The following is a 56924-nucleotide window of genomic DNA, read 5'->3' as shown; positions in this document are numbered from 1 at the left end:
CCGCGGCGGCCACCACCGCGCTCGCGGGACTGTCGGCCTGGTTCGCCGCCGAGGGCGAGATCAGCATCGGCGAGCTGGTGACGGTGCTCGGCCTCGCGCAGTTCCTCAGCGGATCCCTCGCTCACGCCGGCTCGTTCCCGTCGAACTGGATCCACAAGCTCGCCTCGGCGAAGCGCCTCGCCGAGATGATCAACGCCGACGACCTGCTCGACGCTCCCCCGGCGGCGCCGGTCGACGGCGAGCGCGAGGCCGCGGACCGACCCGCGAACGGGGTCGCACTGGTCTTCCGCCCTGGCACCGACGGTTCCGAGCGCATCGAAGTGCGCACCGGCGAACTGCTCGGCATCCGCCCCTCCGACAGCGACACGGCGCGTGCTCTCTCGCGCCTGCTCGGCCTGCGGATCCCCCCCGAGCGAGGCAGGGTCGCGGTCTCGATCGACGGCGCTCTGCATGATCTGCGGGACCTGGACGCCGCGGACTACCGCCGACGTGTCGTCGCACTGCCGCACCGCCACACCGTCGTGACCGGCACGCTGCGTGAAGCTGTGCGCGGGCACGGAAGCACCGACGATCCGCAGCCCGAGCTCATCGGGGCGGCTGCGCTGCACGACACGATCGCCGAAGCCGGCGGCTGGCACGCGCAGGTCGGCGAGTCGGGCCGACGGCTCTCGGGTGGGCAGCGCCAGCGCATCGGAATCGCACGAGCACTGCACACCGACGCCGACGTCGTGGTGCTCGATGAGCCGACCTCGGCCGTCGATGCGATCACCGAGGCGCACATCGCCCGGGCCCTCTCGGAGCTCGACCGGACCGCCATCGTGATCAGCACCTCGCCTACTCTGCTCGCCGCATGCGACCGGGTCGTCGACCTCTCGGAGAACGGACCGGAAGCCCGCCATGACCACTGACGCTCCGACTCCGCTTCTGCCGATCGCGACAGGCACCAGGGTGCTCGTCGTCATCAGGATGCTGCTGCGCCGCCGACGACGGCGATCGGCGGGCACAGCGGCGCTCTTCCTCCTGGCATCCGCTCTGGGCGTGGTGCTGCCCGCGTGTCTCGGCCGAATCGTCGACGCCGTCTCGACCGACGCGGGCATCGCGGTCATCGTCGGATGGGTGGCCGGCGCCGGAGCCGGGGCGGTCGCCGCCGCGCTGGTGATGCTGTGGGCCGCGCGCGTGCTGACGGGGCTGGTGCAGGACGTGCTGGCCGATCTGCGCGAAGACGTGTTCGCGTCGGCGATGCGTCTGCCGATGAGCACGATCGACGACGGAGAGACCGCCGACCTGCTCTCCCGGGTCACGGGTGACGTCGACGCGGTGGCCGAAGCCGGCGGCGATGTGATGCCCGTGCTGCTGTCGGCGGGCTTCGCGATAGGAGTCTCCCTGGTCGCTCTGACCGCCCTCGATCCGTGGCTCGCGCTCGCGGGGATCGCGAGCGTGCCGTTCTACGTGCTCGGCACCCGTGCGTTCCTGCGGCGCTCGCGCGTGGTGTTCCGCGAGGTTCGGGTGCGCGAGGCCGCGCGCAGCCAGGCCGTGCTCGAGGCTGTGGAGGGCATCGAGACCCTCACCGCCCTCAATGAGCAGGACCGCGCCCTGCAGCGTGTCAGCACGCGCGCGGAGGATTCGATCCGGATGCAGATCGAGGGCGCACGCGTGCGCAACCGTCTGTTCGGCTGGATCAACGGCGGAGAGCTGGTCGGCCTCGGCGCGATCCTCGCCGCCGGGTTCGTGCTGCAGGCGAACGGCGCGATCACCGTCGGCATGGTCACGACGGCGGCTCTGCTGTTCCACCGGCTGTTCGATCCGGTCGGCCAGCTCATCTTCGGCCTCGACGACATCCAGCGCGCGGCGATCGGACTCGCGCGGCTCGTCGGTGTGATCGACCTGGCGCCGGCGAAGTCCGCGACGGTGACCAGCTCTCCGGATCGGACGAGTCGCGCGACGCCCGCGGGAATCGACCTGCACGACGTCGGTTAGCGGTACCCGACGAGCGGGCGTGGCATCAGCGGTGTCACGCTGCGCATCGAACCGGGCACGACGACCGCGCTCGTCGGGTCCTCGGGCTCAGGCAAGAGCACGCTCGCGCGGGTCATCGCCGGGCACCACCCGCCGACCTCCGGCGGCGTGCGCGTCGAGCCCCACACGACGCCCCCGTACTACGTGTCGCAGGAAACTGCATCAGTTCCGCGGCACGATCGCAGACAACCTGCGCCTCGTCGCGCCCGACGCGAGCGCGGACGAGATGGCCGCAGTGCTGGTGGCGGTCGGTGCGGAGTGGGCGGTCGGGTCTCTCGAATCCGCCGATGCGGGTGCGTCTCTCGATGAGGGGCGCGTCCAGCAGCTGGCGATCGCGCGGGCGCTGCTGGCGGATCCCGCCGTGGTGATCCTCGACGAGGCCACGGCCGATGTCGGCCTGCACCATCGCGACGCCGTCGAGGACGCGATCAGAGTGCTGCGGCGGGACCGCACCAGCGTGTTGATCGCGCACCGCCTCGAACCGGTGTCGACCGCCGAGCAGATCGTCGTCTTCGCCGACGGTCGTGCGGTCCAGCGCGGCACCCACGACGAGCTGCTCGCCGAAGAGGGGCTCTATCGCAGCTTCTGGCTGGCACAGGCGGGGTAGTCCTACGTTCTCGTAATGGTGGTGTCTCAGTCGGCGATGCCAGGATGGTGGCATGGCATTCGGGATGGCCCGCGACGTGCTGCGCCCCACGGACACTCCGCGCGCGGATCGAGTGACGTATGTCGAGCTGTTCTTCGACCTCCTGTTCGTCCTCGCGTTGACGCAGCTGTCCGCCTACCTCTACGAGAATCAGACGCCGCTGGGCGCCTTCGAGGGGGTCATCATGGTGTGCGCGCTGTGGTGGGCATGGGTGTCGACCACCTGGGTGACCAATTGGCTCGACCCCGAGAAGCTCCCCGTGCGCGCAGCGGTGATCGCGCTGGCCTTCGTGGCGCTCGTGATGAGCGTCTCGATCGCCGAGGCGTTCGGCGATCGAGCGTGGGCGTTCGCGATCGCCTACGTCGTCCTCCAGGTCGGACGCACGGTCTTCATCGTGTGGGCGACAGCCCGTCACGACCGGCGGGTGGCGCGCGATTTCTCGCTCATCCTGTGCTGGACGGTCGCCGGAGGCGCGTTGTGGATCGCCGGCGCCCTGATGCCCCTCGGGTGGCAGCTGCCGTTGTGGGCCGCCGCGCTGGCACTCGAACTGCTGGGCACAGTGCTCGGTTTTCCGGTCCCCGGACAGGGGAAGGTCCTGCTGCGCTCCTGGGATCTCTCCGGTCCGCACATCGCCGAGCGCACGTCCCTCTTCGTGCTCATCGCGCTCGGTGAAGGCCTGCTGGTGACCGGCTTCGCGTTCGTCGACAAGGAGTCGTCGGTCGCATCGATCGCTGCGATGATGACGGCGTTCGTCGCCGCGGCGGCGACCTGGTGGATCTATTTCGATCACGGTGAACGCATCGGCGCCGAGGCGATCGAGGCGTCGGACCAACCGGCCCGCCTCGCCCGCACCGTCTACACCTGGGTGCATCTTCCGATCATCGCCGGCATCGTGCTCCTGAGCGTGGGCGACAAGGAGATGCTCGCGCTTCCGCACCAGCACGGCCTCGCCGCGACAGTCGTGGTCGTCGGCGCACCGACCCTCTTCCTCGCCGGCACGGCGCTGTTCCGCCGCGTGCTCGAAGGGCGCTGGGCGCGAGCTCAGATGATCGGTCTGGTGGCTCTCATCGTGCTCGCCGGTGTCGGGTTCGCCGGGGTCATCGTCGACGTCCTCACCCTGTCGATCACGACCGCGGTCGTTCTCGTCGGTGTCGCGGCGGGCGAGACCGTCGAACGTCTGCGGCGCGGTCGCCGCTCAGGGGGCTGACCGCAAGCGAGTCCCGGGTGAGCATCCCCGGTCTGCTCGCGATGCCAGACGGAGGATCAGGAGTTCCGAGCCCGAACAAGTGGACGCGACGGCGGGAGTCGAACCCGCAACGCCGTCAGGTATGAGCTGAGGCCCGGGACCGCCCGGATCGCCGCGATGGGAATGACGCTACCCGGCGGTGAACAGGAAGGCCAGGATCGTTGCGGGGATTGACAGAGTGAGTCCGCGCATGACAAGGGCCGTCACGCCGCGTCGCACGCCGGCGTCCGACGAGCGGTGTAGCGTCGCGAACATGGCAGCCGCAGACAGCCCCGCGACGACCCCGCAGAAGAGCCACCGCTACCTGCGCCTATCGCTGGTGCTGATCGTCTTCACGCTGCTCGTCGCCGTCGCGCTGCAGAGCGTCGTCGTCCTGTGGGAGCCGTTGACGTTCGGCTGGAACCCGCCCCACTCGATCAGCCATGCGGTGTACACGCCGGCGCGCGACGTCTTCGTCGGAGCACTGATCGCGGCATCCGTCGTCCTTCTGGCCCTCTCGGGTCGCAGCCGCGCGACGACGCTGCTCGACGTGTGCGCCGTCTTCGCGCCGCTCATCGCGATCGTTCCGACCGGGCTCGCCGACACTCGGGCGGTCGGTCACATCCCGTGTCCGGTCACCACGGACTGCATCCCGGCGGGGTATGTCGGCAGCGCGAAGGCCGGTGTCGCCGTATATGCCGTGGCGGTGGTGGCCGTGGTGATCACGATGGCCGTGATCCGTCACCGGACGCGCACCCCGAACCGGTCAGCCGAGCTGGTGTCGGCGATCGCGCTCGTCACGGCCACGGTGGTCACGGCCCTGGCCTTCGCACCGGCCCTCGACGAGGATTTCCCGTTCAACTTCTGGCCCGTGGCCAGCATCCACTTCGCGGTGACGCTGGTGTTCTTCGGAGTGTTCGCGGCGGTCCCGGTGCTCTACGCGGGCGGCCCTCTCGACCCCGGCGAGACCCCGCCCACGCCCCGCCAGCGATCGATCTACCGCTGGATCGCGGGACTGCTGATCGCCGACCTCGTGCTGCTCGTGGTGGCGGTGCTCTTCCGCCAGACGTTCGGCGAGACGCCCGTCGTGCTCATCGGCGAGGCGATCGCCCTGATCCTGTTCGGGGCTTTCTGGTGGGTGCAGACCTTCCAGCGGTGGAACGACCCGAACCCGCCCTCGATCATCGCCCGCGGACCGCTACGCGCGTGAGTCGGGAGCGGGCGCATCGAGCGCCCGCAGCAGCCGACTTCGGCGGACATGATCAGCGCCGGATCGAGTCGTGGAACGGGTTCGGCTCGAGCGTGAAGTCGGTGCTCGCGTCAGCCCAGGTCGCCCCATCGCCGGACGAGCGCCCGCGCCGCAGCGCCGCGAGCAGGGTCGTCGCCGGCACGCCCAGGGCGAGAGCAGCGCTGCCGCCGAGCGTGCGATCCTTCGAGCCGAGCACACTCGCGCGGTGCCATGCCTCGTGCATCGCTCCACCTCGCGCTGGGGGCACGAGCTTCGCCGGCAGAGCGCCGGCTCTGCGCAGGGCGACGAGATGCTCGACATGGTTCCACCACGTCGACTCGGCCGCCGGGTGGAAGTAGTTGTCCTGCAGCCAGGCAGGATGCGGATGCCGGAATCGACCGGCCACGACCTCGTTGCGTCCGCCGAGCAGGCCGCTGCCGACGAACACCGTGTTGAGCAGGCTCTTGCTCACGCCGAAGGAATCCAGCGCGATCACGGGCACGCCGAGCGCTACGGCCTCGACGGCCGCGGTCGAACTGACGGTGACGAGTCCGGCCGCCGTCGACAGCGCGGCGGCCATCGAGGAGTACGAGACCACGAGGTTGTCGGGGCGCCGGGCAGGCAGCAGCTCGAGATACGGATCGCGCTCGAGGTGGGTCTCGGACTCCCCCGGACGCGAGCGCAGCTTGACGACGACTCGACGACTCGGATCGGCCTCGGCCGCCCTGACGAGGGTCGCGGCGATCTCGGCGCGTTCGTCCCGACCGACCGGCACCAGCGCCTGCGCCGCGAACACGATGTCGGTCGCCGGCATCCGCACCGCGCTCGGAGCGGCCGGGCGTTCGGCGATGAGGGTGCCTGCCGGATGACCCGCGTCGGCCCCGAGCACGCGCGCCCGGTCAGCGGCGAGCATCCGCGATCGGGATCGGGCGAACGGCAGCGTGGCCAGTGCCGTCGGCACCTGCACGCCGATGCGGCGGCCCAGTTCGGCGAACGCGCGCTCCTCGCGATGGGAATGCACGACGAGCAGGTCGGCGTGCCTGCGGTACTCCAGGGCGCCGCGCTGAGCGGGGATCGCCATTCCCGGCAGCCCCGCGACGACCACCGGGCGGTGCGAGAGTGCGTCGATCAGGCGTCCCATCAGGCGCACGAACGGCCCTCGTCCGGCGAGCAGGACCACGTCGGGCCGTTGCCCCTCGAGCCACGCGGCCGCCTGAGCGAAGCCGATGCGGGTGACGTCGCCCGACAGCATCCCGGTGCCGGCCAGCGCCGTGCGTTGCTGATCGATGCTCGCGGTCAGCGGGGTCTGCACCAGCAGCAGATGCGGACGGATGCCGGGCACACCGCCGAGCAGCGACGCCGACCACTTCACGAAGGAGTCGGCGTCGGCGATCGCGACGACTCGCAGAGCGCCCGATCCGGTCATGCCCGATCCGGTCATGCCGAGATGCGACGCAGCTTCGCCATGGGCGCACGCTCGCTGTCGAACACGCGCTTGACGCCGTCGCCCAGAGCCGTCTCGATCACGCGGATGTCGCGCACCAGGTGCTCGAGGCCGGTGGGTTCGAGGGATGCCGCGTGGTCGGATCCCCACATCGTGCGGTCGAGCGTGATGTGGCGTTCGACCGCGACCGCGCCGATCGCGACGGCGGCGAGAGAGATCTGCAGACCGCGCTCGTGGCCCGAGTAGCCGACCGGCACTCCGGGGTAGCGGTCGCGCAGCGTGGCGATCGCGCGGAGGTTGGCCTCTTCGGGCTCGAGCGGGTAGGTCGACGTGGCGTGCATGAGCACGACGCGGTCGGTGCCGAGCGTGGCGAGCGCGCGGTCGATCTGCTCGATCGTCGACATGCCGGTCGAGAGGATGATCGGCTTGCCGGTCTCGCGGAGGGCGACGAGCAGCTCGGTGTCGGTGAGGCTGGCCGAGGCCACCTTGTGGGCCACGACGTTGAGGTCTTCGAGGAAGTCGACGCTCGGCACATCCCAGGGGGAGGCGAACCAGTCGAGGCCGAGCATCGTGGCGTGGTCGCCGATGGCGATGTAGTCGTCGCGGCCGAACTCGACGCGGCGGCGGTAGTCGAGGTAGCTCATGGTGCCCCACGGCGTCTCGCGCGGAACATCGCGCATGTGCTCGGGGGTCGAGATCTCGGGGGTGCGCTTCTGGAACTTCACGGCGTCGGCACCCGCCTTCGCCGCGACGTCGATCAGACGCTTGGCGATGTCGACGTCCCCGTTGTGGTTGAGGCCGACCTCCGCGATGACATAGGCCGGGTGGCCGCCGCCGATCACGCGTGAGCCGATGCTGACAGTCATGGTTCCTCCGGTCGTCGAAATGGCCTTCTCCTCTGAGTACGCGCCGAGAGTGAACGCCGCACGACAGGAGGGTTACCGGCACCGGTCAGGCCGGCAACACCCGTTCGATCAGTTCCCGGACGGCGCCGTGGCCGCCGCGGCGGCTGAGCACGACACGGGCCGCCTCGAGCACGAGCGGATGCGCATCGGCCACCGCCACGGGCCAGCCGACGATGCGCAGGGCCGGGAGGTCGTTGACGTCGTTGCCGAGGTACGCGATGTCGGCGAGAGGGATGCCGACCTCTTCCGCCCACCCTCGCAGCGCCGACTCCTTGTCGTCGATGCCGTGCAGGACGGGAACGCGGAGCTTCTCTGCCCGAGCCCGCACGACCGCGTTGACCTCGGTCGAGAGGATGAGCATCGGGATGCCGGCACGCCGCAGCAGCGACACCCCCATGCCGTCCTCACGGCTCACCCGCACCCGTTCGACACCGTCGGCGTCGACGGTCGCGGTGTCGTCGGTGTGCACCCCGTCGAAGTCGGTGACGATCGCTCGCACCGGCACCCGCTCAGGGCTCTCGTGGAGGGCTGCGAGTGCGCGGGCGATGCGGAGCTGCTGCTCGTCGTCGATCTCGATCGCCGTCCACTCCGGCACCTCGGCGATGCGGACCCGACCGAAGAACCGATGCCTCGCCGCACGGAAGCCGTCCGCCCGGAACACATAGAACGCCCCCGTCTCGAGGAAGTGCGGCTCGCGGTCCTGCCGCCGAGGACGATGCGCGGCATCGTGGTTGAGTGCGACGGCCGCGTCGGCATCCGTCCGCCCTGCCCCGCTCGGCTGCCCGGCGTCGCCGCGCGACCACAGGAACCCGTAGGTCTCGTGAGCCGCGAACATGCTGTCGGCTCTGCGCTCGCGCACCTCGCGCACCGCACCCGACAGCGCGTCCCTCGTGATGAACGGCGACGTCGCCTGCAGGAAGGCCACCACATCGGCCGACTCCCCCTCGGCATCGAGCACGTCGAGCGCATGCAGGACCGCGGACTCCGACGAGGCCGTGTCGCCGGAGATCTCGGCCGGTCGTCGCACGACTCGCGCCCCTGCGGCCTCGCTCACCGCGGCGATCTCGTCGTCGTCGGTCGAGACGACCACGAGGTCGATGCCGTCGGTCTCGGATGCGGTGCGCACGGCGCGTTCGACGAGCGGCACTCCGCCGACGCGTCGAAGATTCTTGCGCGGCACGCCCTTCGATCCGCCTCGCGCCGGGATGATCGCGACGACCCTGCCTGCTTCCGTCCTCCGGTGTTCTGCGGTCATGTCCCTCGCCCCATCGTCGTCATGGTCGTCGTCATCGCCCTCTGAGCACCCGCCACGCACGTGCGAGTCTGCGCCGCGCTGCGAGCACCGTGAGCCTCGCCTGCTCCACCCGGCCGATGCCACCCACAGGGCGCAGCACACGACGCACCGCCGTCTCGCGCGGGGCTCCGGGAAGTCGCAGCTCGGCCAGCCGCTCGGGGGCGAAGTACCGATCTCGGTCAGCGGGACGGATGCCGGCGAGCAGCTGCTCGGCGCGACCGCGGAGGTGCCCGGCGACGACGGGCTGCATGGCATAGCCGACCGCGTCGATCAGCAGCTGCATGCGCTCGGGGTCGCGATGGGGAGAGTCAGCCCGGGTCAGCGCATCGACGATCGTCGCCGGCACCCGATTGCTGTTCTCATACGGAGTCAGCCTCGCCAGCACGGTGCCGGCCCCGACCGCATCGATCTCACGGCCGAACAGCGCCCGCACGGTCGGCAGAGCGGTGGAGAAACCGGCGATGACGGCTGTCGCATCGAGTCGTTCGGCCAGCACCTCTGCGGCGAGCGCGCCGCGGTACTCGCGGAAGTCGATGCCGTGCACCCGCGCCCGGTCTCGCAGAGCGTCGCTCAGCCGGGGCGGAGCGGAGGGGTGCGGCTTGAAGACGATGTGCTGCGGTCGCCGGCTCGCCGCGCGGTCGATCATCTCCTTCTGCAGCGCGATCTCCTCGCTCTCGCTGACGAGGCCCAGAGCCGACAGGTACTGGCCGAGCACGAGCACGGTCGGCTCACCGCCGAGAGCACTCTCGAGCTCGGCCGTGTCGTCCACCGCCGCAGCGGTCTCGGCGAGCACCGAGCGGAACAGGTCGGGCGAGACCGGCACGGGCCTCGCCGTGGGCGCACCCACCAACGGCGTCACCCCGGGCACCACGTCGACGTGCACGACGCGACCGATCCGAGCGGTCACCGTGTGCGGCATCCGCACCCGCATGGGCGCGTACGTCATCAGCCCGTCGCCGATGATCGTGAGCCGCGCGTGAGGGAACAGCTGCATCAGGGTGCGTGCCGGGGCGACCTGCGGGCTCTGCACGAGCAGTTCGAGGTCGCCGACGTCGATGCTCCAGGCCCTGATCAGCAGTCGGCGCAGCAGCGGCAGGTCAGCGGCATGAGGCTTCCACGCGGTCGGATGCAGGGGGCCGAGCAGCGCGTCGAGATCTTCGACGCGCTCGAACCTGTCGCGCAGGCTCGCCAGCGCGGGGTCGGAGGCGATGCTCATCGATGTCTCGGGCACTCGCGATGACACGAAGGGAACGAGGATGCGCTCGCCGTGGTCGCCGAGCATGCCGCCGTCGAGCGCGGCGGCCGCGGTGGCGAGCCCATAGGCGCTGTGCACCGCGAAGAGCTGGGTCATGCCGCACGTCCGACCGTGCGCAGCAGCGGAGCGAGTACCCGGCGCCGCGGCCCGTCGAGGCGTGACAGCACCGCGCTCGTCTCGCTCTCGGGCAGACGCGCCAGCAGTCCTCGGATGCCGGCCCGCATCTCGCCGCGCAGCGACGGGGTCATCCTTCGCGACCGCACGAGATGACGGGAGGAGAGCGCCATCACGCTCCACACCGCCTTCGGCAGGAACAGGTCGGATTCGGCATCCGCATCGACGATGTCGAGCACCTCACCCATCGCGTGCACGAAGTCGAGCTGTCGCCGATCGCGTACCTGCGTGAGCGACGTCGACACCCCGCGGCGGTAGAGCAGAGCCGGGGCGTCGACCACGGCGAACGATCGGGCCTGCAGATGCAGTCGCCAGATCCACGGTCGGTCCTCGGCGGTGAAGAGGCCGGGGGTGAAACCCGCGAGTCCCTGGTCGATCAGGCGACGGTGCAGGATCCCGGCCCACGCGAACGGGTAATCGACCATGGTCGGCTCGTTGTCGGGAAGGATCGCCTCACGGGGTGATCCGACTCCCTCACGCCACGGGTACGGCGCCGGCACGAGGGTGCGCACGCCCGCCTTCACCGTGACGTGGTCGGTGCGGAGGAAGTCGCAGCCGAGCTCGTTCAGCCGCCGGGCCAGCACTGACAGCCGCTGGGGCTGCATCCAGTCGTCGCCGTCGAGGAAGCAGAACGCGTCGCCGTCGACATGCGCGAGCCCCTGGTTGCGGGCGCTCGCCAGCCCCTTCGGCCGGGGATTGACGATGACCTCGGCGTGCGAGAACCGCTCGGCGTATCGTCGCATCAGCGTGCCGGTGTCGTCGCGCGAGCCGTCGTCGATCGCCACGAGCTTGAGCGAGGCGGGGTCGTCGAACTGCCGCGTCAGCGTCTCGAGCGTCGTGCCGATGTAGGCGCCTGCGTCCTTCGCGGGCAGGATGACGGTGACGAGCGGTGTGCGCACAGAACTCCCCCGGGTCGACGGTCTCGGAATGCTCTCAGGCGCTCCTTGCCGATCGGGGGACGGCGGGTGAACACGCGGTGACGCGACCTCCGTCGACGCCCTGCCCACTGCGGGATTCGCACCTCACCCGGCGTTCGGCCACGATGGGAGCATGCTCTGGCCGTTCGGAACCACCTGGCGCCCCGTGCGCCAGAAGCGCCGTACCACGGTCGACCTGCGGTGGCTGAGCGCCCGCACCTGGACGCGTCGCTGGTATCCGCAGGGCATCGACCTCGGTCTGTGGCACGGGCGCCGGACACTCGCTGTGAGCTGGTTCCGCCAGCGGCTCGACGGCCACCACCTGGCGTCTCGCGTCGCGTTCGTCGACCTCGAGCGCTCTCGTCATCTCGACGTGCTGCTCGCCGTCGACGAGGGCGGTGAGCTGCAGCCCGCCCCGATCCACGCCGGCGGCCTCGCCTGGTTCGACGATCGGCTGTTCGTCGCGGCGACCGGGCGCGGCATCTGGGAGTTCGACCTCGCCGACATCCGCCGGGTGCGGGGCGCCGACGCACGACGCATCGCTGGTGCGCGCGGCCGAGGGCTCCGTGCCACCGCGCTCGTCGCCGTGCGCACGCGCGTGCACCCGATCGAGCTGCGCTGCTCGTACCTCGGTCGCGTGTTCGACGACGACGGCACGCCCCTGCGACGAGTGCTCATCGGCGAATATGCGAAGGACGACAAGGGACGGATTGCGGAGTTCACCGTGCCAGACTCCGATGACGACGGCTTCCGCGAAGAGGGGCGCTTCTGCCCCGGCATCACGCAGATGCAGGGTGCGGCGCGCTGGGGCGACCGGCACTTCATCTCGCAGTCCGACGGCATGCGCCCCGGCGCGCTGTGGACCGGCACCCGCGACGCCCTGGTGCGCGATCGGATGCCGCTTCCGGTCGGCTGCGAGGACCTCGCCCTCGACCTCGACGCGAAACTGCTGTGGTCGCTCGGCGAGCACCCCTGGAAACGCGTCGTGCGGGGCATCCCGCTGCAGGCTCTCGGCCTCGACAGCTGACAGCAGACCCCTCAGCTCGCGAACGTAGACTGTCCGGGTGAAGAACCGTGCACCTTTCCTCGTCTACACCGTGCTGCGCCTGCTGGCCTTCCTCGTGCCGCTCGCGATCATGTGGTTCTTCTTCCCGATCTTCCGCGAGTACTGGTGGCTCGCCGCGATCTTCGCCGCCCTCATCGGCATGAGCATCTCGATGCTGTTCCTGCGCCGACCCCTCACCGACGCCTCAGCGCGGATCGTCGAGCGCCGCTCAGGCCGCAGTTCTGCCGAGCAGGCCGATGCGGATGCCGAAGACGAGGCCGTCGCCGGCGAGGCCGGCAGCACCACGCGCCGCGAGGACTGACCGGATCCGGCTCGCCGCCGGTTCAGCCGGAGAGCGCCCAGAAGAACGCCCCGGCATAGAGCAGTGCAGTCAGCGACGTCAGAGCCAGGGCCGTGACCAGCTCCTTCGCCTGCCGGTAGGTCCAGACGATGAGAATGGCCGGGAGTCCGGCGAGCAGCGCGAGCAGGCCGATCCACGCGATCGGGTACAGCAGCGCGATGAGCACCAGGATGCCGAAGGGCACGAGCACGAACAGGGTGAACAGCACCTGGGTCGCCCGCTTGCCGATCAGCACCGTCAGGGTGCGTTTGCCGACCACGCGATCCTGATCGATGTCGCGGAGGTTGTTGGCGAGCAGGACCGCGCACGCGAAGAGACCTGCGGCGATCGCCCCGAGCCAGGCCTGCTGAGGCAGCTCGAAGATCTGCACCCACGTGGTGCCGAGGGTCGCGACGAGCCCGAAGAAGATGAAGACGAACACCTCGCCGAGCGCGTTGTAGCCGTACGGGCGCTTGCCGCCGGTGTAGAACCAGGCGGCGACGATGCAGGCTGCACCGACCGCCAGCATCCACCACTGCTCGGTGCGGATCACGATGGCGACGCCGACCGCCGCGGCGAGCGCGAAGAAGACGAGCGCCGCGACGAGCACGGTTCGGGGCTTCACCCGGCCGGATGCCGTGAGGCGGGCGGGCCCCACGCGCACGGCGTCCGTGCCGCGGATGCCGTCGCTGTAGTCGTTCGCGAAGTTGACGCCGATCTGCAGCAGCACGGCGACCGCGAGGCATGCCAGCGCGATGACCCAGTGGAACTCCGGCCCCGTGCTGCGTGCGGCCCCGGTGCCGATGACGACCGGGGCGACGGCGAGCGGAAGGGTGCGCAGACGGGCGGCCCCGATCCAGTCGCCGACGGTCACGGGCCCCGCGTCGATGACGGCCTGGCTCGCCGGGTTGCCGCTCGCCCGCTTCGCGGGATTGCCGCTCACCCGGGGCTGGTTCTTCTTGCGCTTCGAGGATGCTGCCACGCAGGGAATCCTACTGGGGGCACCGATGGACTCCCGCGAAGCGGGTCAGCGGTCGGGGTTGCTGTCCTTGCCGTCGAGCCAGAGGGTGTCCGACACATCGCCGTGCGCTCCGCCCTTGCCGACGTGCTTGTCACTGATCTTCGGCCCCTTGAGGATCACGTGCACCATCGCCTGCGCGTGACCGTGGCCGAGACTGTAGTCCTGCTTGAGCCAGTTGAGCACGACGGTCGATTTCGTGGTCTCGTCGAACCCCTGTTCCTTGGCGAGTTCGATGAACTGGCGAGGGGTGAGGCCGGTCTGGGTCTCGACCTTGTCGAGGTATGCCTGGAAGGACACGGATGCTCCTGTGTGCGTGGTGGTTCAGTCGTCGGAGAGGAAGGTCTGGATGATCGTCGCCGACGCATGGATGCCGATGATGCGCAGCGTCGCTTCGCCGACGTTCGTGAAGCAGTGTGCCACGAAGGCCGGGCCTGTCGCGGTGTCGCCTGCCGAGGCGACGATCGTCTCATCGCCGACCGTGATCCGTGCCGTGCCTTCGAGCACCACCCAGGTCTCGGGGTAAGGATGCCAGTGCAGACCCGGACCCTCGCCCGGCTGATTCTCGACGTAGAAGTACGAGATGCCCCGCACCGTGATCCGCCCCGACGAACCTGCGGCTGCGTCCGGTGCCGATGCGGATGTCCACTGCGGTGACGGCTTCGAGAGCAGATGACGTGCTGTTCATGAGCCCAGTCTCGACAGGCGCCCGCGCTCGTCCTAGAGTTTCGATGTGGCTCGAAACTCAAGCGGAGATCGACCTGAGACGCCGGTCGAAGGCATCGAGCACCCCGACCACCGCGTCGAGTTCCACCTCAGCCCCGGCGACATCCAGTCGGTGCGCTTCGGCATCTCCCCCGGCCACGAGCTCGCACACGCCGTGCGGGTGCTGCTGCGCCCGGAGCAGCACCCGCTGCAGTGGGGGTGGCTGCGCGCGGTGCGCGATCGACTTCCGCGGGAGAGCTTCCCGCTGCTCGCCGCGGTGATCGGCGACGACGGGTATATGCCCGACTTCCTCACGGCGGCGCCGGGGTGGGACATGACGCCGGAGGCAGAGCTCGCGGCGCTGCGCATCACGCCGCTGGACCCGATGCGGGTCGACTTCGGCAAGATGGTGATCCGCTCGTCGGGATCCCGCCAGCGGGCGCTGCGCGAGATGCAGGAGCAGCCGGCCCGTGCCCGCGAGATCATCGCCGACGCATGGTCGGAGGTGTGGGATGCCGCGCTCGCTCCTGTCTGGCCGCAACTCGAACGCCTGCTGCGATCGGACATCGCCGTGCGGTCGAGGGTGATCGCCACCTCGGGGATCAGAGCGATGGCGGGTGGGCTGCATCCGACGGTCAGCTGGGGAGACGGAGCCGTGCGCGTCTCGCTTCGCCGCCACAGCGAGCTCGTCGACTGCCACGGCAGCGGACTGGTGCTCGTGCCGTCGGTGATGTCGTCGTGGGGATGCATGGTGCTCACCGAACCGCCGGCCCAGCCGACGCTCTTCTATCCCGCGCGGGGCGTGACCGCCGGCTGGTCCCGCGACGCGAGCGAGATCGCCGCGTCACTCGGCGCCCTCATCGGCCCGGCGCGCGCGACGATCCTGCTCGAGGCCGGCGTCGCCCGCACCACCTCACAGGTGGCTCAGGATGCCGGGATCGCCGTGTCGACGGCATCCCATCACCTCACCGTGCTGCGCGACGCCGGCCTGGTCTCGAGCGAACGCGACGGCGCGAGGATGCTGCATCTGCGCACGCCCCTCGGCGAGGCGATGGTGGGCGCGGTGTTGTGATCGGCGCGGTGTTGTGATCGGCGCGGTGTTGCGATCCGCGCGGTGCGCTAGTCGCCGTCGGGGGCGACCGAGATGATCGGCCGGTGCTCGTAGTAGGTCTGGAGCACGACCGTGGTGCGAGTGCTGACGTTCGCGGCGAGCCTGATGTCGCGCACCAGCTCTTCCAGCGCACGCGGCGAGGCGACGCGCACGAACAGCATGTAGCTGGCGTCGCCCGCGATCGAGTGGCACGCCTCGATCGCGTCGAGGTGCTCGAGCAGCTCGGGGGCGTTGTCGGGCTGAGCCGGGTCGAGCGGAGTGATCTCGATGAACGCCGAGAGCGGGGTGCCGACCAGCTCGGGGTCGAGGATCGCCCGGTACCCGGTGATGATTCCGCGGGTCTCGAGTCGACGGAGTCGCGACTGCACCGCCGACACGGACAGGCCGACGGCATCCGACAACTGCGACAGTGTCGCCCGGCCGTCTCGAGAGATCGCGGCCAGGATCGAGCGGTCGACAGAGTCATCCATGGATGTAATATTATCGTCAGGATTCCGTATATGCCGGAATCTTTCCGTGAAATTCTCCGATCGGAGGTCCCGATGTCCATCATTTCCGCCAACAGCTCCGCTGCACAGGCCATCGTCGGCGAACCCGAGGTCGTCGAGGACGCAGCGAACGCCGAATCCTCCGCCGCATGGGCGCAGCTCAAGGACGCCGCGATCGCCATCCGCGAGATGCAGGTCAAGGACGGCTCGATCCCGGATGCTGCGCACCACGCCGCAGCCCGCGATCTCGTCGAGGCGATCACCGACGGCATCCGCGCTCTCGCCCCCGCCTTCCCTCACGACGCCGAGTACCTCGCCGCGTCGATCGTCGACTTCGACCGCTGGGTCTCGGAAGGATTCGGCGTGCCGGACTTCTTGGACTCGCTCATGGCCTTCCAGCCTCAGCAGCACCGGGTCGACGGCATCCGTCATCTGGTCGTCTTCCCCATGTACACGCAGAACGGCTCGAGCGACCGCCTCGTCGAGGCGCTCATCGTCGAGACGATCTGGCCCGAGTTCATCGCCGCCCTGGAGGCCGGCGAGTACGGCAACAAGCTGTTCGTCTCGCTGAGACTCGTCGACTTCACGCCCGGGTACGACACGAACTCGGCCGTACTCTTCCCCGAGACCGTCGCGATGCGCGAGATCCCCTCGTTCACGTGGGGCGCGATCTTCCAGGACCGTGAAGCGGCCCGCTACCGCCGGGTCACCCGCGCCGCCGCCGAGATCACCAAGCTCGAGCTTCCGGAACGGGCCGCGGCCATGCTCGATGACCAGGCGCTGACCGAGCGCGCGTTCGTGATGTGGGACATCATCCACGACCGCACCCACATGCGCGGTGACCTGCCGTTCGACCCGTTCATGATCAAGCAGCGGATGCCGTTCTTCCTCTACTCGCTCGAAGAGCTGCGGTGCGACCTCACCGCGTTCCGCGAGTCGGTGAAGATCGAGCGGTCCCTGCGGGCGCGCACCGAGGCCGGTGACAGCCTCTCGGACTCCGAGCAGGAGATGCTCGACCATGCGGATCTCGTGCAGTACGCCGTGATCTTCGACCGCATCTTCCGGTTCGCCATCACGGGGTCTCGTGTGCGCAACTACGACGGCCTGGGCGGCCAGCTGCTGTTCGCGTGGCTGCACCAGCGCGGTGTGCTGCATTGGACCGACACCGCGCTCGCCTTCGACTGGGCAGCCGTTCCCGACGCGGTCGTCGCCCTCGGCGACGCGATCGACGAACTCTACTGGCGCTCGATCGACCGGCCGAAGACCGCGCACTGGCTGGCCGCCTACGACCTCGTCCGCTCCGTCCTCACCCCGAACCCTGCCTCGCGGTGGGCTCGCGGCCTGCCTGACGAGATCCTCGCCGGCGCCCCCAAGGGCTTCACCGACGCCGTTCTGGACGACGAGTTCCCCCTGTCCATGTTCTTCGAAGCCCTCGACAAGAAGATGAAGCCGGTCATCGAGTCGACCGTCGGCATCCGGGGCACCGACGACTGACTCGCGCATTTCTGGGGTCCGGTCGCGGGGGCGATCGGACGCAGCGTCTGCGGCCATTCCTGCCCGGGGTGGCCGCAGAACTGTCTCTACACGAGAGTTGAGCACATGAGCGTCACTGAGAGAACCGTCCTTCTCGCCGGAGCCACGAGCCCCTCGGGACTCGCGCTCGCGCACGCACTCGTCGATGCCGGGGCACGCGTGATCGCCACCGGGCGCTCCGCCGAGCGACTCGAGTCGCTGCAGGCGATCGGAGTGCGGGTCGAGGTGGCTGACGCGACCTCACTGGAGTCGATGACAGAGCTGGCGTCGCGGATCGACGCGGTGGATGCCGTGATCCCGCTGGTCGGCGGCTGGCGCGGGGGCGGCGGGCTCGCCGGGCAGTCCGACGACGACTTCCGCGCGCTCCTCCCCGCGCTCGATGCGGTGCGCGCGACCAGCCGTGCGTTCGACAGCGCACTCCGCGCCTCGGACGCCGGACGATTCGCGATCGTCTCGTCGACCGCGGTGGGACGCCCTCTGGCCGGCGGCGCGAACTACGCAGCCGTCAAGGCGGCGAGTGAGGCATGGACGCGCGCGGTGGCGCAGGGCTTCGCCAAGGCGGCTCGGGATGCGGGAGAACCGCTGCGCGCCGCATCCGTGGTGTTCCGTGCGAAGACGCTCGCGCCCGAATCTCTCGTGCCCCGAGTGCTGGCCCTGTGGGATGCGGACGCCGCCGGCCTCAACGACCAGATCATCCCGCTCGACTGACCCGGTCGACGCGCGTCGCGGCTTGTCGCCGCTTATCGCCGCTTGTCGCCGCTTGCCGCCGCTTGTCGCCGCTTGCCGCCGCTTGCCGCCGCTTCAGCGCCGCGTATCAGGGGCGTCCGGAACCTCCGGCGGCAGGCCGCGCACGGGTGCCGGAGCATCTGCCGCGGAACGGCGCTCTGCGGCGTCCTCGCCGTTCGGGTCCTGCGCGGGCGCATTCGCATAGAGCTCGGTGAGCTTGCGGTACGACTTGGTGAAGAACGCCAGAGTCGCAGCGATCACCATGATGATGCCCGCGAACAGGCAGATCAGCGCGATGCCCCGAGCGTCGCCCTCGCCGAGCAGCCACTCCCACTGCTGCTGCCCCTCGGCGGTCTTCATGTACGGGATGATCAGGAACTCGGCGATCGGCGCGATCATGAACGCCGTGATCGGAGCGGCTGCGGCTTCCATCGCGGCAGCGACACCGAACACGCGCCCCTGCCTGTCGTAGCGGACCACCTTCTGGATGATCGTCTGCTCGGCCGCCTCGACGGGAGGCACGAGCGCCATGTAGACCCACATGCCGATCACGTAGAGGGGCCACCATTCGCGCAGCATGAAGACCGAGCCGAGGATGCCCATCGCGATCACGACGAGCAGAAGTGTGCGCATCGGCTTGGCGCCGAGGCCGAACTTCGCAACCAGGCCGCCGCCGATCAGGAATCCGGTCGATGCAAACGCCAGCGCGAAGCCCCACATCTGCGCGTCGAAGAGAGTGAGACCGTAGGGGTCCATCAGCGCCATGTACACGCCGCCGATGAGGTTGTTGAAGGTCGAGAAGATGATCAGCGCGAACAGTCCGGGTGCCAGTCGGATGGCCGCCACGCTGCCACGGAAGTCGAGCGCGCTCTTGGCATCGGGATCGGGCTGCGGTGTGCCCTCGGGGATGCGGATGAAGAGCAGGTGCACGAAGGTGAGCACCATCGCGCCGATCGCGATCGCGAGGGTCCACCCCATGCCGAGGAACCCGATCGACAGCCCCGAGAAGACACTCGTCACGAGGAAGGCCAGCCCCTGCACGGTGCCGACGAGGCCGTTGGCGTTGGCACGGCGCTCTTCGGGCACGAGCAGCGTGACCGTCGTCGAGAGCGCGATGTTGCGCAGCTGCTCGATGACCCCGCCGAAGAGGATGATCGCCGAGAACAGCCAGAACCACGGGGCGCCGAGGTCGAGCAGGGCCGATTCGGGCTGCCACACGTAGAGCACGCCCGCGATCAGGAAGGCGACCGCCGAGATCACGCTCGAGAGCAGCATCACGGTGTGCTTGCGGTTGCGATCGACGATCGTGCCGAAGATCATCGCGAAGAAGGCGACGAACAGCATGTAGGCGCCGCCGATGATGCCCGTGGCGAGCACCGACTGCGTCTCGATGTAGACCCAGAAGGTCAGGGCGAACCACAGAAAGCTCGTCGTCACGTTCGCGATGAGCGTGTTGACGAGCACGTTCGCGAAGGCGGTCTTCGCCGCGGTGCGCTCCATGACTTAGAGGGTAGGCGTGGGCTCGGACATTCGGTAGAGCTGTCCCGATCTGCGGACGCGGACGCGCTCGACGGGCGAATCCGGGGAGAGACTCCGCGGATCGGGGCGGACTCCGCGGATCGGGGCGGCCTCCGCGGATCGGGGCGCGACGCGGCATCCGACACCGGCATCGGCCCGTAGGCTTGTGCGGTGAGCATTCAGCATGACCCCGCTGTCCGGGGCTTCGCCAGCGACAACTATTCCGGCGTCCACCCCGAGGTCCTCGCGGCCATCGCGGCGGCGAACGGCGGCCACCAGGTCGCCTACGGCGAAGACGCCTACACGGCGCGTCTGCAGGAGGTCTTCCGCTCCCACTTCGGCGAGGGCGTGCAGGCGTACCCGGTGTTCAACGGCACCGGGGCGAACGTCACCGGGCTGCAGTCGATGCTGCCCCGCTGGGGCGCCGTGATCTCGGCATCCACCGCTCACATCAACGTCGACGAGGGCGGCGCCCCCGAGAGGATCGGCGGGTTCAAGATCCTCGCCGTGCCGACGGACGACGGAAAGCTCACCCCCGAGCTCGTCGACCGCGAGGCCTGGGGCTGGGGCGACGAGCACCGCGCACAGCCGCTCGTGGTCTCGATCACGCAGTCGACCGAGCTCGGCACTCTCTACTCGGTCGACGAGATCCGCGCACTCGCGGACCACGCACACGAACGAGGCATGAAGCTGCACCTCGACGGGGCACGCATCTCGAATGCGGCAGCAGCCCTCGACGTTCCGCTGCGCGCCTTCACCCGCGACGCAGGCGTCGATGTGCTCAGCTTCGGCGGCACCAAGAACGGGGCCATGCTCGGCGAGGCCATCGTGGTGCTGAACCCCGAGGCGTCGACGGGTCTGCAGTACTCCCGCAAATTCAACATGCAGCTCTCGTCGAAGATGCGGTTCGTCTCGGCACAGCTGATCGCTCTGCTCGAGGGCGACCTGTGGCTGCGCAACGCCCAGCACGCGAACGCCATGGCCCAGCGTCTGCGCGGTGAGATCGAGGCCGGCATCTCCGCCGGGGCGATCACCGGCGTCTCGTTCACGCAGCCGACCCAGGCGAACGGCGTCTTCGCGACTCTCCCCGAAGGCATCGCCGACCAACTGCGCGAATCGTTCCGCTTCTACGACTGGGACGCCGCGCGCAACGAGGTCCGCTGGATGTGCGGCTTCGACACCGAGGAGTCCGACGTCGACGAATTCGTCGCAGAGCTCGCGCGCCTCACCACGCGCTGAGGGCGGTCGTCAGCGGAGCAGACCGAGGTTCGCGAGGGCCAGGCGGATGAGCGTGCCGCGCCCACCCTCCATCTCGGCGGCGACCGTGTCTGACGCCGCGGCCTCCGGCGAGAACCAGGTGACCTCGAGCGCGTCCTGTCGCGGCTCGCACGTGCCGGTGACCGGCACCACGAACGCGAGCGAGACGGCGTGCTGACGGTCGTCGTGGTAGGCGCTGACGCCCGGGATCGGGAAGTACTCGGCGACCGTGAAGGGCAGCGGCTGAGGCGGGAGGAGCGGGAACGCCATCGGACCCAGGTCGTTCTCGACGTGGCGGAACAGCGCGTCGCGGATCGTCTCACCGAACCGGACTCGACCCGAGACGATGGTGCGCGTCATCTCTCCCATCGGCGTCGAGCGCAGCAGGATGCCGATCTCGGTCACCTGCCCTGAACCGTCGGTGCGCACCGGGATCGCCTCGACGTAGAGCATCGGCAGATGGCGTCGTGCCTCGGCGAGCTCGTATTCGCTCAACCACCCGGGGTTGGAGTCGCGCGAGGGCTGTGCGGAGCCGAAGCCCTCGATGCCGTCGTCGGGCTCGGGGTCGGGATCAGGTGTGCGGACGGCCATGTCTCCTTTCTACCAGCCACGTCCGCGCCCGAACACCGACTTGCGGCCATGACCGGCATACGATCCGACGATCACCGCCTGCGCGTGTCGGAGGGCGCTGGCAGGATGGACGGGTGAGCGAAGAACTGATGATCGACGGACTCCTCACGCGCTGGTCGACAGAAGACCGCGCGGGGATGCCGCTGCTGGTGCTGCTGCACGGCTACGGTGCCGACGAGCACGACCTGTTCGGGTTGGTCCCGTATCTGCCCGAGGGCATCGCCGTGGCATCCGTCGCCGCCCCGCTCGCACCCCCGTGGCCGATGCCAGGGCGCTCCTGGTACGCCATTGAGGGCCTCGACGGTCGTAGCGCCGCATCGGTGACGCTCGCGGCTGAGGCGTTCCTGCGCTGGCTCGACGATGCTCGGGGGCATGCTCCCGCGGTGGCTCTCCTCGGCTTCTCGCAGGGCGCCGCCGTCGCGCTGCAGGCCATGCGCCTCGCCCCGCAGAGCGTAGACACCGTGGTGGCGCTCAGCGGCTACGCCGCCGCCGGCGAGCTGCCGGGCGATGAAGCCCTGACCGAGTCACGACCGCACGTCTTCTGGGGCCGCGGCACGAACGACCAGGTGATCCCCGAGGCGCTCATCGCGCACACCGCAGAGTGGCTGCCGACGCACTCGGAGCTGTCCGGGCGGGTCTACACCGGACTCACGCACAGCATCTCTGAGGAAGAACTCCGCGACGTGCATGTCTTCCTCACGAAGTGGCTGGAGCGGGCCGCCCAGGCCTGACCGAACCCATCCGCCACCGCGACACGCCCGGGGTTGCGAAAGTCCGACACGCCCGGGTATCGTCGGGGAGTCCTGTCCGCCGTGTCTGGAAGTCCTTTGATCTGATCCGTCGCCTCCGCGCTCATCTTTCCGCGCGCTGACCCGACGATCGCCGACTCCACGGCAGACCACGCCCGCTGTCCTTCGACGGCGCCCCGCTCAGACGGGGCGATCGGGCGACCGGTGTCAGTGCACCCTCGCACTCGACAGGAGACACCATGTCAACGCCCACCCTTCACGCGTCGGTCACCCTCGACCGACTCACCTTCACCTGGCCGGACGGCACGACCGCGCTCGATTCGGTCTCCGGCTCCTTCGGCTCCGGTCGCACCGGACTGGTCGGCCGCAACGGCGCCGGCAAGTCGACGCTGCTCCGCCTCATGGCGGGCGAGCTGAGCCCCACGACCGGCACTCTCACCGCGACGGGCGAGGTCGCGTACCTCCCCCAGCAGCTCACGCTCGACGTCGACCGACGGGTCTCCGAGCTGCTCGGAATCGCCGAAGCCCTCGATGCCGTCCGCGCGATCAGCGCGGGCGATGTCGATCAGGCGCGCTTCGACGCGGTCGGCGACGACTGGGACATCGAGGCACGAGCCGAGATGTCCCTGGCCGAAGCGGGGCTCGCCCCGGAGTTCCTCGACCGACGTGTCGGCGAGCTGTCCGGCGGTGAGGCCGTGCTCGTCGCGATCGCCGGCATCCGTCTGCGCCGGGCTCCGATCACCCTGCTCGACGAGCCGACCAACAACCTCGATCGTGACGCCCGCGCGAAGCTGGCCGCCATGATCAGGTCGTGGAAGGGCACGCTCATCGTGGTCAGCCACGACCTCTCGCTGCTCGAGCTGATGGACGACACCGCCGAGCTCTACGCGCAGATGCTGAACGTGTTCGGCGGACCGTACTCCGAATGGCGCGCCTGGCTGGACGCCGAGCAGGAGGCCGCCAGGCAGGCCGAGGTCACCGCGAAGCAGGAGTTCCGCAGAGAGAAACGTCAGCGCATCGAGGCCGAGGTGAAGCTCGCGCACCGCGCCCGCACGGCGAAGAAGGCGGAGGTCGAGAAGCGCGTGCCGAAGATCATCGCGCATGGTCGCAAGATGGCTGCCGAGGTATCGGCGGGAAAGCTGCGCACCGAGGTCGGCGCGAAGGAGGATGCCGCTCGCACCGCGCTCGATGAGGCGGGGCGGCGTCTGCGCTCGGAGGCGTCGATGAAGATCGAGCTTCCGGATCCGCAGGTGTCGCGCTCTCGGCGCATCGCGATGATCGGCGACGGCGAGCGGTCGTGGATCATCCAGGGCCCCGACCGCGTCGCGCTGATCGGGCGCAACGGGGCGGGGAAGACGACGCTGCTCGAACGCCTGGTGTCCGCAGCCGGCGTTCACGATTCAGCACAGATGCCGAAGATCGGTCGGGATGACGGCTCGACGGCCGACGGGGCGGAATCCCTGCTGAATACTGAACGGCCGGCGCCGGTCGCGACCGCGCTCACCGATCGCATCGGCTACCTGCCGCAGCGCGTCGACGGGCTCGACGAGAACCGGTCGGTGTTCGAGAACATCGCGGATGCCGCACCGCAGGTGCCCGAGAAGGAGCTGCGCAATCGCCTCGCACGATTCCTCATCCGAGGAGCCACGGCAGAGCGGCCCGTCGCCGCACTGTCAGGCGGGGAGCGGTTCCGCGTGGCTCTGGCGAAACTGCTGCTCTCGGACCCCGCGCCCCACCTCGTGGTGCTGGACGAGCCGACGAACAATCTCGACATCGACACCGTCGACCAGCTCGTCGAGGCGCTGCGCGCCTATCGCGGGGCTGTGCTGGTGGTGAGTCACGACGACGCGTTCCTCGCCCGTCTCGACCTGGATCTCACGCTCGAGATCGAGGCCGACGGCGCACTGACTGCACGGTGAGCTCACACCCGTCGGCTCCGCATCGCCCGGGTATGGGCGATCGCGGGGTCGGCGGCGAGCAGCGTGTAATCCTCGGACTCTCGAGGGACGAGCGCGACCCGCCCTTCGGCATCGTGAGCGATCCCCCATCCGTAGCGCTTTCCCAGCGGTGACGAGCGCAGGCACGGCTGCCCCTTCGAGAAGAACGCCTCGCGTGCGGCGGAGTCTTCGGGGTCGATCCCGGCGCGCAGCGCATGGGTGGTGAAGATCACATCGTCGGAGGTGCGCGCATACGGCTCCGACGCGATCAGTCGATAGTGAAGAGAGGCGATCGTGGGCTTCTCACCCGTCGGCGGCTCTTCGGCGTGGTCGACAGGACAGTCTTCCGCGACCTCGATGAAGGTGCTCACGTAGTTCGTGGTGTGCGTCGCCATTTCTCCATGATGCCCTCCCCGTCGGACAACGGTCGCCCCGATGTCCGTGGCACAGGTGATGATGGAGGGATGAGCGACGTGCTCGACCGCTTCACCCCTGCCACCCAAGACTGGTTCCGGGGTGCCTTTGCCGAACCCACGCCCGCACAGGCAGGCGCGTGGAATGCGATCTCGGCGGGCAAGCACGCGCTCGTCGTGGCCCCGACGGGGTCGGGCAAGACGCTCTCGGCCTTCCTCTGGGCGATCGACAGCGTGTTCCGCGAGCGCACCGAGCAGCCTGCCCCGCCCGCGAAGCGCACGAAGGCCGCAGACGGTTCGCGCACACGCATCCTCTACATCTCGCCGCTGAAGGCTCTCGGCGTCGATGTCGAGCGCAACCTGCGCTCTCCGCTCATCGGCATCGGCCAGTCGGCCAGGCGTCTCGGCATCGAAGCGCCCTCTGTGACGGTCGGTGTCCGCTCGGGCGACACGACCTCGAGCGACCGCCGCAAGCTGGTCTCCGACCCGCCGGACATCCTCATCACCACTCCTGAGTCGCTCTACCTCATGCTCACCAGTCGAGCCGGCGAGACTCTGCGCGACGTGCACACGGTCATCATCGACGAGGTGCACGCGGTCGCCGCGACCAAGCGTGGCGCGCACCTCGCGGTGAGCCTCGAGCGTCTCGACGCGCTGCGCCGCACTCACGGCCACGCCGAGCCGGCCCAGCGCATCGGACTCTCGGCGACCGTGCGTCCGATCGACGAGGTCGCGCGGTTCCTCGGCGGCGCGGCTCCGGTCGAGATCGTCGCGCCGCCGGCATCGAAGACCTTCGAGCTCGGCGTCGTCGTCCCGATGGACGACATGACCAACCCGCCACCGCCTCCCGGTGCGCCGAAAGACGGCGGCGACGCGACGGATGCCGAGTACACCGAGGTCACCGGCTCGGTCTGGCCGCACGTCGAGGAGGCGATCGTCGACCGCATCCTGCAGAACAAGTCGACGATCGTGTTCTCGAACTCACGACGGCTGGCCGAGCGCCTCACGGGGCGCCTCAACGAGATCTACTCCGAGCGCATCGGCGTCGCCCTGCCCGAGGCATCGATGCCGGCGGCCATGATGGCGCAGGCGGGCGCGACAGCCGGAGCCGACCCCGTGCTCGCCAAGGCCCACCACGGATCCGTCTCGAAGGAGCAGCGGGCCCAGGTCGAGGAAGAGCTGAAGTCCGGTGTACTGCGCTGCGTGGTCGCGACGAGCAGCCTCGAACTCGGCATCGACATGGGCGCGGTCGACCTGGTGATCCAGGTCGAGGCGCCGCCCTCTGCCGCCTCCGGCCTGCAGCGCGTCGGCCGCGCCGGGCACCAGGTCGGCGAGATCAGCCGCGCTGCGCTGTTCCCCAAGCATCGGGGCGACGTGCTGCACACAGCGATCGTCACCGAGCGGATGCTGGCCGGCAAGATCGAGGCGATCCAGGTGCCGCGCAACCCGCTCGACATCCTCGCCCAGCAGACGGTCGCGGCGAGCGCACTCGGTGAGATCAGCGTCGAGGAGTGGTTCGAGACCGTGCGTCGCTCGGCGCCGTTCCAGTCCCTCCCCCGATCGGCCTACGAGGCGACCCTCGATCTGCTCGCCGGACGCTATCCCTCCGACGAGTTCGCCGAGCTGCGCCCTCGCCTGGTGTGGGACAGAGACGCCGGCACGCTGACCGGCCGCCCCGGCGCCCAGCGCATCGCCGTCACCAGCGGCGGCACGATCCCCGACCGCGGACTCTTCGGCGTGTTCGTCGCCGGGGAGAGCACCGGCGCACGCGTCGGCGAGCTCGACGAGGAGATGGTCTACGAGTCGCGCGTCGGCGACGTGTTCACGCTCGGCACGACGAGCTGGCGCATCGCCGAGATCACGCATGACCGGGTCAACGTGATCCCCGCGTACGGCCAGCCCGGCAAGGTGCCGTTCTGGCACGGCGACGGGATCGGCCGCCCGTTCGAACTCGGCGAGGCGCTCGGCAAGTTCTCGCGCGAGGTGTCGGCGGCGACTCCCGAGAAGGCGGCTCAGCGGCTGATCGACGCCGGACTCGACGAGCAGGCCAGGATGAACCTGATGGCGCACCTCACCGAGCAGCGGGAGGCGACGGGCACCCTGCCGACCGACCGCACGCTCACGGTCGAGCGCGGGCGCGACGAGGTCGGCGACTGGCGGGTCATCCTTCATTCCCCCTACGGCATGAAGGTGCACGCGCCATGGGCACTGGCGATCAACGCCCGCATCCGCGAGCGCCTCGGAGTCGAGGGCTCGGCGGTCGCGAGCGACGACGGCATCATCGTGCGCATTCCTGATGCCGAGGCCGAACCGCCAGGAGCCGAGCTGTTCGTGTTCGACCCCGACGAGCTCGAGCAGCTGGTCACGCAGGAGGTCGGCGGCTCGGCGCTGTTCGCCTCCCGCTTCCGCGAGTGCGCCGCCCGCGCGCTGCTGATGCCGCGGATGAACCCGAACAAGCGCACCCCGCTGTGGCAGCAGCGCCAACGTTCTGCGCAGCTGCTCGAAGTCGCGCGCCGGCATCCGACGTTCCCGGTGATCCTCGAGACCCTGCGCGAAGTCCTGCAGGACGTCTACGACCTGCCGTCGCTGCGCAGGCTCGCGGTCTCGATCGCCGACCGGCGCATCAGGCTCGTCGAGACGCAGCCGTCTCAGCCCTCGCCGTTCGCGCGCGACCTGCTGTTCGGCTACGTGGGCGCGTTCATGTACGAGGGCGACTCGCCGCTGGCCGAGCGTCGCGCGGCCGCGCTCTCGGTCGACCCTGCCCTGCTCGGCGAGCTGCTCGGCACGGTCGAGCTCCGTGAGCTGCTCGATCCCGACGTCATCGCGCAGTTCGAGCGCGAGGCGCAGCGACTCGACCCCGAGCGGCACGCACGGGGCCTCGAGGGCGTCGCCGACCTGCTGCGGATGCTCGGTCCGATGGATGCGGCCGAGATCGACGCGCGACTCGACCCCGAGACAGGCTCGGCCTCCGAACACCTCGCCGCGCTGATCGACGCCCGTCGCGCGATCCCGGTCACCGTGGCCGGCACCACGCGCGTCGCCGCGATCGAAGACGCGGGGCGCCTGCGCGATGCGCTCGGCGCGGCGCTGCCGACCGGCATCCCCGTCGCGTTCCTCGAACCCCTCGCCGATCCGCTCGGCGACCTCGTCGCGCGGTACGCCCGCACGCACGGACCTTTCACGACGGATGCCATCGCGTCGCGCTTCGGCCTCGGCGCGGCCGTCGCCCGGCACACCCTGCAGCGGCTGGAGCACTCGGGCCGGCTCACCAGCGGCTACTTCCTGCCCGAGGCCTCCGGCACCGGCAACGAGACCGAGTGGTGCGACACGGAGGTGCTGCGTCGCCTGCGGATGCGGTCGCTCGCCGCGATCCGAGGCAGCGTCGAGCCGGTGTCGCCCGAGGCATATGCGCGCTTCCTGCCCGACTGGCAGCACCTCGGCCGTCCGCTCGAAGGACTCGACGGCGTGCTCGCCGTGATCGAGCAGTTCGCCGGGGTGCCCATCCCCGCCAGCGCATGGGAGTCCCTGGTGCTCCCGTCCCGCGTGCGCGACTACTCCCCCGCCCTGCTCGACGAACTCACTGCGTCGGGTGAGGTGATCTGGTCAGGTCACGGCACGCTCCCCGGCCGTGATGGCTGGGTCTCGTTGCACCCCGCCGACCTCGCACCCTTCACACTCCCCGAACCCGACGACGAGATCGCCACCGATTCGCTCGAGGCCCGGGTGCTCGCGGCTCTCGAGGCGGGCGGCGCCTACTTCGCGGGCCAGTTGAAGGAGATGGCCGGCGCCGAGAACGAGCAGTCCGTGCTCGAGGCACTGTGGTCGCTGACCTGGGCCGGCCGCGTGACGAACGACACCTTCGCCCCGATCCGTTCGCTGCTGGCGGGCGGGTCGCAGGCCCATCGGGTCACGCGACGCGCGCCGCGCACGCGCACCTACCGGGGCATGTCGCTCGCCCGCACAGCGGCGCGACCGTCGTCGATCGGCGGACGCTGGTCGCTGCTGCCCTCCGTCGACACGGATGCCGCCCGTCGGGCGACCGTCACCGCGGGGCTGCTGCTCGACCGTTACGGCGTCGTCACACGAGGCGCGGTGCAGGCAGAGGGCGTCCCGGGCGGCTTCGCTCAGACCTACCGGGTGCTCGCCGGCTTCGAAGAGGCCGGACACTGCCGTCGCGGCTACGTGATCGAGAGGCTCGGTGCTGCGCAGTTCGCGGCATCCGCCACCGTCGACCGCCTCCGCACGTTCGCGGGCCTCGCCGACCCGCCCCCGCGCAAGACCGTGACGCTCGCCGCGACCGACCCCGCGAATCCCTACGGCGCGGCTCTCGGGTGGCCCAAGCGCGACGAGGTGTCGCATCGCCCCGGGCGCAAGGCCGGTGGCCTGGTCGTGCTCGTCGACGGTTCGCTCGTGCTCTACCTCGAACGGGGCGGCCGTACGGTGCTGTGCTTCACCGACGAATCCGAGGTGCTGCGAGCCGCGGCGTCCGACCTCGCCGCGACGGCCCGCGCCCGCCGTCTCGACACCCTCACGGTCGAGAAGGTCAACGGAGAGGGCGTCTACGGCACCGAGCTCGCCCTCGCCCTGCAGGATGCGGGGTTCGTCGCGACGCCCCGCGGTTACACGCTGCGCAAGGCGATCTGAACCGACCGCTCACGCACCGCGACGCCGTCGATCCGCACCCCGAGGCGCAGACCGGCGGCGTCGCAGGGGCGACTCGGCGCGTCAGCTCAGCAGCGTCGTCTCTTCGGCGTCCGACGATGAGCGACGAGCCGCGAGGCGTCGCACCACGAGGAGGACTCCACCGAGCCCGAGAAGACCGAGTGCGAGGATCCAGGTGACGCCGGGGTCGTAGCCGGTGGTCGCAAGGTCACCGTCGGCCGCACCCCCGTCCGCACCGGAACCAGAGCCCGACCCCGAGCCGGAATCAGAGCCCGACCCCGAGCCGGAGCCCGTGCCGGAGCCCGCACCGGGATCAGTGCCCGGTACTTCGTCCTCGATGCGCACCAGCCCGTCGATCGCCGTGCGGATCGCCGCTGCCATGGCATCGACATCGGCCTGGTCGGCTGTCGTCAGCTCGCGCTCGACGGCGGAGATCGCGCGGTTCAGCGCGGCGACGCTGTCAGCGGTGAAGGGGCTGAGGTCGCCGGGCACCGCTGCGAGGGCCGCATCGACCGCGGAGTAGTCCGCGGGGCGCTCGGAGACCGGAACGATGTCCGCGGCATACGGCGTGAGCGGGTTGTGGATGGTGACCTCGCGGATCTGCTCATCGGCGAAGAAATCGAGCGCCTTGACCACGATGCGGTCGCCATACGACTCCACGATCAGGCCGTTGTTGACGTCACCGATCGTGACCTCGCTGATGCCCTGCGTGTTCTCGCCGCGAGCGTCCCACCCCACGTGCATCGCCACCGTGTTGACAGACCAGAAGCCGTCGGGGTGTCCGTCCGCCGTGCGGCGCTGCACCGCCCAGTCGCCCAGGGTCGCGGGGTAGTGGGTGTGGCCGCTGAAGACGACCGCGTTCGGATAGTTGCCGAGGATGCTCGTCAGACGGTCGTTCATCAGGTGGTGGTCGTGGTACCAGGGGATCCACGATGCGGAGACGGTGTCGCCGAGCGGGAAGTGCGTGTTGACGATCACCTGCGAGCCCTGCGCCGTCCAGTGCGCGAGGCGCTCCTCGAGGAACTCCACCTGCTCGTCGGTCATCGCGACATCGGACGGGCCGCTGATCTCCTGACCGATCGTGATCACCGGCACCTGGCCGCCGGGGCCGCTGAGCACGTACTCGGCATACGCCTTGTCTCGCTCGGCGAACGCGAGGAACCGCTCGAAGTTCGCCGCGAAACCTCCGCTCGCATAGCGCTCGTGGTTGCCGATCGACGCGACGGTGGTGTCGGGTCGGATCGCGGTCGTGTTCTCCATGACCTGGTAGATCTCGTCCCACTCGGTCGGCGTGCCGGAGTTCACGAGGTCTCCGACGATCAGCAGACCTGCGGGGTCGGGAGCGAGCTCGTGCAGATCGTTGAGACCGTGTTCGAAGTCCTGGGGGTGCCCCTGGATGTCAGACACCGTCCACAGCGTCGTCGACGCCTCATCCGTCATGAGCACGCCCTGACGCACGGTCACCGAGTCGATCGCCCAGTAGCGGGCACCGGCATCCGGTGCGTCGAGCTGCCACTGGAATCGCGCCTCGGCAGCGCCGACGGGAACGTCGATCGCGATCTCCTGCATGTAGTTCAGCTGCAGGGGGTCGTAGCCGTCGGCCACGGATGCGGAGTCGAGGCGCAGCACCTCAACCCAGTCCCCTCCGTCGAAGCTGGCGCGGACGACGCCTGTCTGCGCGGGAGCACCGCGATAGTGACTGTCGAACGAGAGCTCCAGCGAGCGCAGGTACTCGACGTCGACAGCGGCGCTGGTGAGCGTCGAGGAGAAGGGATGCGCTCCGAACTGCTGGGCGTCGGCGACTGCGAAGCCGGCGAGCGGGCGGGCGAAGCGTGCGCGCATCTCGTCGACGTTCGCCGTCCACTCGTCACGCGTCGCGGCGGACCAGCCTCGGTAGTCGGCGGTGCCGACACCGTCCATGGCCGAGTCGGACTCCACCGACCAGCTCTCGGGCAGCCCGGCGTCGAAGCCCTCGCGCAGCAGCACGCCATCGGTCGCGACGCCCGTCGTCACAGGATCGATGTCGACGGCGGCCGCGGGATCTCCGGGGCTCAGCTCGCCACCGGCAGCGCTCACGGTCACGGTCTGCTGTTCGGCGAGAGGCTCGTAGCCGTCTGCCGCGAGGAACCAGAGCGTGTAGCTGCCGGGAGCTGCGGGAACCTCGAGATCGATGGATCCCGACGCGCCGGGGGCGTACTTCCAGGCGACGGAGACCTGACCGTCACCGCCGGGTACCTCGCCGTCGCGGTAGAACCCGATCCAGTTCGTGTCGTCGGGACTGTCGGTCGCGTACTCGATGCGCACCGTGCTGCCGGCGACGAGAGCGCCGTTCGGCACCTGGAACGACGAGTCGGCGGCCGCGGCCACCTCGTGAGGCGCCGTGGCCGGCACCTGCGCGCTCGCGGCGATCGGGCTGGCGACCAGCACGGCGGACAGTGCGACGCCGATCAGGGCGACACCCCTGGTTCGGGTCTGAGGTCGGGAGGGATGCATGGGTGTCGTCCTTTCGAGACGAGTGGGCTGATGTCTCGAGCGTCGCCGCGGCCACCCAACCACGGATGCACGGAAGGTGAACGGACGGCCACATCCGTCCTCCCCGACCGGATCCTGCTGGACGCGTGCGCACAGCAGTCCACCGCGGAGACGCCCGCCGGTTCGAGAGTCGTGTCGTCGGCTCGCCTCAGTTGGCCTGTCTGGTCAGAGAGGTGCCATGCAGAGACGCCTGCACCTGGAACGACATGGTGTCGGCCAGATACCGGTCGTCGCCCGCTTCGATGGCGCGACCGTCTGCCGCGTAGCTGACGCGGTTCACTCGGAGCAGCGGGCTCGACCGCCGCACCGCGAGCAGCCGCGCGTCTTCGCTGGACGCGGCGATCGCATCGATCGAGTGCTCCCCGTGCACCATGCGCACGCCGTGGTGTTCTTCGAGCGCACCGACGACCGACGATTCCTCAGGTGACAGCGCCTCGATCATCGGCGCGATCCACGCCGGATAGGTCGTGCGCTCGAGCATCACGACGCGTCGATTGAGCAGACGCAGTCGCACGACCTCGAGCACGTCTCCGGCGCGGGACCCACCGCGCAGCTGCCTCAGCTCGAGTGCTGTGGGGGCCCTGCGGCGCTGCGACACGACTCGTCCCCCCGGTTCCATCCCGCGGCTCCGCGCCCACTGCGCGAACGACCGCATCTCCGAGAGGCGCTGACTCTGCACCGTGGTGCGCACGAGCCAGCCCGATCCGCGGCGGGGCGCGATCGCTCCCTGACGGGCGAGAAGCACGAGCGCGTTGCGCACCGTGCCGCGGGAGACTCCGTAGGTGCGGGTCAGCTGCTCCTCGGGCGGCAGCATCCCACCCTCATCGAACACGCCGTCGATGATCTGGATGCTCAGATCCCGCGCGATCTCCCGATAGCGGTGCATGTGACGTCTCCTCCCGACCTCACCGCCCTGCACAGGGACGGGACGCCGCCTCAGCGTATCCGCGGTCGGCCGGACGGATCGTGCTCCGCAGGCCCCCGAGTGCACACGTGCACGCACCTGTCCATCGGACTTCAGCTGCCGGCCGCCCGGTGTTCACCCCGAGTTCGCGGAACGACGCCGCGCTGCGCGTCTCGTCGGGTCGGATGGGCTGAGCGATCCCTCGAGGTCGCCGACTGGAGGAAGCCCCATGCCCGACCGCACACCGCACTCAGCCGGTGCGACACGAGCCGAATGGGCGGTGCTCAGCGACATGGACGGAACGCTCCTCGACACCGAGAGCACGTGGCTGCTCGTCGTCGAGGAGTTCGTGCGCCGGCACAGCGGCGCGGACGACCCCGCTCTCGTGTCGACGCTGCGGGGCCTCGACCTCGACCACGCGGCTGCCACCCTGCGCAGCCGCCTGTCGCTCGAGATGACGACGGCAGCGGTCGCCGAGGAGCTCGATCGGCGGTCGATCGAGGCCTATGACGGCGGCGTGTCCTGGACTCCCGGCGCTCGATCGCTGCTGACCGCCCTCGCCGCAGCACAGGTGCCGCTGGCCCTCGTGACCTCCTCCCCGCGGCACTGGGTGGAGCGATTCGCGCAGGCGGTCGACCTGTCGGCGTTCGACGTGATCGTGACGGCAGACGACACCCCTCGAACCAAGCCCGCGCCGGATCCCTACCTTCGCGCAGCCGAGCGCCTCGACGTCGCCGCCCATCGATGTGTCGCCCTCGAGGACTCCCTCGTCGGCGCGACATCCGCCGTGGCCGCCGGCTGCACGACCCTCGTCGTCGGAAGCGGGAAGCCTGTTCCGGACACGCTTCAGGTCGGCTCGCTGATCGCCGTGGACGTCCGGATGCTGCGCGCGGTCGCCAGAGGATCGATGCCCTCCTAGGCTGGACGAATGATCGGGGAGTTCGTCTACGGCATCCGCACTCTGCTGCGCGGCTTCGGCACGTGGCGACGCCGCCCGGGGCTGATGGCCCTGGGACTCGTGCCCGGGCTCATCGCAGCTCTGGTGCTGCTCGCCGGTCTCGTGCCGCTGGCTCTGTCGCTCGCGCCGATCTCCGACGCCGTCACGCCCTTCGCAGACGGCTGGATCCCCGCCTGGCGATCCGTCTTCAGAGCCGCTGTCGGCATCGTGATCTTCGCCACAGCGCTCGCCCTCGCGAGCGCTGTGTTCAGCGCCCTCGCGCTGACCATCGGCGACCCGTTCTACCAGCGGATCTGGCGCGCGGTCGAGACCGATCTCGGCGATGCCCCGCCCTCCGACGGCGGTGGATTCTGGATGGCTGTCGGCGAGGGGCTGCGCCTCGTCGTCCTCGGCATCCTGATCGCGCTCCTGGTGCTGCTGCTCGGACTCGTCCCGCTCGTCGGAGGTGCGCTCGGGGCTGTCGGAGGCGTCGTGCTGTCGGGGCGGATGCTCGCACGCGAGCTCACAGGTCGCGCCTTCGACGCCCGCGAACTCACCCCCGCCGACCGTGCGGTGCTGTTCCGCGGCAGTCGCGCGCGCGTGCTCGGCTTCGGCGTCGCGACGCAGCTGTGCTTTCTGATCCCCGGCGGCGCGGTCGCCGTCATGCCAGCCGCCGTCGCGGGCGCCACGACTCTCGCGCGCACCATGCTGGAGCGCACTCCCCTGCCGCAGACTCCCCTGCCGCAGACTCCCCCGCCGTCCGCGCAGCCCGGACCGCCCGCACCGCCCGCACGACCCGCACCACCCGCACCGCCCGCACCGGGCAGCGTCTCCGCACCCCTGCCGCCGCCCGCCGGGTCAGGACACGCCTGATGCCCGAGGGCGACACCGTCTTCCGTGCGGCCAGACGTCTCGACGAGGCGCTGGTCGGCGCGGAGGTGGCCCGCTTCGACCTCCGCGTCCCGCGCTTCGCGACCCTCGACCTGACCGGTCAGCCGATCGTCTCGTCGATCGCCCGCGGCAAGCACCTGCTGCTGCGCATCGGCGACAGCACACTGCATTCCCATCTGCGCATGGACGGGGCCTGGCTGGTCTACCGTGCGGGTGAGAAGTGGCGGCATCCGGCGTTCAAGGTGCGTGCGATCGTCGGAACCGCACAGCGTGAAGCTGTGGGGATCGACCTGGCCGAGATCGAGGTGGTGCCGACCCGCGACGAAGACGAGCTCGTCGGCTACCTCGGGCCCGATCCCCTCGGCCCCGACTGGGACGCCGCCGAGGCCGCGAGGCGGGTGAATGCCGACTCCCGCAGCATCCACGTCGCTCTGCTGGACCAGCGCAACGTCGCAGGGTTCGGCAACGAGTACGCGGCAGAACTCCTGTTCCTTCGGGGGATCCTGCCGACCACGCCCGCCCCGGAGGTCGACGTGCCCGCACTGCTCGACCTCGGGGTGCGCACGATCCGGGCGAACCGCGATCGCCGTCACCGCACCTTCACCGGAGTCGATCGTCCCGGTCAGGGAACCTGGGTCTACGGCCGTGCCGGCAAGCCCTGCCGTCGCTGTGGAGCCCTGATCAAGCGGGGCGAACTGGGCGCGGATCCGACCCGCGAGCGCATCACCTTCTGGTGCCCCGTGTGTCAGCGATGACTCCAATCCATGCTCGGGAATGAATCCGGCACACCCGTGGTTATTGATATATCCGGAGAACTCCGGAACACGGGGAGGAATCGTGGGCAAGAACTACGTCGACATCGAGAACGACCAGGGAGCGACGCTGCGGTATCGCAAGCACGCCAACGGCCGCGGTCTCGTCGCGCATGGCGCGAAGGTCCATCCGAAGGCGCATGTTGAAGCGGGCGCCTACATCGAACCCGGCGCGCGTATCGGCGCAGGGGCGACCATCGCCCGCGGCGCATGGATCGAACCGGATGCCGTGATCGGCGAGGGTGCGCACGTCGACGCGCACGCGCACATCGGCCAGGGCGCTGCCGTCGGAGACGGCGCGCACATCGGAGTCCGCACCGATGTCGGGGCCGGTGCACGGATCGTGCGCGGTGCTCGCATCGGCGACGACGAGACGGTCGCCGCCGGCCTGACGGTGGCCACCGACCCGAAGGGGCTGTGGCTCGCGGCCTGATCACGGGCCGATCTCAGACCGCCTCACGGCATCCGCCGGGTACCCTGGAGCACATGGCGACTCAGGGACGACGACCGGCAGGGCGCGCCGGCAAGGGCTCGCCCGTGCGACGCAACAGGGCGGCACCGGCTCAGCGATTCCCGCCGCCCCAGCCACCCAAGAAGACCGCAAAGGTGGTGTTCGATGCGCCGGAACCCGAGTCCGACGAGCCCCGCACGTTCCGGCTCGGGGTCGTGCCCGGCGCCACGCCCGGCAAGTGGATCGACGCCTGGAAGCAGCGGATGCCGCACGTGCCCGTGGAGATCGTGTCGGTGGAGGTCGCCGATCAGCGCAAGGCGCTCGACGACCTCGACGCCGCGCTGGTGCGGATGCCGCTGACCGATGAGACCCTGCACGTCATCACGCTGTATGACGAGGTGCCCGTGGTGGTCGCCTCGATCGATTCGCACCTGCTCGCCGTCGACGAGCTGACCATCGCCGACCTCGCGGGCGAGATCGTGATGACCCCGATCGACGACCCGCTGGGCCCGATCGACATCCCCGGCGCCGTCTCCCCGTCGTTCGCGCCGCTGACCGTCGCAGAAGCCATCCCGACCGCTGCTGCCGGAACCGGGATCGTGGTCCTTCCCATGTCTCTCGCGCGCATGCACCACCGCAAGGATGTCGGCCATCGCCCCCTGGTCGACGGACCGACCTCGACTGTCGCCCTGGCCTGGCGCCGAGAGCACACGACGCCCGACGTCGAGACGTTCATCGGAATCGTGCGCGGTCGCACGTCGAACTCATCACGATGACTCGACCGTGACGTCTCGTCGACCGCGGTGACGGCGCCCCCCTCCGGTCGTCGTTAGACTCTCGTGGTGGTCTCGCTTCTCTACGTCTGTGTGCGCCCCGAACTCGGGGCGGCGGACGCCGAGCACGCCTCGTTCCGGCGGGCGCTCGGCGTCGACGTCGTCGACCGCATCGATCTGCTCGCCGAGCCCCTCGACCCCGCCCGCCTCGCGCGGTACAGCGGCGTCGTGGTCGGCGGCTCGCCCTTCAACGTGAGCGACGTCGAGAAGTCGGCGGTGCAGCTCCGCGTCGAAGCAGATCTCGAGCACATGGCACGGCTGGCCATGGACGGCCGGATCGCGGTCTTCTTCACCTGCTTCAGCATCGGCGTGGTGACGCGGATGCTCGGTGGCGACGTCACGACCGACACCCCCGAGCCGGCCAGCGCCACCGTGATCGAGACGACCGAGGCCGGCGCGGCGGATCCGGTGTTCGGCCCGAGTTCCCCCGCCCTCACCGTGTTCACCGCCCACAAGGAGAGTGCCGCCGCGCTGCCGCAGGGTGCGGTGCTGCTCGCCACGAACGACGCGTGCCCCGTGCAGGCGTATCGGGTGGGCACTCATCTCTACACGGCGCAGTTCCACCCTGAGCCGACCCCGAGGGACTTCGCCGACCGGATGACCTTCTACCGCACCACCGGGTATTTCGACCCCGATGAGTTCGACGCGGTACAGGGCCAGGTGCTCGCGGCATCGGTCACCGAGGGCGCGGCACTGCTGCGCCGCTTCGCGCAGACGTTCGCATCCGCCTGACGACGAGCAGGTCAGCAGCAGCTCACACGCGGGCTCAGCCGCGCAGCAGCTCCACCCGTTCGCGAAGGTATGCCTCGAGCGGCATCCATCCGCCCGCGCTGCTCCATCGCACCGACGGCACGGCGTCGATCGTCGCGAGCGGCCCCGATGCTCCACCCGCATCCACGGCCTCGAGGTCGATCACCGTCCACCCGATGTGCACAACCTCGCCCACGTCGAATCCGCCCCGCAGTGCCAGCGCACGTCGCTCGGCGCGCTCGCGCGCGGACTCGGCCGTGTAGCCACGGCGCCCGGGATCCGCAGCGCGCAGCACCTCGGCGGTCGCCAGAGCATGAGTCTCGGTGAGCAGCAGCACTCCGATGTGCCAGGCTGCCCCCACCCGCACGATGCGACGTCCGCGCCACCGTGAGTCCCGCTCTTCGCCCAGTCCTTCCTGAGGCAGGCCCGAGAGCGCACCCACGGCGTCGGCGATCAGCGCGGATGCCGTCGTCACAGCTCCCCCTGGGGACTCGCGCGAACCACCTCGGGGTCGACCAGCCGCGCGGCGTCGCCGCGGATCAGCATGCCGATCAGCGGGAACAGCAGCACCGACAGCATCCCCGCGCCCACGAGTGCAGCGGCCGTGCCGGTGTCGATCATCTCCTGGTCCACTCCGATCGCCGTCACGGCGACGATGATGGGCAGTCCTGTGGAGGCCAGCAGGCCGAGCGCCGTGCGGTCTCTCACGCTCGAGCCCGGCGGGGCGGAGAGCTGTGCGGTGGTGCCGCGGAGCACGAGCAGCGCGACGAGGAACAGGGGCAGCATCAGGATCGCCGACGACGAGCCGGTGAGCGCCTGAAGGTCGAAGTTCACACCGGTGTAGAGGAAGAAGATCGGCACGAAGAGGCCGAACGCGATGGCCTCGAGTTTGGTCTCCATCGCCGCTGCGTCCTTCTCTGGCGCCCGGGCCATGATGATGCGCCACACGGCCCCAGCGACGAATGCGCCGAGCAGCATGTCGAGATCGAGCATGACGCTGAGACCGACCAGCGCCGCGATCAGCAGCAGCACGAAGCGCACACCGAACTGATCGGAGGTGTGCAACGTGGCGCGCACGAACGCGTGCAGGCGCCCGTGCTGCATCCGGTGGGCCACCAGCACGGCGAGACCGGCCAGAACCACGAAGGCGAGCAGCACCGCGGCGGCGAGCGGAGTGGTGCGGGTGCTCAGGAAGAGCGAGATCGCGATCAACGGCAGGAACTCGCCGACGGCGCCGATCACGGTGACGGCGCGTCCGAACGGGGTGTCCGTCTCCTTCGCGTCCCGCAGGATCGGCATCAGCGTGCCGAGTGCGGTGGAGCTGAGCGCGATGGCGATCACGACCATCCCCTCCCCCGGTGCGAGGAAGAAGCCGATCGCGATCCCGAGGACGACGCTGATGCTCCAGCCGATCGAGGCCCGCACGAGCGGGCGCCCGGAGACGGCGCGGAAGTCGATCTCGGATCCGGCCATGAAGAAGAGCATCGCGAGGCCGAAGTCGCTGAGCTTCTCGAGGATGGGCGTCGGCTCGACCCAGCCGAGCACAGCCGGACCCGCGAGGATCCCGAGCACGAGCTCGAACACGATGATCGGCACCCGGATGACCGGTCTGATGCCGCGCGCGAGCAGCGGCGCTGCCACGGCGAGCAGCGGGATCAGCACCAGTCCGAGATCGCCCGCGTCCACGCTCTCAGAGTAGCGACCCGGCGGCGACGATTCGCCCGGTGGTCGCATCCACGGCAGAATCGATGCACACCCCCGAGGAGCCCCCATGTCTCAGCCCGACACCGCCCGCCTGCTGATCGCCTGCGACGATCAGCCCGGCATCGTCGCCGCCGTCGCCGGAGTGCTCTCCGCCCACGGCGCGAACATCATCTCCCTCGACCAGCACTCCACCGACTCCGAGGGCGGTCGGTTCTTCCAGCGCACCGTCATCCACCTCCCCGGTCTCTCCGCCGCCCGCACGGCGCTCGAGGCCGACCTGGCGCCGATCGCCGAGCGCTTCGGCATGGAATGGTCGCTGCACGACACCGCCCGCCGCAAGCGCGTCGCGATCTTCGTGTCGAAGTACGACCACTGCCTGATGGAGCTGCTGTGGCGCACGCAGCGCGGCCAGCTCGACATCGACGTCACGATGGTCGTCTCGAATCACCCCGACCTCGCCGAGTCGGTGCGGTCGTTCGGAGTGCCCTTCGTGCACATCCCCTCGGGCGACAAGCAGGCGATGGAGCAGCGCCAGCTCGAGATGCTCCGAGGCAACGTCGATCTCGTCGTCCTGGCCCGATACATGCAGATCCTGAGCGACGACTTCATCACGGGTCTCGGCGCCCCCGTCATCAACATCCACCACTCGTTCCTGCCCGCGTTCATCGGCGCCAACCCGTATGCCAGGGCGAAGGACCGCGGCGTGAAGCTGATCGGGGCGACCGCCCACTACGCCACCGCCGACCTCGACGAGGGGCCGATCATCGAGCAGGACGTCACGCGCGTCACACACTCCGAGTCGGCGGCCGAGCTGCAACGCCGCGGCGCCGATGTCGAGCGCCTCGTGCTCGCGCGCGCCGTGCAGTGGCATGCCGAAGACCGTGTGATCGTGCACGGCCGCTCGACCGTCATCCTCTGAGGCAGGCTTCTCGGCTCTCGTCGAGCTCAGGCGCTCGCGGGAACTCCCGCGACCAGTTCGGCGAAGGCCTCCGCCGCAGTCGCATAGCGGGCGAGCGGCGCTCCCTGACCCATCCAGAGCGACTGCAGCTCCCCCAGATTCTGCTCACCCGCCGCGGCGCGGAACCTTCCGGTGAGCCAGTTCTGCATCGGGAACGGGGCGATGGTTCCACCCGCCTCGATCGCTCGCACCGCCCGGTTGCGCACTCCGCGGGCGAGGCGACCGCTCATCGCCCGCGTGAGCACGGTGCCGTCGGCGGCTGTCGAGCGGATGGCGTCGCGATGCGCCTGATTCGCCGCCGACTCGGTCGTCGCCAAGAAGGCCGTGCCGACCTGCACAGCCGAGGCGCCGAGAGCGAAAGCGGCTGCGACGCCGCGCCGATCGGCGATGCCGCCCGCCGCGATGACCGGCACATCGACGGCATCGACCACCTGCGGCACGAGCGAGAAGGTGCCGATGAGCGACTCTTCGGCCGGTCGCAGGAACGACACCCGATGGCCTCCGGCCTCGAAGCCGGTCGCGACGATGGCGTCGACCTCCGCCTCGGCGAGAGCGACGGCTTCCGCGACGGTCGTCGCCGTCGCCACCACGCGGATCCCGCGGCGATGCGCCTCCTCGATGAGATCACCGGAGGGGATGCCGAAGACGGTGCTGAGCACAGGCGGAGCCGACTCCCAGATCGCATCGAGCTGCTCGTCGAGCGGGGGCGCGTACCGTTCGGGTCGCGCCGGCATCTCGAGACCGACCGCGTCGAAGAACGGCTGCAACGCCTGCGCGAACACCGTGTGCTGCGGGTTCGGTTCGACCTCGTCGCCGGTCGGCAGCCAGATGTTCACGGCGAACGGACGCGCGGTCGCCGTCCGGAGCGAGGCGACGGTCGAGCGGATGCGGTCTCCGTCATAGCCGTACAGCCCGTACCCGCCGAGTCCCCCCGCTTCGCTGACGGACACGGCGAGCTCGACGGACGACAGCCCTCCGAACGGTCCGAGGAAGACGGGGTGTTCGATGCCGAGCAGCGCACGCAGGTCAGTCATGTATCGAGGCTATCTCCGCTCTCCCGCCCCGAGACGAGCGCGGACGCCCGATCCCCTGCTCGGATGCCGGTGATAACCTCGGCGTGTGGGATCAGGAAAGCGCGCATGAGCGAGTGGTTCGGGCAGATGCTCAGCTTCGTCGCGGCCGCGCTCGGGATCATCGCGGTGCCGGATGCCGCGGCACTCGGTGTCGCCATAGCGCTCATCGCCCTGACGACGCTCACCATCGCCGTCGCTCTGAGCCTGGCACCGCCCTCGCCGGGCACCGCTCCGCATCCGCTGCGGGCCATCGACGTCTCGACGCTGCTCGCGCAGAGCGATCCTGACGCTGCCGGTCATCCGCGCCCTCGTGCGCCGGGAGTCGCCGTTCCCGCGTAGTCCGTCCTCGTACGGGACTGCGCGGCTTTCGCCGACCCTTCCCGACACACGAACGGACTTCCATGGACATCTTCGCCTTCCCACCCCTGACCTTTCTGCTCGATGCGGCGTACGGCGCCCTCGCCGGGCTCTCCTCGCTGCTCGAACCCCTCGCCGGAGCATCCGCCGCAGCCCTCGCTGTGGTGCTCGTGACGCTTCTCGTGCGCACCCTGCTGATTCCCGTGGGCATCTCGCAGGCGAAGGCCGAGCAGACCAGGGCGCGCCTCGCGCCCCGGCTGCGCGAGCTGCAGCGCCGACACAAGAAGAACCCCGAACGCCTGCAGAAGGAGATGCTCGAGCTCTATCGCTCCGAGAACACGTCTCCGTTCGCCGGCATGCTGCCTGTGCTCGCCCAGGCGCCGGTCGTCGGCATCCTGTACACGCTGTTCATCCGCCCGGACATCGCGGGGCACGCCAACGACCTGCTCACGCATGACCTGTTCGGTGCACCGCTGGGAACGAGCCTCGTCTCGGCCGTCTTCGGCGGCACGGCGTCACCCGAGACGCTGCTGGTGTTCGGTGCCCTGATCGCCGTGATGATCGCAGCGGCGGAGATCACGCGGCGGGTCTTCCGACCGACCGCGGTAGACGACGACTCGCCGCTGAACTCGCCGACCATGCTGAGAGTGACGAGCGCTCTGCACTATCTGACGGCGGTGTTCGCCGTGTTCGTGCCCCTCGCGGCCTCGCTCTACCTGACCGTCACGGTCGTCTGGACGCTGGTGCAGCGCATTCTGCTGCGGCGACGGTATCCCCTGCCCGTACCGGCCGCGGTCAAGGGCTGACGGTCGGGGTGGTCAATCGGGCAGCGGAATCGGGGCGGTGAACGGCCCGGGCTCGTCATCGCGATCAGCGTCGTCGGGTCCGGCGTCACCGTCCCGTCCTGCTGCGGCCCCGTCTCGACGCCGCTGACGCCGCACGCCCATTGTCGTGACCACGCTCGCCGCGACGACCAGTGCGATCGCGAGCATCCTCAGCGGGGTCGCGGACTGACCGAGGATCAACCATCCGGCGAGCGTCGCGAACGCGGGCTCGAGGCTCAGCAGCACACCGAACACACGCTGCGGCAGGCGACGGAGCGCTGCGAGCTCGAAGCTGTAGGGGATCACCGACGACAGCACAGCGGTGACCGCGGCGAGCAGCAGCAGCTGCATGTCGCCCGCGACGGTGACGGCCGCCGGCACCCCGACCGGGATCAGCAGCACCGCAGCCACGACGAGTCCGACCGCGAGCCCGCTGGTGCCCGGGATGATCGCACCGACTCGCGCGCTCATACGGATGTACATGGCCCAGAAGGCCGCTGCGATCAGGATGAAGACGACGCCGAGAGGGTCGAGCGGCTCGGCGCCGATCAGTCCGTCGACGCCGAGCAGGACGATACCCAACAAGGCGACGCCCACCCAGGCCGCATCGGCCAGGCGCCTGGTCAGGACGGCCGCCAGCACCAGCGGGCCGAGGAACTCGATCGCGACGGCCGGGCCGAGCGGGATGCGGTCGATGGCCGCGTAGAAGAAGCCGTTCATCGCGGCGAGCGCGACTCCGAACAGCACTGCAGCGAGCCACTGCGCCCTCGTCCAGCGCATCGGCCTCGGGCGCACGATGACCACCAGCAGCAGCGCGGCTATCGCGACGCGCAACGACGTCACGCCCCACGGGCCGAGCACCGGGAAGAGCTGGGCTGCGACGGCCGCCCCGAACGGCAAGGAGAGGCAGGAGCAGATGACGAGTGCGACGCCCACGAGCGGGCGGGACGACGCGGACTGCTGCACCCCGCAAGCCTACGACCCGGCGAGATGCCGGTGAACTCCGGCGGTCAGAGGTGCTTGCCTCCGGTGACCGCGAGCACTGCTCCCGATGTGAACGACGACTCGGCAGAGGCGAGGTACACGTAGGCGCCGGCGAGCTCCGCCGGTTGCCCGGCGCGCCCCAGAGGCGTGTCGGAGCCGAAGGTCTTCACTCGCTCGTCGCTCCACCCGGTGGCCGGAATCAGCGGAGTCCAGATGGGCCCCGGGGCGACGGCGTTCACGCGGATGCCACGCTCGCCCGCCTCCTCGGCGAGCGCCTTCACGAAGGCGACCTGCGCGGCCTTGGTCATCGCGTAGTCGATGAGATTGGGCGAGGGCTCGAACGCCTGCACGGACGCCGTCACGATGATGCTCGCCCCTGACTCCAGGTGCGGGTACGCCGCCCTGGCCGAGTACAGCAGCCCGAACAGGTTCGTCTCGAACACGCGGCGCATCCTGTCGGTCTCGAGGTTCTCGAAGCCGTCGATGTCGTGCTGGTATGCGGCGTTCAGCACCAGGATGTCCAATCCGCCGAGACTGCTCCGGGTCTCCGAGACGACCTCGGTCGCGAAGGCTTCATCACGCAGATCTCCGGCCAGGCTGACCCCCTGCCTGCCTTCGGCACGGACCAGTTCGATCGTCTCATCGGCATCGGGCTGCTCCTCCGGCATGTGCACGATCGCCACGTCGGCTCCCTCGCGGGCGAAGGCGATCGCGACGGCCCGGCCGATTCCCGAGTCACCGCCCGTGATGAGAGCTCGACGACCCTCGAGCCGAGCGTGCCCCACGTACGACTCCTCGCCGTGGTCGGGCACAGCGCGCATCTGATCGGTCAGGCCCGGCTGGTCCTGCTGCTGAGCGGGGAACTCCTCCTGGCGGTGCTGGCTGCGGGGGTCGGGCGTGCTGTCTGCCATGGTGTCTCCTCTTCCTCGCGACGGGCGACCACCGTTCGTGGCGCGAGTCGGGCGTCCATCGACACTCGCGGCCTCTCGACGCCGTCGGCAGGGGGTTGACAATCGGGTGCGGAAGCGGCCGAAGTCAACCCCCTGCGAGCGAATCCCCGGTCGCATATCCTGACAGGGAATGCGAGGAGACCCACCATGAACGCACGACACATCGACGACCGTTCCGACGAGGGCTACACCCCCACGACCACCCACGCCGAGTTCGGCGAGGGCAACCCCCGGCTGCGGATCACCCGCGACGGAGAGCGCGCGGAGTTCGCCCTCGAGGTCGACGTGGTGCGCATCGGCTCGGCCGCCGACAACGAACTCCGACTCGACGGCGCCGACCCCGTGCACGCGACGATCACGCACGACGACCGCGACGAGTACGTGCTCGAACTGCACGGCGAGGGCGAGATGAACAGCAACCCCGAGGCCACCGCCACGCACCCGGGTGACCGCTCGCAGACGCTGCGCACGGGTGCGCGCTTCACGGTCGGAGAGTGGGAGCTCGTCTACGCGCGCGACGAGTTCGCCGACCACGGGCGCCCCTTCGGCGGCCGCCTCGGTGGCGAGTACTCCGACCAGCCGCTGCAGCCGCCGCGGCCCGACTACTCCGACGAGGCGAACATCGAATCGGACGCGCCGACGCACGCCGACTCCGCTGAGGATAAGTGACTGCAGAGCAGTCGTCGCTGGATCGGCTGAGCGAGGTCGCCGTTGAACGCGGGTTGCGCGTCTGCGTCGTCGAATCGCTGACCTCGGGACGCCTGGCGAGCATGATCGGCGCGGGCGACGATGCAGGCGACTGGTTCGCCGGCGGCATCGTCGCCTACCTCACCGACGTCAAGGAGAAGCTGCTCGGTCTGGCACCCGGAACCGATCCGTATTCGGCCGAGTGCGCCGAGCATCTCGCCGAGAGCGCGCGACAGCTCTTCGACGCCGACGTCTGCATCTCGACCACCGGCGTCGGAGGCCCCGAGGGCGAAGGCGGGCACGACCCCGGCACCGTCTTCCTCGGCTGGGCGACGGGCGACGGAGTCGGTCATCGGATGCTGGCGCTCACCGGCGACCCGCAGGAGATCCTCGACGAGACGGTCGACACCGCGATGCGGCTGCTCGCCTTCCACGCCGAGGGGATCAGGCCCGCAGGCCCGCGACGCTCCGGACAGGCGTCGACCGCTCCGCGCGAGCCGGCCGACTGAGAGTCCTGCGCCCTCCGTCCGATACCCGTCGGGTACCCGTCGGGTTCAGTGCCGAGTTCAGTGACCCGGCACGAGCCCGATGCGCAGCGGCGCACCGGGAGCGGATGCCGCGGCGATCGCCTCGTCGATGGCTGCGAGCTGTCGCACCTCTCCGACCGCATCCGCGAACGGGTAGGCGCGGCCTCGCCCGGCCAGGAATCCGACGGCCTCGGCCAGTTCGGTTCCGGTGTAGTTGTGCACGCCGGTGACGGTCACCAGCCGACGCACGATGCTCTCGGCATCGAGCGGCACCGGCTCTGCGGGGAAGACGCTCCCGACGAGCACGACCGTGCCCCCGGTGCCCACACCGGCGAGGGCCTCGGACACGGCATGCCCCGAGGCCTCGATGACGATGTCCGGATCGCGATCGATGCGGCCGGCGCCGAATCGTGCAGCCAGAGCGAGCCGTGCGGGCGCGGGGTCGAGCACCTCGACCGTCGCCCCTTGCTCCACGGCGATCGCGGCGGCCGAGAGCCCGACGAGGCCGGCCCCGTGGATGCGCACGACTGCGCCCTCGAGGTCGTGATCACGTGCCGCCCTGGAGACGGCGGCCCAGGCGGTCGCGGTCGCGCACGACGCCGGTGCGAGCACCGAAGCCGGCAGGGACTCGGGCACCCGTACGATGGCGGTGCCTGCGCGCACCTGGACGTGCGTGCCGAAGGCTCCGGTCAGGTCGCCGTGCACGCCTATGCGGTCGTGGCCGTACTTGCCCAGTGTGCGGCATTTCTGCGGCACGCCGTGGACGCACCGATCGCAGGTGCCGCAGGAGATCGTGACCGACCAGACCACCCGGTCGCCGATACGCACCGGGGTGCCGTCGACGGCTGTCGCCCCGTCATCGCCCATGGCGATCACGCGTCCGACGCTCTCATGGCCGAGCACCAGGGGCACGGGAGCCGATCGCCGCCCCTGCACGGTGTGCACGTCGGACCCGCAGATGGTCGACATCTCGACCGCGACCAGCACGTCGTTCTCGCCGAGAGCGACACCGGGCACAGCGATGGTCTCGTGCGGGTGGCCCTCGCCGATCCACACCATCGCCGTGGCCGCGGGGCGCAGGGCGACGTCGCGGCGATGGCCGGGTGGTCGGATCAGCACGGTTCCCATGTCGGCCACTCAGGCGCTGGGCGCGAGCGCGAGCAGCGCGCGCTCGGCGAGCGCGCTGCGGAGGTGCGTCACGTCCGGGAGCACGACGTCGGCGCCGGCGAGCTCGAGGGCACTCGAGTCGTGGGCACCCGTGAGAACGCCGGCCACGAAGCCGGCACCGGCACGGCGCCCCGATTCGACATCGCTGACGGTGTCTCCCGCGACGGCGACTGACGCGACCGCCGAGGTCTGCGTGCGAATCAGCGCAGTGAGCACGAGGTCGGGAGCAGGGCGACCCCGCCCCGCATCGACCGGCGAGAGCGCCAGGTCGACGAGGTCGCTCCATCCGAGACCGTCGATCAGCGCATCGCGGGTGACCGGAGCGAACCCGGTCGTCAGCACGACGGTCAGACCGGCATCCTTCAGGCCCTGGATCGCGTCCGCGGCACCGGGGATCTCAGTGACCCCCTGCTCGGCCACGATCTCGGCATAGGCGCCCTCGAATGCCGCCGTCGCCTGTTCGGCTGCCGCCCGGTCGCCACCCGCGAGATGCGTGAAGACGTCGATCTTGGACTGCCCCATGGTCGCGCGCACGTGGGCGAGTGCGTCGTCCCACGGCATCCCATCTGCGACGCCGGTGCGCTCGGCTGCGCGCTGGAACGCCGTCTCGACGACCCCGCCGTCGAGCACGGTCGTGCCGGCCATGTCGAGCACGACGAGTTCGAGTGCCGGAGGTGCGGAGAGATGAGTGGTCATGAGGTTCCTTCCATTGCGGGTGCCCACCCGAAGGCGGCGGTGAGATTCTCTTCGGCGAGCCCCAGACCCGTGGTCATTCCGATGCCGGTGGTCGCGGCGAGCACCAGCACGCCCTCCTCGACCGTGTCGATGAGGAAGTCGCGCTGTGCCTTGGCATAGACGCCCTGCCATCGCTCGAGCACCCGCGGTGTCGGCATGTCGAACAGCGCCTCCGCCTCGGCGAGGAACGCGGTGAACGCCGCCTCCGGCTGGAACGGCTCTGGTGCGCTCGAGGTGGCGTGGGAGTCGCCGATGATGAGCGTGCCGTCCGGCAGCTGGGTGTACATCTGATTCAGATCGAGCGCCGCGAGATCGGGGCGCTCCGAGTGCAGGCGATCCCGGAGGGCACCGGCGGCCGCGCTGTCTGCGAAGCGTCCGTACCGCACGAGCGACCAGCCGGTCAGCAGCGGGGCCGTGAGCGGATGCCGGAACGTCACCGCTGCGCGCATCATGTCGAGAGCGCATCGCTCCACACCGGCGCGGTCGGCCAATTCCGGCAGCAATTGGTCGACGTCGTGATTGACCGCGACGACCACAGCACCCGCCGTGATGGTGCCTCTCGTCGTGCCGACACGTCGTCCGGCGACCGAGGTCACCGCCGTGCGGAAGCGGAACTCGACTCCCTGCGCGGCGAGGTGTCGGACGATCGCAGCCGCGGCAGTGCGCGGATCGGTCTGCAGGTCGGTCTCGATGTGCGCGCCGCCGACGAGCACCTCGGCGCGCAGCGGGGCGAGACGCCGCAGCTCGTCGGCCTCCAGCATCCGGATGCCGCCGTCGGCCGCCGCATGCTCGAGCACGGCGATCTCGTCTGCATGACGGGCGGCGACCAGCGTGCCGGATTCACGCAGCCAGAAGCCCGCGTCGTGCGCGAGGCGCAGCCACAGATCACGGGAGAGGTCGGCATAGCGGCGCGCATCGCCGGTCTGCGCGCCGATGCAGAGATGCCCGAAGTTGCGGATCGTCGCCCCCACCGGCGCATCCGCCCTGTCGACCACGATGACGCTCTGACCGCGTCGAGCCGCCGCATACGCCGCGCCGAGCCCGATGATGCCCGCGCCCACCACGACGAGGTCCGCGCTGTGGTTCGCTCTGCCGTCGCCGATCATCGGAACACCTTCCGCATCCACATCGCGAGTCCCTCGACGACGAGCACCGTGACGAGGATCATCAGCACGATCGCGGTCACCGTCTCGTAGCGCGAGCCCTGGCTCGCGTTGAGCAGGTAGTAGCCGACTCCCCCGCCGCCGACGATGCCGAGGATCGTCGCCGCGCGGATGTTCGTGTCGAGCATGTAGAAGCTGTGCCCGATCAGCGCCTGCATGCCCTGCGGCACGGTCGCCGAGGTGTAGGTCTGCAGACGGGTGGCGCCGACCGCGCGCAGCGCGCGCTCTGGCCCGCGATCGACCTCCTCTAGAGAGTCGGCGATCAGCTTGCCGAGCAGTCCGATGCCGCCGATGGCGAGCGCGATGACTCCCGCCTGCGCGCCGAGCCCCGTGATCACCACGAGCACGATCGCGAGGATCAGCTCGGGGATGCCGCGGATGCCGACGAGCAGGAACCGGGCGATGCCGCGTGCGCTCGAGCTGGGTGCGACGTTGCTCGCCGCCAGCGAACCGAGGATCAGCGACGGCAGCAGGGTGAGCACGGTCGCGGCGAGGGCGATCGCGATCGTGTCCCGCATGGCGGCGATCATCGCCGATGCCTCGTAGCTGCCGAACGACGGCGGCCAGAACTTCGCCGCGACCTCGGGCAGCTTGCCCCAGAAGGTGAAGAAGTCGAGCCAGTTGATCTGGCTGACGACGACGCCGCCGATCACGACGAGCACTGCGACGACGATGCCGCTCGTGTTGCGCACGCGCTCCGCCGTCCACGGTCGCCGCACCGCGGTCTGAGGGCTGGCCGCCCATGCGGGTGGTGCCGAGGCCTCCGATGCTGTCGCGTCGCGCAGTCGCGGGTGGATGATGCGGTCGATCCACGAACGGGTCTGCCGCTGCTGACCGAGCATCGCCCCGCGCACCAGGCTCGAGATGATCTCCATCGCGACGCACAGGATGAAGATGACCAGCGCGATGCCGAGTCCCTTGCCGTAGTTGAGCGACTTGAAGGCGTACGACATCTCGAGCCCGAGGCCAGCCACCCCGACATAGCCGAGCACGACGCTGCCACGCAGGTTGATGTCGTTGCGATGCAGCACCGTAGCGACCCAGCTCGGCAGCACCTGGGGAAGGATGCCCGAGGCGAACTCCTGCATCTTCGATCCGCCGGCTGCGCGGATCGCGAGGCGGGGTCCCTCGTCGATCTGCTCGATCGCGTCGGCGAACATCTTCGAGATCATCCCGATCGAGTGGATGCCGATGGCGAGGATGCCGGGGAGGGTGCCGAGCGAGAACATGAGCACGAACGCCATGGCGAGCACGACATCCGGCAGCGCGCGGGTGAGGACTCCCACGAATCGGGCCGCGGCCCGCCAGCCGTTGCCGGGGGTCGTGTTGGAGGCGGCGAGGTAGGCGATCGGCACCGAGAGCACGGCGGCGAGCAGCGTGCCGACCAGCACGAGCCCCACAGTGAGGGCGATGAGCCACGCGAGGTCGGCCGGCTCGGGGAACGAGAGTCCGCCGACACGAGCCATGAAGTTCTCGGCGTTGCCCCAGCTCTGCACCATCGCCGGGATCGAGATGCCGACCTCTTCGACCGCGAGGATGCCGAGCACCAGGAGAGCCACCAGGGTGAGTCCGGCGGCGATGCGCTCTGCCGAGATCGGGCGCTGGGGCGCGCGGTCGGAGACGGTGGAGCGTCCTGGGGCCGCGGGCGTCGCGGGTGCGTCCGAGAGCACGGTCATCAGACTCTGGCCCTGTCGATGTCGGCGATGTCGACCGTGATCTCGGTGAGCTCGTCCTGCACGGCGCGGATCTCTGCGGTGGTCGTGGCGACGCGACCGTAGATCTCCATGACCTCGGCCTTGGTGAGGTCTCCGGTCGGGGTGTCGAGCACGATCTCGCCGTGCCGCAGGCCGACGATGCGGTCGGCCCACGAGATTGCGAGGTCGACCTGGTGCAGGCTGCAGACGACGGTGAGTCCCTCGTCGGCGGCGATCTCGCGGATCAGCGCCATCACCTGGTCGCTCGACTCGGGGTCGAGCGAGGCGACGGGTTCGTCGGCGAGCAGGATGTCGGGCTTCTGCATCAGAGCGCGGGCGATGGCGACGCGCTGCTGCTGCCCGCCCGAGAGGGTGTCGCTGCGCTGGTAGGCGCGGTCGAGGAGTCCGACGCGGTCGAGGTGCTCGAGCGCGCGCAGCTTCGCCGCCTTCGAATAGCCCCAGAGCCCGAGTCGCGGTCCGCGGACCTCCGACAGCGATCCGGTGAGCACGTTCTCGAGCACGGTGAGCGAGGGCACGAGCTCGAACTGCTGGAAGATGAATCCCACGCGACTGCGGAGGCGGCGCAGCGCCTTGCCCTTCAGCGTCGGCACCTGGGATCCGAGCACTTCGATGTCGCCGGAGGTCGGCACCTCGAGCCCGTCGAGGTGGCGCAGCAGTGTGGACTTGCCCGAGCCGGAGAGTCCGAGCAGCACGACGATCTCGCCGCGCGACACCTGCAGCGACGCGTTCTTGAGCGCCGTGGTCGTGCCGAAGGTCTTCGTCACGCCGTCCAGGCGGATGAGGGCATCGGATGCCGCGTTCATGTCAGTTCTCCTCGTGATTCTCTGCTCGTCTGGTTGAGCCGGCGAAGCGAGACGAAACGCAGTGACCTCGGCGCGTCTCGTCTCGCTCGCCTCGCTCCGTCGCTCACCGCTCGGCGAGCAGGGCGACGGGGCGGGTGTCAGCGTGTCAGCCCTGGCACTGCTCCGCGTCGGTCTCCTTGCAGATGTCGCGGATCAGGTCGTAGTACGCGTCATCGACCGGCTTCGTGGCGAAGAAGACGCTGCGGAACGAGTCGCTGTCGGCGCTGTCGACGCCGGCGGCGATGATGTCGTCGATCGTGACCTCCGACAGGCCGTCGACGAGTTCCTTGGCGACGTCGTCGGGCAGCGCCGACGCGTAGACGAGCGGAGCACCGGGCACCATGGTCTCGTCGATGACCTTCACGGCATCCGACTTCTCGACCTCGGAGTCCTCCGCGAAGCCGACCTCGCACTCGACGCCCTCGCCGACCTTCTGCACGCTGACGTCGTGCTTGCCCGCGAAGACCGGGGTGATGTCGGTCTTCGGGTCGATGCCCGCCTCGAGCAGGTTGTACGACGGGAAGAGGTAGCCGGAGGTCGACGACGGATCGACGAAGCAGACCTTCTTGCCCTTGAAGTCCTCGATGCTCGAGATGTCGCTTTCGGCGGGCACGATCGCCTGCGAGTAGTAACCGGGCTCCTGACCCTCTTCGGTCACGATCGACGAGATCGGGGTGAGCTTCGCACCGTTGTTCGTGGCGGTGACGTAGGTGAAGCCCGAGAACGAGGCCACGTCGACCTTTCCGGCGACGGAGGCTTCGATGAGTGCCGCGTAGTCGGTGGACTCGTGGTACTCGACCGACTTGCCGGTGATCTCGGCGATGTAGTCCATGAGCGGCTGGTAGTTCGTCTCGGTGTCGACCGAGTCGGGTACGACGCCGAAGACGAGCGTGTTCTCGTCGACTGCGAAGCCGCTCGTGGTCGACGATGCGTCGGCGCTGGACGCGTCGGTTGCATCAGCCGAGCCGGAACAGGCCGCCAGACCGAGCGCGAGGATCGCGGCACCGGCGAGTACGGGGAGAGCGCGGAGCTTCATGAGGACCTTTCAGAGTGGGAGGGGGTGATCCACGAGCAACTCTGACAGGACAACGGTCAAGATATATACCTAACTTGCAAGAGTTCAAGGTCCGTTCACCCGGTTTTTCCACGAATGAACGTCAGCAGAACGCCGGCCGATCCCTGGCGTCACCAAGTAGTATGCCTATGTGGCCGAAGCTGTATACACCCAGATCGCAGACGACCTGCGCGCCCAGATCGCGGCGGGCACTCTGCGCCCCGGCGACGACGTGCCCACAGAGTCGGAGCTCGCCGAACGCTGGCACACGTCTCGCGGTCCCATCCGCAACGCGCTGGCGGCTCTGCGCAGCGAGGGCCTGATCGAGACCGGACGCGGCCGCCCCGCTCGCGTCGTCTCCCGCAAGGCGAGTCAGGCCGTCGACATGTCGGTGCCGTTCACGCGCTGGGCCCGCGATCTCGGCGTGACTCCCGGTGCGCAGACGCAGGAGCTGAGCCTTCGTCGGGCAGGCGACCGCGCGGAGCTTCTCGGCGTCTCCCCCGATGACACGATCGTCAGCGTCGTGCGGCTTCGCCTGCTCGACGGTCGGCCGACGATGCTCGAGCGCCTGTTCTACACCGAAGCCGTGGGGCGCCGACTGCTCGACGTCGACACCGACGCGATCTCGATCACCGAGTACCTGGGGTCGGTCGGGCACCCGATCGTCGGACTCGAGCACCAGATCGACGCGGTCGCGGCCGATGAGCAGGATGCCGCTCTGCTGCGCGTGGCACAGGGCACGCCGATCCTTCGACTCAGCCGGATCTCCCGCGACGCGAGCGGACGCATCTTCGAGGCGTCCGAGGACCGTTATCTCAGTGAGGTGGTGCGATTCACCGTCGCAGCGTCCGGGATCTCGACGGACGGGCACTACATGCGTGCGGTGGGCGGCTAGGAGCCAGCCGGTCGACGTCGATTCCTCGACGGGGAGAACCCTCGGAGGGAAGAAGCCGATCGCGAGCGCGCTGGGGATCAGATTCCAGAGATCGCGCTCGCGATCACAGCGCTGGGGATGCGCTATTTCTGGGGTATGCCCAATGTATGCGCCCGGCTACACCATGGAACACGGTCTATAGTCGAGACCTACCCTGGACTTTCGTCTAGTCATCTCGCCGAAACCCGCGGAATTCCGCGGTTCTGCTTCCAGAGTACCGGTATACCAGTTGGGGAATCCGGCCGAATTCCGTCGCCGAGATGCCGGAATACCGGTTCGGTCAGACGATCGGCAGCAGGGCTGACACGACCCAACGTCCGTCTGCTTCTCCGGCACTGAACTCACCGCTGGCGCCGAGGACGCGCTCGGCCATGCGCCCGACGCCGGTGCGGCTCGACGAGAGCTCGCGACGCGGCGTGACAGAGAGAGGGCTGCTCACCGTCAGCTTTGCGGAGTCGTCATCGATGTCGAATCGGATCAGGACTTCGCCCTCGCCTGCGTACTTGAGGACGTTGGTGGCCGACTCGCGCAGGATGCGCGCGAGGATGATCTCGGCCGCGCGCGGGATGCGCTCGTCAGAGGGGTCGCCGTCGACGATCACGGCGTGACCCGCGGATTCGAACTCCTGCTGGGCTTCGTCGACGGAGGCCGCCAGATCACCCGAGGGCATGCCCTCGGACCGGGGCCCGTCGTCTGCGAGGTCGATCACGAAGCGGAGATCGGTCATCGCCTTGCGTGCGGCGATGCGGATCGCCTCCTGCGATTCGCTGCTGGTGCGATCGTCGTCGAGCATCTGCACGTGCAGCGCCACCACCGTGAGGTGGTGCGCGATGCTGTCGTGCAACTCGCCGGCGATCCAACGTCGCTCAGCGAGTACTGCCTGCCGTTCCTGCTCGGCCTTCTCGGCCAGCTGCACCTCGAGCGTCCGCCCTCGGGCGAACGCGATGCGAAGTGCGAAGCCGACGGCACCGGATACTGCGGCGCCGACCAGGAAGATCGCGATATTGAAGGCATCCCTCGAGTCGCCAGTGACGACCAGTGCGGATGCGAGGAGAAAAACTCCGGCATAGGACAGGACCAAGGAGGTCCATCCCAGACGCACGATCAAGCCTGCCGCGAAAGCGGCGGTCGTGAGCACCTGGGCTTCGATGCCGGGGATGAAAGAGAGTGCGAACACCACGCCGAGGGCGTATGTCGCGATCAGTGGCGACCAGAGATACAGGGCCAAGACCGCGGTGGATGCGATCCCGAGTGCCGCCGTCAGAGGATCCAATCCCGGAGGGAGGAACAGTCCGACGGTGTCGAAGGTGACGATCGTTCCGACGACCGCCAGTACGGCGATCCGTTCGATCGTGCTGAGCTTCTCGCCCTTTCCGAGTCGAGTGACGTCTGCGCGTTCACCCGCCGGAAGACTTGAAGCCATACTTCAGTATCTCCTTTCCGCCATATAGATTAACGGTAGAAGCCGAAAAAGAGTCCAACCTGGTTCCAGAAAGACATAGAGATTCACCTCCTTTATTGCACTTTTGACTAGCGATGTACTCATCTTCTCGGTGATCTTCTCGCACCACATCTGCCGCACGTCTAGACCTTGATAGCCAAAGGTCTAGGAGATCGCGACGCAGGTCCACCCCGGTTAGGCTTCGTCCATGTCCCAAATCCGCGTCGTGATCGTCGATGATGATCCCCTGGTGCGCTCAGCGCTCTCTCACTTCGTTTCACGAGACCCCGAGATCACCGTGGTCGCTGAGGCGGAGTCCGGGCTCGAGGGCATCGAGGTGGTGGGGCGCGAGCACCCTGATGTCGTGATGATGGACGTGCAGATGCCCGAGATGAATGGCATCGAGGCGACTGCCGTCATCAGTGAGCGATGGCCCGAGGTGAAGATCCTGGCCGTCACCACGCTCGACGGCAGCGACACGGTGCTGCCTATGCTCAGCGCGGGTGCATCGGGGTATCTGCTGAAGGATTCCAGCGCTGCGAGCATTCTCGAGGGCGTGCGGGAGGTCTACAGCGGAGCGAGCTCACTGTCCCCGCGCATCGCCTCGCTGCTGATCAAGCACGTGCGTGACACGGAGCCGGTCGGTGGAGACGACTCGCTCGAGGCGCTCACCGATCGCGAGCAGGAGGTGCTGCAGCGCCTGGCCCAGGGAATGTCGAACGCGGAGATCGCGCGCACGCTGATCGTGTCAGAGGGAACGGTGAAAGCTCACCTGGGTCGCATCATGTCGAAGTGGCACGTTCGCGACCGCGTGCAGATCCTGGTCACGGCAGCGCACGCAGGGCTCGTCGACTTCCGCTGAGTCCGAGTTCGCTGAGACCGCGTCTCCCTGAATGCGGGTTGCGCTGAATGCGGTTGCGCTGAATGCGGGCTGCGATGAATGCGGCTTTCGCTGAGATCGCGTCCCGCCGAGGTCGCGTTCCTTGCAGTCTGACCGGTCCCCGGGGGCGCGACACAGCCGAAGACCAGGCAGCACATCAACCTGTTCGGGCGAGGTGTGTCGGTGCCGAGCGGACGGGCAGGCTAAGTCGTGGTGTGCGCCAGTGGCGTGCGGGATCCCACCATGCCGGTCCGCGCACCTGCGGGACTCCGCCATTCATCCGGATCTCCCACTGCGAAGTGTCCAGCGATCGATGGTGCCACCAGCACAACGGCACACCGTTATCCGTATGCGTGGGCCCACCCCTGGCGTGTTCGGTCACGTGGTGGATCTCACACCACGACGTCGGCACATGACACCCCGGGATCAAACACTCCTTGTCACGGGCGATGATCGCCCGCCGCTGATGCACGGTGAACACCCGATCCGTCGTCGTGATCCCGATGATCCGACCCTCATCCATGAGCACCCGCTGGATCGCTCCCGAGCACGCGACCTGCGCCGCGACCGAGACGGGCACGTGAGCACCGGATCCAGGGATCGTCGCCCATCCGCCGTTGCGGACAGCGATGCTCGCGTCACCAGCACCAGCACCGGCCCTGGTACCTACACCGAAGGCTGACCCGTGGGCGAGGTCTTTCGCATCGACGGTGACGACGAGCACCGGGGAGGCGCCACCCAACCTCGGCATGTCCTTGCGCCGGGCCGCGAGAGCCAGCGCCGCTGCGAGAGCGTCATGTCGCTTCTGCGCCGCGGTGCGGTCATCGATCACGCTCCGCTCATCGGAATTGAAGGGGTCCTCCCCCGCATCGGCATCGGCATCGGCATCGGCATCGGCATCGGCATCGGCATCGGCATCGGCATCGGCATCGGCATCGGCATGAGTGTCCGGCTCCCTGTCCGAGTCGGCGATCGGGGCACTATCCGACTCGGCATCCGCGCCGAAGCTCGCGGCGAAGCCGTGCGAGCCGTCGTCAGCGCCTGCGTCTGCCCCCGCACCGGAGCCGGATTCCGTTCCGCTACTGGGGCCGAAGAACACTCCGGGCAGGGGCGACCCGTCGCCCTTGGGGTTCAACATCGCATCCATGATGAGCTGCAGCTGGGCAGCCGCATCCGGGGTCAGGTACCCGCGGATCGCGTGCATCCCGTCCTTCAACCGGCCGATCGTGATCCCCCGGCGACGACGCGCATCCTCATCCTTCGGCTCCTCACCATCCGGATCGAACATCGACGCGAGATCCTCCGCCAAACCCTTCAAATCCTGCACGGTCGGCGACGGACCCGCCGCATCCTCGTCGCCACTCGGATCATCGCTTGGGTCCCCGTCGTCCCCCACGTCGAGTCCATGCCCGCGCGCGCACCCCGCCAACGCGACATCCGCCGCCAACCGCTGATCAACGGTGAGCCGATCCCACACCCGCTCGATCGGGCCCGTCGCGGCAAGAAACCCGTCAACCCCGACGACCCCGTCCAGCAGCGCCGTCCGCAACTCCGGCCACCGGGCCGGAAGCCGCTCCCCCGAC

General features: G+C 69.5%; 54 protein-coding genes and 2 pseudogenes (1 of these 56 running past the window's edge). 28 read left to right on the top strand and 28 right to left on the bottom strand.

Features of this window, described 5'->3' with window-relative positions:
* The 5 genes and pseudogenes from QMA07_RS00280 to QMA07_RS00260 all read left to right on the top strand — a co-directional run.
* On the top strand, positions 1-908 hold the 3' portion of the coding sequence (locus QMA07_RS00280) for an ABC transporter ATP-binding protein (RefSeq protein ID WP_290159078.1). It extends 829 nt beyond the left edge of the window; the window shows 908 of its 1737 coding nt (coding positions 830-1737); its start codon lies off the left edge, out of view; its stop codon occupies positions 906-908.
* Positions 898-1977 carry an ABC transporter ATP-binding protein gene (locus QMA07_RS00275; RefSeq protein ID WP_290159077.1) on the top strand — a complete coding sequence of 360 codons (1080 nt, stop codon included), beginning with the start codon at positions 898-900 and terminating at the stop codon, positions 1975-1977. Before QMA07_RS00280 ends, QMA07_RS00275 begins: the two co-directional genes overlap by 11 nt.
* A gap of 24 nt (positions 1978-2001) precedes the next feature.
* Positions 2002-2094, top strand: a pseudogene (locus tag QMA07_RS00270) (ATP-binding cassette domain-containing protein); the annotation flags it as partial.
* 79 nt (positions 2095-2173) lie between these two features.
* On the top strand, positions 2174-2623 hold the full coding sequence (locus QMA07_RS00265; RefSeq protein WP_290159463.1) for an ATP-binding cassette domain-containing protein: 450 nt from the start codon (positions 2174-2176) through the stop codon (positions 2621-2623).
* A gap of 52 nt (positions 2624-2675) precedes the next feature.
* Entirely contained in the window at positions 2676-3869 is a 1194-nt protein-coding gene (locus tag QMA07_RS00260; RefSeq protein WP_290159076.1) for a low temperature requirement protein A, read from the top strand.
* An 80-nt stretch (positions 3870-3949) separates the two neighbouring features.
* Here QMA07_RS00260 and QMA07_RS00255 read toward each other — a convergent pair.
* Positions 3950-4025, bottom strand: a pseudogene (locus QMA07_RS00255).
* A 136-nt stretch (positions 4026-4161) separates the two neighbouring features.
* On the opposite strand from QMA07_RS00255, the gene QMA07_RS00250 reads away from it, so the two are divergent.
* Positions 4162-5097: a hypothetical protein gene (locus QMA07_RS00250; RefSeq protein ID WP_290159075.1), complete on the top strand. Its 936-nt coding sequence runs from the start codon at positions 4162-4164 to the stop codon at positions 5095-5097.
* 52 nt (positions 5098-5149) lie between these two features.
* Here the strand turns inward: QMA07_RS00250 and QMA07_RS00245 are convergent, their stop codons facing one another.
* The 5 genes from QMA07_RS00245 to QMA07_RS00225 form a co-directional block, all read right to left on the bottom strand.
* Entirely contained in the window at positions 5150-6556 is a 1407-nt protein-coding gene (locus QMA07_RS00245) for a DUF6716 putative glycosyltransferase (protein ID WP_290159074.1), read from the bottom strand.
* The gene (locus tag QMA07_RS00240; protein ID WP_290159073.1) at positions 6553-7425 is read right to left on the bottom strand and encodes an N-acetylneuraminate synthase family protein; all 873 of its coding nucleotides are present in this window, start codon (positions 7423-7425) and stop codon (positions 6553-6555) included. Before QMA07_RS00240 ends, QMA07_RS00245 begins: the two co-directional genes overlap by 4 nt.
* Before the next feature lie 85 nt (positions 7426-7510).
* Positions 7511-8719, bottom strand: a complete 1209-nt coding sequence (locus tag QMA07_RS00235; protein ID WP_290159071.1) for an acylneuraminate cytidylyltransferase — start codon at positions 8717-8719, stop codon at positions 7511-7513.
* 31 nt (positions 8720-8750) lie between these two features.
* Entirely contained in the window at positions 8751-10109 is a 1359-nt protein-coding gene (locus tag QMA07_RS00230; protein WP_290159070.1) for a polysialyltransferase family glycosyltransferase, read from the bottom strand.
* Complete coding sequence (locus tag QMA07_RS00225) at positions 10106-11086, bottom strand: glycosyltransferase family 2 protein (RefSeq protein WP_290159069.1); 981 nt, start codon at positions 11084-11086, stop codon at positions 10106-10108. Before QMA07_RS00225 ends, QMA07_RS00230 begins: the two co-directional genes overlap by 4 nt.
* 151 nt (positions 11087-11237) lie before the next feature.
* Between QMA07_RS00225 and QMA07_RS00220 the strand changes: the two genes are divergently transcribed.
* Both QMA07_RS00220 and QMA07_RS00215 read left to right on the top strand, forming a co-directional pair.
* Positions 11238-12131 (top strand): hypothetical protein, encoded by an 894-nt coding sequence (locus QMA07_RS00220; protein WP_290159067.1) that lies wholly within the window; start codon positions 11238-11240, stop codon positions 12129-12131.
* 37 nt (positions 12132-12168) lie between these two features.
* On the top strand, positions 12169-12471 hold the full coding sequence (locus QMA07_RS00215; RefSeq protein ID WP_290159066.1) for a DUF4229 domain-containing protein: 303 nt from the start codon (positions 12169-12171) through the stop codon (positions 12469-12471).
* 22 nt (positions 12472-12493) lie between these two features.
* On the opposite strand, the gene QMA07_RS00210 is transcribed toward QMA07_RS00215, so the two are convergent.
* Genes QMA07_RS00210 through QMA07_RS00200 form a run of 3 tightly spaced genes read right to left on the bottom strand, consistent with a single transcriptional unit; the run spans position 12494 to position 14101 of the window.
* Positions 12494-13471, bottom strand: coding sequence for a 1,4-dihydroxy-2-naphthoate polyprenyltransferase (locus QMA07_RS00210; protein WP_290159064.1), 978 nt, complete (start codon positions 13469-13471; stop codon positions 12494-12496).
* 45 nt (positions 13472-13516) lie between these two features.
* Positions 13517-13807, bottom strand: coding sequence for a DUF4287 domain-containing protein (locus tag QMA07_RS00205; RefSeq protein ID WP_290159063.1), 291 nt, complete (start codon positions 13805-13807; stop codon positions 13517-13519).
* A 24-nt stretch (positions 13808-13831) separates the two neighbouring features.
* On the bottom strand, positions 13832-14101 hold the full coding sequence (locus QMA07_RS00200) for a cupin domain-containing protein (protein WP_290159062.1): 270 nt from the start codon (positions 14099-14101) through the stop codon (positions 13832-13834).
* Positions 14102-14240: 139 nt separating this feature from the next.
* On the opposite strand from QMA07_RS00200, the gene QMA07_RS00195 reads away from it, so the two are divergent.
* Positions 14241-15284 (top strand): DUF5937 family protein, encoded by a 1044-nt coding sequence (locus QMA07_RS00195; protein ID WP_290159061.1) that lies wholly within the window; start codon positions 14241-14243, stop codon positions 15282-15284.
* A 47-nt stretch (positions 15285-15331) separates the two neighbouring features.
* On the opposite strand, the gene QMA07_RS00190 is transcribed toward QMA07_RS00195, so the two are convergent.
* Positions 15332-15793: an Lrp/AsnC family transcriptional regulator gene (locus QMA07_RS00190; RefSeq protein ID WP_290159060.1), complete on the bottom strand. Its 462-nt coding sequence runs from the start codon at positions 15791-15793 to the stop codon at positions 15332-15334.
* 72 nt (positions 15794-15865) lie between these two features.
* On the opposite strand from QMA07_RS00190, the gene QMA07_RS00185 reads away from it, so the two are divergent.
* Together QMA07_RS00185 and QMA07_RS00180 are read left to right on the top strand one after the other, a co-directional pair.
* Complete coding sequence (locus QMA07_RS00185; protein WP_290159059.1) at positions 15866-17305, top strand: DUF6421 family protein; 1440 nt, start codon at positions 15866-15868, stop codon at positions 17303-17305.
* Between the two features lie 105 nt (positions 17306-17410).
* The gene (locus QMA07_RS00180) at positions 17411-18052 is read left to right on the top strand and encodes an SDR family NAD(P)-dependent oxidoreductase (protein WP_290159058.1); all 642 of its coding nucleotides are present in this window, start codon (positions 17411-17413) and stop codon (positions 18050-18052) included.
* Between the two features lie 93 nt (positions 18053-18145).
* Here QMA07_RS00180 and QMA07_RS00175 read toward each other — a convergent pair whose 3' ends face one another.
* On the bottom strand, positions 18146-19570 hold the full coding sequence (locus QMA07_RS00175) for an MFS transporter (RefSeq protein WP_290159056.1): 1425 nt from the start codon (positions 19568-19570) through the stop codon (positions 18146-18148).
* A 189-nt stretch (positions 19571-19759) separates the two neighbouring features.
* On the opposite strand from QMA07_RS00175, the gene QMA07_RS00170 reads away from it, so the two are divergent.
* On the top strand, positions 19760-20827 hold the full coding sequence (locus tag QMA07_RS00170) for a low specificity L-threonine aldolase (RefSeq protein WP_290159054.1): 1068 nt from the start codon (positions 19760-19762) through the stop codon (positions 20825-20827).
* Between the two features lie 9 nt (positions 20828-20836).
* Here the strand turns inward: QMA07_RS00170 and QMA07_RS00165 are convergent, their stop codons facing one another.
* The gene (locus tag QMA07_RS00165) at positions 20837-21436 is read right to left on the bottom strand and encodes an NUDIX hydrolase family protein (RefSeq protein WP_290159053.1); all 600 of its coding nucleotides are present in this window, start codon (positions 21434-21436) and stop codon (positions 20837-20839) included.
* A gap of 113 nt (positions 21437-21549) precedes the next feature.
* Between QMA07_RS00165 and QMA07_RS00160 the strand changes: the two genes are divergently transcribed.
* A complete protein-coding gene (locus tag QMA07_RS00160) occupies positions 21550-22206 on the top strand; it encodes an alpha/beta fold hydrolase (protein ID WP_290159052.1) in 657 nt (218 codons plus the stop codon).
* A 257-nt stretch (positions 22207-22463) separates the two neighbouring features.
* Positions 22464-24143 carry an ABC-F family ATP-binding cassette domain-containing protein gene (locus QMA07_RS00155; RefSeq protein WP_290159050.1) on the top strand — a complete coding sequence of 560 codons (1680 nt, stop codon included), beginning with the start codon at positions 22464-22466 and terminating at the stop codon, positions 24141-24143.
* 2 nt (positions 24144-24145) lie between these two features.
* Here the strand turns inward: QMA07_RS00155 and QMA07_RS00150 are convergent, their stop codons facing one another.
* Positions 24146-24556: a DUF6157 family protein gene (locus QMA07_RS00150; protein WP_290159049.1), complete on the bottom strand. Its 411-nt coding sequence runs from the start codon at positions 24554-24556 to the stop codon at positions 24146-24148.
* Between the two features lie 69 nt (positions 24557-24625).
* On the opposite strand from QMA07_RS00150, the gene QMA07_RS00145 reads away from it, so the two are divergent.
* Entirely contained in the window at positions 24626-29218 is a 4593-nt protein-coding gene (locus QMA07_RS00145) for an ATP-dependent helicase (protein ID WP_290159048.1), read from the top strand.
* An 81-nt stretch (positions 29219-29299) separates the two neighbouring features.
* Here QMA07_RS00145 and QMA07_RS00140 read toward each other — a convergent pair whose 3' ends face one another.
* A complete protein-coding gene (locus QMA07_RS00140; protein WP_290159047.1) occupies positions 29300-31729 on the bottom strand; it encodes a DUF4073 domain-containing protein in 2430 nt (809 codons plus the stop codon).
* 187 nt (positions 31730-31916) lie between these two features.
* On the bottom strand, positions 31917-32654 hold the full coding sequence (locus QMA07_RS00135; protein WP_290159046.1) for a GntR family transcriptional regulator: 738 nt from the start codon (positions 32652-32654) through the stop codon (positions 31917-31919).
* Positions 32655-32901: 247 nt separating this feature from the next.
* Here QMA07_RS00135 and QMA07_RS00130 point away from each other — a divergent pair, with 247 nt between their 5' ends.
* The 6 genes from QMA07_RS00130 to QMA07_RS00105 all read left to right on the top strand — a co-directional run bounded on the left by QMA07_RS00130 (position 32902) and on the right by QMA07_RS00105 (position 37328).
* A complete protein-coding gene (locus tag QMA07_RS00130) occupies positions 32902-33591 on the top strand; it encodes an HAD family phosphatase (RefSeq protein WP_290159045.1) in 690 nt (229 codons plus the stop codon).
* A gap of 9 nt (positions 33592-33600) precedes the next feature.
* Complete coding sequence (locus tag QMA07_RS00125) at positions 33601-34482, top strand: EI24 domain-containing protein (RefSeq protein WP_290159044.1); 882 nt, start codon at positions 33601-33603, stop codon at positions 34480-34482.
* Positions 34482-35255, top strand: coding sequence for a DNA-formamidopyrimidine glycosylase family protein (locus QMA07_RS00120; protein ID WP_290159042.1), 774 nt, complete (start codon positions 34482-34484; stop codon positions 35253-35255). Before QMA07_RS00125 ends, QMA07_RS00120 begins: the two co-directional genes overlap by 1 nt.
* Positions 35256-35337: 82 nt before the next feature.
* Complete coding sequence (locus QMA07_RS00115) at positions 35338-35745, top strand: DapH/DapD/GlmU-related protein (protein WP_290159041.1); 408 nt, start codon at positions 35338-35340, stop codon at positions 35743-35745.
* A 53-nt stretch (positions 35746-35798) separates the two neighbouring features.
* Positions 35799-36539 (top strand): LysR family transcriptional regulator substrate-binding protein, encoded by a 741-nt coding sequence (locus QMA07_RS00110; protein ID WP_290159040.1) that lies wholly within the window; start codon positions 35799-35801, stop codon positions 36537-36539.
* Positions 36540-36605: 66 nt separating this feature from the next.
* Complete coding sequence (locus QMA07_RS00105) at positions 36606-37328, top strand: GMP synthase (protein ID WP_290159038.1); 723 nt, start codon at positions 36606-36608, stop codon at positions 37326-37328.
* A gap of 34 nt (positions 37329-37362) precedes the next feature.
* Here QMA07_RS00105 and QMA07_RS00100 read toward each other — a convergent pair whose 3' ends face one another.
* Together QMA07_RS00100 and QMA07_RS00095 are read right to left on the bottom strand one after the other, a co-directional pair.
* Positions 37363-37821 (bottom strand): glutaminase, encoded by a 459-nt coding sequence (locus QMA07_RS00100; RefSeq protein ID WP_290159036.1) that lies wholly within the window; start codon positions 37819-37821, stop codon positions 37363-37365.
* Positions 37818-39032: a cation:proton antiporter gene (locus tag QMA07_RS00095; RefSeq protein WP_290159034.1), complete on the bottom strand. Its 1215-nt coding sequence runs from the start codon at positions 39030-39032 to the stop codon at positions 37818-37820. Before QMA07_RS00095 ends, QMA07_RS00100 begins: the two co-directional genes overlap by 4 nt.
* A gap of 85 nt (positions 39033-39117) precedes the next feature.
* Between QMA07_RS00095 and purU the strand changes: the two genes are divergently transcribed.
* Positions 39118-39969 (top strand): formyltetrahydrofolate deformylase, encoded by an 852-nt coding sequence (purU, locus tag QMA07_RS00090; protein WP_042540119.1) that lies wholly within the window; start codon positions 39118-39120, stop codon positions 39967-39969.
* Between the two features lie 26 nt (positions 39970-39995).
* Here purU and QMA07_RS00085 read toward each other — a convergent pair whose 3' ends face one another.
* Positions 39996-41042: a DUF561 domain-containing protein gene (locus tag QMA07_RS00085; RefSeq protein WP_290159031.1), complete on the bottom strand. Its 1047-nt coding sequence runs from the start codon at positions 41040-41042 to the stop codon at positions 39996-39998.
* Positions 41043-41147: 105 nt separating this feature from the next.
* Between QMA07_RS00085 and QMA07_RS00080 the strand changes: the two genes are divergently transcribed.
* Positions 41148-41420, top strand: a complete 273-nt coding sequence (locus tag QMA07_RS00080; RefSeq protein WP_290159029.1) for a DUF6412 domain-containing protein — start codon at positions 41148-41150, stop codon at positions 41418-41420.
* A gap of 62 nt (positions 41421-41482) precedes the next feature.
* The gene (gene yidC, locus QMA07_RS00075; RefSeq protein WP_290159028.1) at positions 41483-42244 is read left to right on the top strand and encodes a membrane protein insertase YidC; all 762 of its coding nucleotides are present in this window, start codon (positions 41483-41485) and stop codon (positions 42242-42244) included.
* Positions 42245-42256: 12 nt separating this feature from the next.
* On the opposite strand, the gene QMA07_RS00070 is transcribed toward yidC, so the two are convergent.
* Both QMA07_RS00070 and QMA07_RS00065 read right to left on the bottom strand, forming a co-directional pair.
* Positions 42257-43228, bottom strand: coding sequence for a DMT family transporter (locus QMA07_RS00070; RefSeq protein ID WP_290159027.1), 972 nt, complete (start codon positions 43226-43228; stop codon positions 42257-42259).
* Positions 43229-43272: 44 nt separating this feature from the next.
* Positions 43273-44157, bottom strand: coding sequence for an SDR family oxidoreductase (locus tag QMA07_RS00065; RefSeq protein WP_290159026.1), 885 nt, complete (start codon positions 44155-44157; stop codon positions 43273-43275).
* Positions 44158-44343: 186 nt separating this feature from the next.
* On the opposite strand from QMA07_RS00065, the gene QMA07_RS00060 reads away from it, so the two are divergent.
* Positions 44344-44865 carry an FHA domain-containing protein gene (locus tag QMA07_RS00060; RefSeq protein WP_290159024.1) on the top strand — a complete coding sequence of 174 codons (522 nt, stop codon included), beginning with the start codon at positions 44344-44346 and terminating at the stop codon, positions 44863-44865.
* On the top strand, positions 44862-45392 hold the full coding sequence (locus tag QMA07_RS00055) for a nicotinamide-nucleotide amidohydrolase family protein (protein ID WP_290159022.1): 531 nt from the start codon (positions 44862-44864) through the stop codon (positions 45390-45392). The genes QMA07_RS00060 and QMA07_RS00055 overlap by 4 nt, the downstream gene beginning before the upstream one ends.
* A gap of 57 nt (positions 45393-45449) precedes the next feature.
* Here QMA07_RS00055 and QMA07_RS00050 read toward each other — a convergent pair whose 3' ends face one another.
* From QMA07_RS00050 to QMA07_RS00025, 6 genes are all read right to left on the bottom strand, one after another.
* Positions 45450-46538 carry an alcohol dehydrogenase catalytic domain-containing protein gene (locus QMA07_RS00050; protein WP_290159019.1) on the bottom strand — a complete coding sequence of 363 codons (1089 nt, stop codon included), beginning with the start codon at positions 46536-46538 and terminating at the stop codon, positions 45450-45452.
* A 9-nt stretch (positions 46539-46547) separates the two neighbouring features.
* The gene (locus QMA07_RS00045; protein WP_290159018.1) at positions 46548-47273 is read right to left on the bottom strand and encodes an HAD family hydrolase; all 726 of its coding nucleotides are present in this window, start codon (positions 47271-47273) and stop codon (positions 46548-46550) included.
* The gene (locus QMA07_RS00040; protein ID WP_290159017.1) at positions 47270-48418 is read right to left on the bottom strand and encodes a TIGR03364 family FAD-dependent oxidoreductase; all 1149 of its coding nucleotides are present in this window, start codon (positions 48416-48418) and stop codon (positions 47270-47272) included. The genes QMA07_RS00045 and QMA07_RS00040 overlap by 4 nt, the downstream gene beginning before the upstream one ends.
* Positions 48415-50151 carry a phosphonate ABC transporter, permease protein PhnE gene (gene phnE, locus QMA07_RS00035; protein ID WP_290159015.1) on the bottom strand — a complete coding sequence of 579 codons (1737 nt, stop codon included), beginning with the start codon at positions 50149-50151 and terminating at the stop codon, positions 48415-48417. The genes QMA07_RS00040 and phnE overlap by 4 nt, the downstream gene beginning before the upstream one ends.
* Positions 50151-50993, bottom strand: coding sequence for a phosphonate ABC transporter ATP-binding protein (gene phnC, locus QMA07_RS00030; protein WP_290159014.1), 843 nt, complete (start codon positions 50991-50993; stop codon positions 50151-50153). The genes phnE and phnC overlap by 1 nt, the downstream gene beginning before the upstream one ends.
* Before the next feature lie 145 nt (positions 50994-51138).
* On the bottom strand, positions 51139-52068 hold the full coding sequence (locus QMA07_RS00025) for a phosphate/phosphite/phosphonate ABC transporter substrate-binding protein (RefSeq protein ID WP_290159012.1): 930 nt from the start codon (positions 52066-52068) through the stop codon (positions 51139-51141).
* Positions 52069-52237: 169 nt separating this feature from the next.
* On the opposite strand from QMA07_RS00025, the gene QMA07_RS00020 reads away from it, so the two are divergent.
* Entirely contained in the window at positions 52238-52981 is a 744-nt protein-coding gene (locus tag QMA07_RS00020; RefSeq protein WP_290159010.1) for a GntR family transcriptional regulator, read from the top strand.
* A 319-nt stretch (positions 52982-53300) separates the two neighbouring features.
* On the opposite strand, the gene QMA07_RS00015 is transcribed toward QMA07_RS00020, so the two are convergent.
* Positions 53301-54443 (bottom strand): histidine kinase, encoded by a 1143-nt coding sequence (locus QMA07_RS00015; protein ID WP_290159009.1) that lies wholly within the window; start codon positions 54441-54443, stop codon positions 53301-53303.
* Between the two features lie 226 nt (positions 54444-54669).
* Between QMA07_RS00015 and QMA07_RS00010 the strand changes: the two genes are divergently transcribed.
* Positions 54670-55323, top strand: coding sequence for a response regulator transcription factor (locus QMA07_RS00010; protein WP_258184287.1), 654 nt, complete (start codon positions 54670-54672; stop codon positions 55321-55323).
* A gap of 175 nt (positions 55324-55498) precedes the next feature.
* Here QMA07_RS00010 and QMA07_RS00005 read toward each other — a convergent pair.
* Positions 55499-56924, bottom strand: a 1426-nt coding sequence (locus QMA07_RS00005; RefSeq protein ID WP_290159008.1) for an HNH endonuclease signature motif containing protein, incomplete at its 5' end; no start/stop codon positions are given.

The organism is Microbacterium sp. APC 3901 (genome assembly GCF_030407765.1).
Taxonomy (GTDB): Bacteria; Actinomycetota; Actinomycetes; order Actinomycetales; family Microbacteriaceae; genus Microbacterium.
This window is presented reverse-complemented; position numbering and strand designations above follow the sequence as displayed.

Coding starts and splice junctions, on each gene's coding strand:
- QMA07_RS00240 (WP_290159073.1), bottom strand. CDS start 7,425: ATGACTGTCAGCATCGGCTCACGCGTGATCGGCGGCGGCCACCCGGCC.
- QMA07_RS00150 (WP_290159049.1), bottom strand. CDS start 24,556: ATGGCGACGCACACCACGAACTACGTGAGCACCTTCATCGAGGTCGCG.
- QMA07_RS00120 (WP_290159042.1), top strand. CDS start 34,482: ATGCCCGAGGGCGACACCGTCTTCCGTGCGGCCAGACGTCTCGACGAG.
- QMA07_RS00175 (WP_290159056.1), bottom strand. CDS start 19,570: ATGGAGCGCACCGCGGCGAAGACCGCCTTCGCGAACGTGCTCGTCAAC.
- QMA07_RS00275 (WP_290159077.1), top strand. CDS start 898: ATGACCACTGACGCTCCGACTCCGCTTCTGCCGATCGCGACAGGCACC.
- phnE (WP_290159015.1), bottom strand. CDS start 50,151: ATGACCGTGCTCTCGGACGCACCCGCGACGCCCGCGGCCCCAGGACGC.
- QMA07_RS00140 (WP_290159047.1), bottom strand. CDS start 31,729: ATGCATCCCTCCCGACCTCAGACCCGAACCAGGGGTGTCGCCCTGATC.
- QMA07_RS00185 (WP_290159059.1), top strand. CDS start 15,866: ATGTCCATCATTTCCGCCAACAGCTCCGCTGCACAGGCCATCGTCGGC.
- QMA07_RS00060 (WP_290159024.1), top strand. CDS start 44,344: ATGAACGCACGACACATCGACGACCGTTCCGACGAGGGCTACACCCCC.
- QMA07_RS00230 (WP_290159070.1), bottom strand. CDS start 10,109: ATGACCCAGCTCTTCGCGGTGCACAGCGCCTATGGGCTCGCCACCGCG.
- QMA07_RS00260 (WP_290159076.1), top strand. CDS start 2,676: ATGGCATTCGGGATGGCCCGCGACGTGCTGCGCCCCACGGACACTCCG.
- QMA07_RS00025 (WP_290159012.1), bottom strand. CDS start 52,068: ATGAAGCTCCGCGCTCTCCCCGTACTCGCCGGTGCCGCGATCCTCGCG.
- QMA07_RS00125 (WP_290159044.1), top strand. CDS start 33,601: ATGATCGGGGAGTTCGTCTACGGCATCCGCACTCTGCTGCGCGGCTTC.
- QMA07_RS00250 (WP_290159075.1), top strand. CDS start 4,162: ATGGCAGCCGCAGACAGCCCCGCGACGACCCCGCAGAAGAGCCACCGC.
- QMA07_RS00235 (WP_290159071.1), bottom strand. CDS start 8,719: ATGACCGCAGAACACCGGAGGACGGAAGCAGGCAGGGTCGTCGCGATC.
- QMA07_RS00045 (WP_290159018.1), bottom strand. CDS start 47,273: ATGACCACTCATCTCTCCGCACCTCCGGCACTCGAACTCGTCGTGCTC.
- QMA07_RS00165 (WP_290159053.1), bottom strand. CDS start 21,436: ATGGCCGTCCGCACACCTGATCCCGACCCCGAGCCCGACGACGGCATC.
- QMA07_RS00080 (WP_290159029.1), top strand. CDS start 41,148: ATGAGCGAGTGGTTCGGGCAGATGCTCAGCTTCGTCGCGGCCGCGCTC.
- QMA07_RS00085 (WP_290159031.1), bottom strand. CDS start 41,042: ATGACTGACCTGCGTGCGCTGCTCGGCATCGAACACCCCGTCTTCCTC.
- QMA07_RS00220 (WP_290159067.1), top strand. CDS start 11,238: ATGCTCTGGCCGTTCGGAACCACCTGGCGCCCCGTGCGCCAGAAGCGC.
- QMA07_RS00145 (WP_290159048.1), top strand. CDS start 24,626: ATGAGCGACGTGCTCGACCGCTTCACCCCTGCCACCCAAGACTGGTTC.
- QMA07_RS00110 (WP_290159040.1), top strand. CDS start 35,799: ATGGCGACTCAGGGACGACGACCGGCAGGGCGCGCCGGCAAGGGCTCG.
- QMA07_RS00245 (WP_290159074.1), bottom strand. CDS start 6,556: ATGACCGGATCGGGCATGACCGGATCGGGCGCTCTGCGAGTCGTCGCG.
- purU (WP_042540119.1), top strand. CDS start 39,118: ATGTCTCAGCCCGACACCGCCCGCCTGCTGATCGCCTGCGACGATCAG.
- QMA07_RS00135 (WP_290159046.1), bottom strand. CDS start 32,654: ATGCACCGCTATCGGGAGATCGCGCGGGATCTGAGCATCCAGATCATC.
- QMA07_RS00065 (WP_290159026.1), bottom strand. CDS start 44,157: ATGGCAGACAGCACGCCCGACCCCCGCAGCCAGCACCGCCAGGAGGAG.
- QMA07_RS00050 (WP_290159019.1), bottom strand. CDS start 46,538: ATGGGAACCGTGCTGATCCGACCACCCGGCCATCGCCGCGACGTCGCC.
- QMA07_RS00015 (WP_290159009.1), bottom strand. CDS start 54,443: ATGGCTTCAAGTCTTCCGGCGGGTGAACGCGCAGACGTCACTCGACTC.
- QMA07_RS00040 (WP_290159017.1), bottom strand. CDS start 48,418: ATGATCGGCGACGGCAGAGCGAACCACAGCGCGGACCTCGTCGTGGTG.
- QMA07_RS00190 (WP_290159060.1), bottom strand. CDS start 15,793: ATGGATGACTCTGTCGACCGCTCGATCCTGGCCGCGATCTCTCGAGAC.
- QMA07_RS00180 (WP_290159058.1), top strand. CDS start 17,411: ATGAGCGTCACTGAGAGAACCGTCCTTCTCGCCGGAGCCACGAGCCCC.
- QMA07_RS00155 (WP_290159050.1), top strand. CDS start 22,464: ATGTCAACGCCCACCCTTCACGCGTCGGTCACCCTCGACCGACTCACC.
- yidC (WP_290159028.1), top strand. CDS start 41,483: ATGGACATCTTCGCCTTCCCACCCCTGACCTTTCTGCTCGATGCGGCG.
- QMA07_RS00130 (WP_290159045.1), top strand. CDS start 32,902: ATGCCCGACCGCACACCGCACTCAGCCGGTGCGACACGAGCCGAATGG.
- QMA07_RS00010 (WP_258184287.1), top strand. CDS start 54,670: ATGTCCCAAATCCGCGTCGTGATCGTCGATGATGATCCCCTGGTGCGC.
- phnC (WP_290159014.1), bottom strand. CDS start 50,993: ATGAACGCGGCATCCGATGCCCTCATCCGCCTGGACGGCGTGACGAAG.